The organism is Aquimarina algiphila (assembly GCF_007489275.1).
In the GTDB taxonomy this organism is placed as follows: Bacteria; Bacteroidota; Bacteroidia; order Flavobacteriales; family Flavobacteriaceae; genus Aquimarina; species Aquimarina algiphila.
On record NZ_VLNR01000045.1, the window covers coordinates 1 to 57,328 of the forward strand.

Here is a 57,328-nt window from a genome sequence, read left to right on the forward strand (position 1 = left end):
ATCCTTTTAAAACCTTGAGTATTTTATCGTAATTTGCTTGAAAGTTGTGCATATGAATTATAGTGTCGTAACTACAATTTACTGCCTTTTAGCAGTTTGCGCAACTTTTTCTAAATGCACAACGGGTTTAGGTACATATTTTTTTATTTATGTGTCGAGAATAATAAAGGCAACTTCCTTTTTTTTAGAATATTGATTTAATGGTGATTATGATTTTAATTTTGAGTACAGTTAAACCATATCTAAACAAAGTGCTAACATCAAGTTAAAATTAAGTTAACATAAAATTTTTTTTGAATTTGGTAGTTATATTTTCAAAAGAGAAAAAAATGATGCTCGAAGAAGTAGTAAGCACTAAAAAAATAAAAAATAATCGAAAGCGTGTAGAAAAATGGTTGCTTAATAATCAGAGATATATTAACATTACTGCAATAGAAAAAGAGATTTCTGCACCAAAAGGACTGGTTCAAAAGTTTGTTAAATATGACAAAAAAATAAACGATAAATGGATTGAGCCGCTATATAGTGTAATTAAAAGGTTTACCTCATTTAATTTAAGATAATTTTGGCAGCTAAGTATTAGCTTTTAGAGCTGTTAATTATTTCCGAGAGTAATTTTTTAGCTCTTAATAATTTTACCTTTACATTATTCATTGACTCATTAAGAGTATCTGCAATTTCTTTATAACTTAATTCCTGAAAATAACGCAAATTGATTATTCTTTGATAATTAGGCTTCAGCTGTTTTATATAAAGGAGTAGTTGAGCTAAGTTTTGTTCTGTTATTAATTTATCTTCAGGTGTAGGGTTGTCATCCACTATTTTATATACAGAATCATCTACCTGAGTCGTCGTTTTGGATTGTATAGACGCATTTTTTTTTCGTAATAAATCAATATGGATATTCTTCGAAATTTGAATTAACCATGTTTTGAAATTATATTCTTCTTTAAACGTATTAATCTTATCGAATGCTCTTGAAAAACTCTGAATAGTAATGTCTTCTGCTTCATATTCATCCTGTGTCCTTTTCAGTTGAAAATTATAAACATCATTCCAGAATGTATCAAGAAGATAATTAAAAGATATTTGCTTTCCTTCTTTTGCCTTCTTAATATGATCTTCTAATAAAATAAGATGTTCTTTTTTTTTCAATGACTTTTTTTTGAATAGAATAGATAAAAAAGATAAGGCTATTTAGAATGCCCATCATCATTACAGTTTGAAAACTGATCTGGAGTTTTACCACATAAAGAACATGACTCTCCATCTTTATTAAGAAAAGGGCTTTGACTTGCGCAGGTACCCGCGAATTTACCATCTTTTTTAGCCCATAATTTGATAGCGATTCCTCCAAAGGCCAAAAGTAATAAGCCAATTGTTAGCAATAAAAGTTTCATTCGTTTTTATTTATTGTTTTAAATTTTCAAATGAAATTTGTTATTAAGCATTTAGTAGTAGACCTTCTAAAATATCAATACCTCATTTCATAATCAAATACATCAAAATAGATCACAAAGATACAAAGAATGTATGGCTAAGCAGGTATTTAATAAATATTTAAGTACAGAATTATTGAACTATAATGTTGTAGATCATAGTTTGATAACACGTTTATATGATATTTACTTCTGTTTCCAAGGTAATATCAAATTTTTGTTTGACCTCTTGTTGAATTCTTGTTGCTATATCAAGAATTTCTTTTCCAGAAGCATTACCATGATTTACAAGTACCAATGCTTGCTTTTCATGAACTCCGGCATCACCCCAACGCTTTCCTTTAAACCCTGATTGTTCAATAAGCCAACCTGCCGGGATTTTAATGTTATTTTCGTCTATGATATATGATGGGATATTTGGATGTGCTTTTTGAAGTTTGGTAAAAAGACCTTTAGAAATGACAGGGTTTTTAAAAAAACTTCCGCTATTTCCTATCTCTGATGGGTCAGGAAGTTTGCTTTGACGTATTTGAATTACCGCTTCAGAAATATTCTTAATTGTAGGGGTTTTGATGTGTTGTTCTTTTAATGCACTTTCTATTGCTCCATAATCAGTATTGAGATTATGATCTTTTTTGGTCAGTTTAAAAGTTACTTTTGTGATAATATATTCTCCTTTTACTTCATTTTTAAAAATAGAATTGCGATACTCAAACTTGCAATCTTTTTTTTGAAAAATTTGTTTTTCCTGGGTTATAATGTTAATAGCCTCGCAACTAACCATGGTATCCTTTAGTTCGACACCGTATGCGCCAATGTTTTGAATCGGAGCACTACCTACATAACCCGGAATTAGAGATAAATTTTCTAATCCCCCATAATTATTCTGAATGCAATACTGAACAAAATCGTGCCAATTTTCTCCTGCACAGGCAGAAATTAAAACTGCAGTTTCAGATTCTTCTACTACTTCAATTCCTTTTATCGCTATATGGAGAACTAACGCATCCAGATTTTTTGTTAGCAACATATTGCTCCCTCCACTTAAAATAAAAAGGTTCTTTTTACTATGTTCTGAAAGGATGTACTTAAGTTCGGATTCTGATGTGATTGCAACAAATTCTGATGCAATAGCGTTGATTCCAAATGTATTATATTCTTTTAGAGATTTTTTGTGCTCAATCTTCATCTGTCTTATATTTTTCTAGAGCTAGCCTTAGAATTTCAATTGCTTTTTTAAGATCTCTTCGGTTAAGTACATAAGCAATTCGTACTTGGTTTTTTCCTTTTTCCGGACTTGAATAAAATCCAGAAGCAGGTGCTAACATAACCGTTTGTTTATCCACATCAAATTTGTCTAAAAGCCACTGAGTAAAATGATCAGCATCTTTAATTGGTAATTCTGCGATGCAATAAAAAGCACCTTTTGGTATAGCTACTTTTACGCCTGGGATTTCTCTAAGTCCAGAGACAAGAGTGTCTCGCCTTAATTTATATTTTGCAATCGTTTCTGTGTAATATGAGTCTGGAGCTTCTAACGCAGCCTCACTGGCAATTTGTGCTAAAGTAGGAGGGCTTAACCGAGCTTGAGCAAATTTCATAGCGGTTTGCATTACGCTTTTGTTTTTGCTTACAATACATCCAATACGAGCTCCACACATACTATAACGTTTTGAGACAGAATCTACAATAATTGCATGTTCATTCAATCCTTTTTCCTGAAGAATAGAATAATGTTCTGAATCATCATAAACAAATTCTCGATAGACTTCATCAGAGATTAGAAATAGATCATACTTAATTGCTAGTGCTGATAATTGCTTAATCTCTTCCTTACTATACAGATATCCTGTTGGATTACCAGGGTTACATATTAAGATTGCTTTAGTTTTTTTGGTAATAAGTTTTTCGAATTCTTTGATTGAAGGTAATGCAAACCCAGTCTCGATTTTAGAAATTACAGGAACTACGGTTACTGTTGACTGAGTCGAAAAACTATAATAATTAGCATAAAAAGGTTCGGGAACTATAATTTCATCACCTGGATCGGTAATGCTTCCCATGGTAAAGATTAGTGCTTCACTCCCTCCGGTGGTTACCAAAATATCATCAGATGAAATTGTAATATCATGTTTTGCGTAATATCCTGCTAGTTTTTTTCTAAAACTTTCAAAACCGGCAGAATGACTATATGCCAAAATATCTAAATTATGGTTTCGTATCGCGTCCATGGCTTCAATCGGTGTTTTGATATCTGGTTGACCGATATTAAGATGGTATATGTGCTTGCCTTCTTTTACAGCTTTTTCTGCAAAAGGAGCCAATTTTCTAATTGGCGATTCTGGCATAGCTTTGCCTTTATATGATACTATTGGCATCTGATCTAATTTAATAAAATAAAAATAGCCGTAAATTTCTTAAAATATTTAAGATATAACGGTATAATTGATGTGATTTTTCAACTATTTTTCTATATTTAGTGTAATGAAGATTTTATCATTGAATTTTTGCCATTTTCTCAAAAGTAAGGTTTTAGTAGTATTACTATTATTAAATGTTGTTCTTTTTGCTCAAAAGGATTTCAGACTTCCCGTAGGAAAAAAACATAATAAACTTAGATTTGAATTAGCAAATAACCTTATTATCGTACCAGTTGTTGTAAATGGAGTTGAACTTTCCTTTATTTTGGATACAGGTGTGGGGTCTACAATTATCTTTAGCGTTGACAATAAAAGCTCGCTTGAACTTAAAGATGCTTCAAAAATTTACCTTAGAGGTTTGGGAGATAATGAGCCGGTAGAAGCTATAAAGTCAATTAATAATGAAGTTAAAATAGGTAAAGCAACGAGTAGAAACCATAAAATTTACTTGGTTTTGGATGAAACCATTAATTTTTCCCCTCGTATGGGGTTTCCTATACATGGTATTATAGGTTATGATCTCTTTAAAGATTTTGTAGTGGAGATCAATTACTCTAAAAGAGTTATAAAAATAAATAAGCCTGAAACCTATGCATATAAAAAATGTGAAAAATGTTACAAGACTAAAATCAAATTCCGTAATAATAGAAAAAGACCATTTGTTACAGCTAAATATAAATCTGATAAAGGATTGATTGATGTTAATCTATTATTAGATTCTGGGTCTGGTTCTTCATTATGGTTATTTGAGAATGAAGAAAATGGTATTCATGTTGGGGGTAATTCATTTAGAGATTTTTTAGGAAAAGGATTTAATGGTGATATATATGGACAAAAAACCAAAATTAAGGAGCTTCGTTTGGGAGATTTTATGATGAAAGAGGTTACGGCTTCCTTTCCGGATTCAATTTATATACAGGGGATATCTCAAAATGATAGACAAGGTTCGTTAGGAGGTAATATTCTGCGAAGGTTCAATTTGATTGTGGATTATCCTGGCGAAAAAATATCTTTTAAAAAAAATGGATATTTCGGAAAGCCTTTTAATTATAATATGAGTGGACTTACAATCCAGCATAGTGGTTTTACTGCCATTAAAGGATATAAAGAAAATAACACAGTTCATCTTGGGTTAAATGAAGTAGTCACAAAAAAGACACTTGAGTTATCTAATGATTTTGTGCTTCTTCCTAGATATGAGATTTCTGATGTTAGAATTAATTCACCTGCCAATCTTGCTGGGTTGCAAAAGGGAGATATTATTTTAGAGGTAAATGGGAAAAAAGCATTTAATTATAAACTTTCAGACCTTAACGAATTGTTCTATTTTGAGGAAGGGAGGAAGATAACGATGAAAATAGAACGGTTAGGAGTGGAGATAAAGTATCATTTTTATCTCAAGAAGGTGATTTAAAAAAAGAAAAAGGGATGTTATCTGATAACATCCCTTTTTTATGATATACTAATAATTATTTTAGTTTTTTTCCAGAACGCTTTTGTCAAGTACTGTTCCTTTAATTTTAATTGCTTTTGTAGCTTCTTCAGCATTAGAGTACACAGTAATTGTTTTACGTATTGGTCCAACTCTTTTAGTGTCATATTTTACTTCAATAACACCTGATTCTCCTGGAGCAATCGGTTTTTCTGGCTTTTTCGGAATTGTGCACCCACAACTAGAATATACTCTAGAAATGATTAAAGGTGATTTTCCTGTGTTCGTAAATTCAAATTGACGAACCCCATCACTACCTTTAGCGATTTCTCCATAATCGACGACTTCTGATTTAAATTTTATTTGTGCCTTATCCTGTGCGTTTAGGGTTATACCCAGAAAACAAACACATAAAATCATCATTATTTTTTTCATAATGTAGGTTTTTATTAAGTGTAAAAGTACTTACTTTTTATTCAACTGCAAAATCACAACTCAAAGAGAGAAGGGACAAATTAAACAGAAAAAGTTAGAGTATAAGGTGAATACTAGGTTATATAGCTTATGTTAAAGTATAATATTTAGTGATTTTTGACCTTATGTTTTTTTAAATTTTCATATTTCTAACTTCGTACTTCATACTATAATAATTACTTTTGCACTTCTAAATTCAAAAACCAGACCTAAGTATGGCTTTAGCGGAAAAATATGATGCAAAATCGGTAGAAGAGAAATGGTATTCTTACTGGATGGAAAACAATTATTTCCATTCTGAAGTTGATGAAAGAGAGTCATATACTATTGTTATTCCTCCACCAAATGTCACAGGTGTTCTTCATATGGGGCATATGCTCAATAATACTATCCAGGATGTACTTATTAGAAGGGCTCGTCTTAATGGGTATAATGCTTGTTGGGTGCCAGGTACAGATCATGCATCAATTGCTACTGAGGCTAAGGTTGTTGCTAAGTTAAAAGAAGAAGGAATTAACAAAAACGATCTTACACGGGAAGAATTTTTAGGACATGCATGGGAATGGACTCATAAACATGGAGGTATCATTCTAGAGCAACTTAAAAAGTTAGGTGCTTCTTGTGATTGGGAACGTACTGCGTTTACAATGGATGAAAATCTCTCTGCTTCTGTGATCAAGGTTTTTGTGGATTTATATAATAAAGGCCTTATTTATAGAGGGTATAGAATGGTAAATTGGGATCCTCAGGCCAAGACTACTTTATCTGATGAAGAAGTGATTTATGAAGAAAAACAAGGTGGGTTATATTATTTAAACTATAAAATTGATGGTAGTGAAGATACGCTAACTATTGCTACAACACGTCCCGAAACTATTATGGGAGATACTGCAATTTGTATTAACCCAAATGATGAAAGATTTACACATCTTAAGGGTAAAAAAGCGATTGTGCCTATTGCTAATCGTGTGATTCCAATAATAGAAGATGAGTATGTGGATATGGAATTTGGTACAGGATGCCTGAAAGTGACACCAGCGCATGATCCTAATGATAAGGTTTTAGGAGATAAACATAGTCTTGAAGTTATTGATATTTTTAATGATAATGCGACGTTAAATGCTGCTGGATTACATTATAAAGGAAAAGATCGCTTTGTTGTTCGTAAAGAGATTGTTAAAGAACTCGAGAGTATTGGAGCTTTAGAGAAAACTGAAACTCACCTGAATAAAGTAGGTACTAGTGAGCGAACTAAAGCGGTAATAGAACCAAAATTGAGTGATCAGTGGTTTTTGAAAATGAAAGACCTGGCTCAACCAGCTTTAGATGCTGTGCTGGATAAAGAAGTGAATTTAGTTCCTGAGAAATTTATCAGTACCTATCGTTATTGGATGGAGAATGTTAGAGATTGGAATATCTCACGTCAACTTTGGTGGGGGCATCAAATCCCGGCATATTTTTATGGTCCTGGTAAGGAAGATTTCGTAGTTGCAGAGAGTAGAGAAGAAGCACTTTCTCTTGCACAAGAAAAAACGGGCAATGATTCGTTAAAAGATACAGATCTTACACAAGACCCTGATGCTTTGGATACTTGGTTTTCTTCATGGTTATGGCCAATGAGCGTTTTTAATGGTATTCTAGAGCCTGATAATAAAGAAATTAACTATTATTATCCAACTAACGATTTGGTTACTGCTCCAGAGATTTTATTTTTCTGGGTAGCTCGTATGATCATTGCTGGATATGAATATCGTCAGGAAAAACCATTTACAAATGTATATCTTACTGGGATAGTACGAGATAAGCAAAGACGTAAGATGTCTAAGTCTCTGGGTAACTCGCCAGACCCACTGGATTTAATCGGTCAATATGGTGCAGATGGTATCAGGGTAGGGATGCTATTAAGTTCACCTGCAGGAAATGATTTAATGTTTGATGAGGATTTGTGCAAACAAGGTAGTGCATTTGTAAATAAAATATTTAATGCTTCCAGGCTTGTTTTGGGGTGGAAGGTAGATACGACAATTGAACAACCAGAGGCTTCAGTTGTGGCTATTAATTGGTATCGTTCAAAATTTCAGAAAGCACTTGTAGAATTAGAAAATAACTATAACAAATATAGGATTAGTGATGCATTAATGACTACCTATAAATTGATATGGGATGATTTCTGTGGTTGGTTTTTAGAAATGGTTAAGCCTTCATATGGTAGTCCAATTGATATTAATACATATCAACAGGTAATAGCTATATTAGAAGATAATCTTAAGATTTTACACCCTTTTGTGCCTTTTATTTCTGAAGAGATATGGCAACAGATTTCTGACAGAAGTGCTGAAGAGGCTCTAATTATTGCTAGTTGGCCAGAAGAGACATCTGTTAATGAAGATTTAATCAAAGAATTTGAAGTTGCAGGAGATATAATTTCTGGAATCCGTACCATACGTAAGGAGAAAAATATACCGTTTAAAGATACAATAGAGTTATTTGTTCTTAATAGCGAAAAACTAAAAACAACTTTTGATACTGTAATTAGTAAACTTGGAAATCTATCGGGATTAAATTATGTTGAAGAAAAAGTAGAAGGAGCCCTTTCTTTCAGGGTAAAGTCTAATGAGTATTTTATTCCGATTTCTGGAGCGATTGATGTAGAGGAAGAGATTAAAAAGTTAACAGATGAATTGCTGTATACAGAAGGTTTTTTGAAATCTGTACAGAAAAAGTTGCAAAATGAGCGCTTTGTAAATAATGCTCCTGAGCAAGTTATTGCAACAGAAAGAAAGAAAGAAGCTGATGCTGAAGCTAAAATAGCCACCTTAAAGTCAAGTTTGGAAGGGCTTAGAAGTTAATTTTATCTTTTTTTAAATTTTATATAAAGCCTTGATTTATAAAATAATCAAGGTTTTTTTGTGATTTTTATAGAGGAGGTACTCGCTTTATGATGTTAAAAACCTCATTATTTTGTGAAGATTTGTTAATCTTATAATAAATCAGAAAATAAAGAGTACTCTTTATGGTTTTCATTTTATATCAGGCAAAAGCCAATATATCCAAGTATTTGCTAATATTAAAATGAAAAACAAATGAAAAATTGTGTGCTCTATATGTTTCTTTTTTTAGTTTTTATATCTTCTTGTGATGATAATGATGATGTATCTAATCCTGTAAATATTTCTGTGCCGGGGATATCTAATATAGTTAGTGAAACTGGTTTTGAGGTTACTGAAGCTGATATTATACAAGCTTTAGAAGCAGTAGGACCAATAAATATAGTTGCCCAGGTAGATCATAGAGCAAATGCATTATCAGTGAATAAGGAGTTGGATAGTACAAAAGTCATTATTTTTGGAAATCCTGCCCTTGGAACACCTTTAATGCAGAAAAACCAGTTAGCAGGACTAGATTTGCCTCAAAAACTATTTGTGTTTCGAGATGCGTCAAATAGTGTAAGAGTAGCTTTTAATAATACAGATTATCTCCAAAAGAGATATGATCTACAAGATGTAAAATCATTGAACACCATAGCAGAAGCATTAAAGAATTTTGCAACATTAAATAGCAGTGGAGAATTAGAGATAAACAATGCTGAATCTATAGATAAGGAAGAAGGGATTCTTACAAAGATTAGTAATCAAAATTTTGAAGACACATATAATAGTTTGATAGCAGCAATACAAAACAATAGTAACCTAAGATTAGTTGCCGAGGTTAATCATCAAGCTAATGCAGAATCTGTAAATTTGGAATTAAACCCAACTCGGTTGGTAGTTTTTGGTAACCCTAATTTAGGGACACCATTGATGCAAAATGTACAGACAATAGGGATAGATTTACCTCAGAAAATACTAGTTTGGCAAGATAATGATGGTAAAGTAAACATATCGTATAATACTCCTGTTTTTCTACAAGAACGTCATGGGATAAAAGGTAATGAAGATTTATTAACCACTATTTCTAATGCATTGGATGCATTAACAAATACAGCAGCTGGAGTATAGTTATTCCGAATCTGTAATGTATTTATTAACTAATTCGATATATTTTAATTTAGCTTCGTCTGGTGTAAGGCTTTTTACTTGAAAAAGTGCATTTAGTTTAAAAGCGTTTCTCAATTCGCTATCTCCAGAGGGGTTGTAGAATCCGGAGCCTTCAGCATGTATTGCTTGTTTGTAATAAGCATAAAAATGAAGCATAACATCTGGAGGCAATTGTATTTTGGTGTTGCTGGCGCGCTCAAACGCACGCTTGAAATTAATATTTAATTCCTCTTCGGTCATGACTATACATTAGCAATAATGCTCTCTCCTCCTTTAACTTTTTGATCTAGAGTTACATTTATTTCTGTTCCTATCGGTAAAAAGACATCAACTCTAGATCCAAATTTAATAAATCCACTATCAGATCCCTGAACTACTTTTTCTCCTTCTTTTGCATAGTTTACTATCCTTTTGGCTAGTGCACCTGCAATTTGTCTATATAGTACTTCTATACCACTATTTTTTACTACAACCGTTGTTCTTTCATTTTCTTCAGAGGCTTTAGGGTGCCATGCTACAAGATACTTTCCAGGGTGGTACTTGCTTAAAACAACATCTCCATTAATTGGGTGTCTAGTTACATGCACATTTATAGGAGACATAAAGATTGAAACCTGAAGTCTGTTGTCGTTAAAATGTTCTTTTTCAAATACTTCTTCAATTACAACTACTTTTCCGTCAACGGGAGCAACAACGGTATGGTCATCAACTTTTGTTTTTCTTTTAGGGTTTCTGAAAAATTGTAATATTAAAATCAGAAATATTAAAGTAATCGAAAATATGGCAATTTGCCATTCGTCGTTTTGAATAGCGACGTAAGATGCGACATTAATACCAAGAAAAAGCACTAGTGTAACTGAAATTATTTTATATCCTTCTTTATGAAACATGATGTAAGATTTGTAAAAATGCATATAAAAATGGGCTGGCAAATATAACACTATCTAATCGATCATATATGCCACCATGGCCAGGCATTATTGTACCACTATCTTTAACACCTGCTTGTCGTTTAAACTTAGATTGAATAAGATCACCCAATGTGCCAAAAATACTCATAATAATGCTTATAATCAACCAAATGGTAATAGATAACGAATGTGAGAGCACGGCAATTAAATAACCAGCTAATATTGAGAAGATAAAACCTCCAACAAATCCTTCAATTGTTTTTTTAGGAGATATGCGTTCTAACAATTTATGTTTTCCAAAATTTTTCCCAACTAAATATGCAAAAGAATCATTCGTCCAGGTAATCAAAAAAGCACCGGCAATGATTATAGGTTGATATTGACCAGAGTAACTAGGGATAAGAGTTAGAAATATAATAGCTGTTATAAGATAAAAGATACTAGTTCGATATTTTCGTTTTTCGAACATTGGAATAATACGAATGGTAACTAAATCTTTCACCAAAAATAATTCTGTAATGATAGTTAAAACTAAAAAAGGAATAATAACATAAATCTGATCTTGAAATACCTGTAAGATTCCTAAAAAAGTAATGAATATGATATACAATCTTTTGTTTTTGAGATGAATTAGTTTTTGGAATTCATATATAGAAATGATTCCAAAAACAAAAAATACCCCAATAAAAGTATATCTATTGATGAATATTGATATTAGTAATATCGAGACATATAGTAATCCCGACAAAGACCTAGTGAGCAGTTCCTTCATATTATAAATCTTCCAGCAGGAGCAAATATAAATTTTTTGAACTACTTCCGTAGCTTAAGAAATCCTTTTCTTTTTGAGGTTCAAAATCCTTTATCGTAGTAATGTTGGAAGGGATTGAATTTTTGTTTTTACTCTTTATGCCTTTTAGTCCTTCCCCGATACTTTTAACTAGTTGACTAGTAGCTGCTAAAATCACAAAATGATCTGGCAGTTCGGTAAGCTTTTTCTCTTTTAGTTGGTTTGATGAGATGAGTATGGCTCCACTATCTGCAATCAAATATTCACAAGTGGCAAAAAAGAAAGAAGATGTAGAAGCGTTTTTTACAAAATTAAGATTAAAACCAGAGAATTTATGTTCTAGTCCCATGTCAAATGAACATACATCTTTTTCGTACCAATCATTTTCCAATAAAATCTTATCAAAAGAGTCTAAAACTTCATTGTTATTATCACAATAAATAAACTTACCACCATTTCTTTTAAAATTGATCATGAAACTTTCGTCAATCGGTAAATCAATTTCCGGCATGTATTTACTGCGATCGTCTATGTGACGTTCTTTACTCTTTTGGTCTGATTTAGATTTTGATGAAAAAATTCTTCTAAATAGACTCATTTTTTGAATTAGGATTGGGAAATTACGGTTTTACATTACATTCAAAGATAAAAAAAATCTTAACCTAATATTCCGTTAGGTTAAGATTTTTCAATTTACAAGTAAAAAATATTATATTTAAGAAGGTTCTATGATGATTTCCTCCTCTTTTTTACCAAAAGGTCGTTCTCCAAAGATTTTTTCTAAGTTATCTTTGAAAATAACTTCTTTTTCAAGAAGTACTTCTGCTAGTTCTGTAAGTTTATCTTTATGTTTTTCTAATAAGTCAATTGCTCTTTGATATTGAACTTCGATAATATTCGAGATTTCTTTATCAATTAGTTCACTGGTTTGTTCACTATACGGTTTTGTGAAATTGTATTCACTTTGCCCAGAAGAATCATAATATGTAAGATTTCCTACCTTATCATTTAGTCCGTAAACTGTAACCATAGCTCTTGCTTGCTTAGTGACTTTTTCAAGATCACTTAATGCACCTGTAGAGATTTCATCAAATATTACTTTCTCGGCAGCACGACCACCTAAAGCGGCACACATTTCATCAAGCATTTGATTAGGCCTTACGATTAGACGCTCTTCTGGTAAATACCATGCGGCACCAAGAGATTGACCTCTAGGAACAATAGTCACTTTTACTAATGGAGCAGCATGTTCTAACATCCAGCTTACGGTTGCGTGTCCTGCTTCATGAAAAGCTATAGCTCGTTTTTCCTGAGGAGTAATGATTTTATTCTTTTTTTCTAGTCCGCCTACAATTCTATCAACGGCATCAAGGAAATCTTGTTTTCCAACCGCTTTATTGCCTTTTCTGGCAGCTATTAGAGCAGCTTCATTACATACATTGGCAATATCAGCACCAGAGAAACCAGGAGTTTGCTTCGCCATGAATTCAGTATCTAATTCATTTTCAACTTTTTTCAAAGGTTTTAAATGAACATCAAATATTTCTTTACGCTCACGGATGTCTGGAAGATCGACATATATCTGGCGGTCAAAACGACCAGCACGAAGTAATGCTTTATCTAATACATCAGCTCGGTTAGTTGCAGCAATCACAATTACGTTAGTGTTTGTGCCAAAACCATCCATTTCTGTTAATAATTGGTTTAGTGTGTTTTCTCTTTCATCATTAGATCCGGAGAAATTACTTTTTCCTCTGGCTCTACCTACAGCATCAATCTCATCAATAAAAATTATGGCTGGAGACTTTTCTTTTGCCTGCTTAAATAAATCTCGTACACGAGAAGCTCCGACACCTACAAACATTTCAACAAAATCTGATCCTGATAAAGAAAAGAAAGGTACTTTGGCTTCACCAGCAACGGCCTTAGCTAAAAGCGTTTTACCTGTTCCTGGAGGTCCTACCAATAATGCCCCCTTAGGAATTTTCCCACCTAAAGAAGTGTATTTTTCAGGATTTTTAAGGAAATCAACAATTTCTTGAACTTCTTCTTTTGCTCCTTCTAATCCAGCTACGTTTTCAAAAGAAACCTTAACTTCTGTATTTTGATCAAAAAGCTTTGCTTTGGACTTTCCAATATTAAAAATTTGTCCGCCGGCACCTCCTCCAGAACCACCGCTCATTCTTCTCATGATAAATATCCAAACTCCAATAATTAACGCAAAAGGTAATAAGGTAATGAAGATTTCTCCCCATACATTACTTTCTGTATCATAATTAACTTGTGTAGATAAATTATTTTCCTTCTTTATCGTAGCAATTTTATTTTCAAAATTCTGTAAATCACCAAATTCAAATTGATAATCTGGATCGTTAGGACTAGCAGGTAAAATAGATTTGTTCTGATTTTTTATGTGCTTATCTAATGATTTAGCTTCTCCGGTAAGAAATACCTGAGCTTTACGGCGATTTATAATCACCACTTTTTCTACTTCTCCATTACTCAAAAAATCTTGAAACTCTGATGGGGATGTGCTAGGAGCTGATCCTAATCCACTCCCTCCCATAAAATTCAATACTAAAAATCCAACAATGATTATAGCATAAATCCAATATGCGCTAAATTTTGGTTTTTTATTAAGTTCGGGTTTTTTATTGTCTTTGGCCATTTACGGTTTTCTTTTAATAATTTGTTTGGATAATTGTAGTTTTTGCATCTCCCCAGAGTCCTTCTATATCATAGAATTCTCTTATATGTTTCTGGAAAACATGAACCACTACATTTACATAATCAATTAATACCCATTCTGCATTTTCACTGCCTTCTACATGCCAAGGCTTATCTTTAAGTTCTTTGCTAACTGTTTTTTGGATGGAATTAACAATCGCGTTTACCTGAGTATTGGAGGTTCCATTGCAGATGACAAAGTAATTACAGACTGTATTTTCGATATCTCTAAGATCTAAAATATTAATATCATTACCTTTTACTTCTTCAATACCTTTTAATATTTGAGCAATTAATTGATCGTTACCGATTTCTTTTTTAGTCATGCATTTTTTTAATTTGTGTAAAGTTATTACTTTTTATGATTTTAATGTCTGTATTAGTTAGACATTTGCAAAACTTTTACACCTTATTGTATGCATATAATCAAAGTTGATGCCATTGATTCCACAAATATTTTTCTTAGAGATCTTAATCGTGAAAAACAATTAACCGACTCTGTTTGTGTTATTGCCAGAAAACAACTTACTGGTAAAGGTCAAATGGGTACAACTTGGCAAAGCAACCCGGGAGAAAACCTCACATGTAGTGTGTTTATGCAGGTTAAAGGAATAGAGTTAATGGATCAGTTTCATATTTCTATTGCTGTGTCCTTGGCAGTTTATGATACATTAAAAGAGTTTATGATCCCAAAATTATCTATAAAATGGCCTAACGACATTCTGTCAGATAAACAAAAAATATGTGGTATTTTGATAGAAAATGTAGTCAAGAATGGCAGTCTAACGGGAGTAATTATTGGTGTTGGAATTAATATTAATCAAATTAAATTTGATAATCTACCTCTGGCAACGTCACTAAAAATGAGAATGGGACAAAGTTATGATGTGGAGGAAGTTCTAAATTCATTGTTAACCAAAATAGAACTGAGATTCTCAATGTTATCTGTTTCTAATTTTGGAAAATTAAAAAAGGAGTATGAGGGATTGTTGTTTAGAAAAAATAAACCCTCTACATTTTTGGATGTAAAGGGAGAATCTTTTGTTGGAATCATTCAGAGTATTACCAAAGAGGGTAAACTACAAGTTCTATTAGAAGATGAAGTCATCTCTGATTTTGACCTGAAAGAAATTAAACTATTGTATTAATTATAGTTTTCCTATATTTTCGCTAAGGGTATTGATGAAATTTTGAATAGGGTTTTTGATCATCATCGACATCATTGCATTAAATTGCCCATCAAAAGTTAGCTTGGTTGTACTTTTTCCATCTCCAGAATCAATAATATCTGCTGTTAAGGTGAAAGGAAGTTTATCACTTGCAGCTCCTAAAACAACTTTGCTAGGACTTGTATTTTCTTTTTGATCTAAGACTAACTCGGGCATTCCTTTTAATTGAAAAAGAAATCGAGAATCACTTATTTTTTCAAATTTTTGTTTGCTTTCTGGCATTAACTGTTCAAAATTCTCCACTTTGGTCAAAAATTCGAATACATCTTCTGCAGATTTATTTACAGTTACCGTAGGGCTTTCTAAGTTCATAGCATTAAATTATTATATGTTCCATTCTGAAGGATTAGTTCTCCAGCTTTGTAATGTTTGTTGTTGTTGTTTTGTTATGTAATTGGTGTCCAACGCTTGTTCTAGCAGGTTGTCATAATTGCTTAGTGTGTGTAAGGATAATGCGGCTTCTTTAAAGTTTTCTACGGCAATATCAAAACCGTAATTGAAAATAGCAACCATTCCTTTTACATTAGCATTAACTTCTTTAAGTGCTTTTACTGCATTTAAACTACTTTTTCCTGTACTAATTAAATCTTCAACAACTACAACATTTTTATTGGTAGGGATAATACCTTCGATTTGATTTTTTCTTCCATGCTTTTTTGCTTCCGGGCGTACATAGATAAAAGGAAGATCAAGTTGTTGTGCTACTAACATTCCGATACCAATAGCTCCCGTTGCCACTCCGGCAATTACATCAGGTTTGCCATATTCTTGCTCAATGAATCGAGCGAGGTTTTCTCTTAGGTAATTACGAATTTCAGGATATGAAAGCGTAACTCTATTGTCACAATAGATCGGAGATTTCCATCCAGAAGCCCAGGTAAAAGGGTCTTGCGGATTTAATTTAATTGCATTAATTTGCAGTAGTAATTCAGCAGTTTTTTTTGCTGTATCTTTATCAAAAATCATAGTTGCAAATGTATAAAGTTTTTGTGAATAATACACCTATTATTCTATCTACAAAAAAGTCTATAGAGGATTATAAAATGATCCCAATCAAAGAGGCTGACTTTCCAACAATTATAAGAGATATTTTAAAAAAAGAAACTACAAACGAAGGGGCAAAGTATCACCTGTATCATAAAAGAGAAGATAAACTTATAGAGCATTTATATACCAAATTACCCGTTGTTGTTGCGGGAGGGGGAAAGGTTTATAACACTGATAAGGAAATTTTGTTCATTCGTCGTAATGGAAAATGGGATTTGCCTAAAGGTAAGGCCGAAAAGAATGAAGATATGGAAACTGCTGCAATACGTGAGGTAGAAGAAGAAACAGGAGTGTCTGGATTAGAAATTACTAAATTTTTATATCGAAGCTATCACGTTTTTAAAAGAAGTGGAGAGTTTAGGTTGAAGGTTACGTATTGGTTTGAAATGAAAACAGGATATGATGGGGAACTTATCCCACAAAAAGATGAAGGAATTACTAAAGTGAAATGGAAGGATAGAAAAAAAGCGAGAAAAGCTTTATTGGATTCCTATGCGAACATCAAACAATTATTTTCTCATGATTATTTATCCTGATTAATGAAACTCTATTTTATTTTACTTTTTAAACGGCTTAATCGTCATCTAAAAGATTTTGGAATAGAGCCACTTATAGCATATCTAATCATCCCTGGTTTGTTTTATTGGGGGTCTACAAGTTTTTTTGATAAAGTAATGTATCCAAATTACTTTTATATGTTAATAGGGATAGTGACAGTTTTTATAATACGTTACCCAAAGCATGATGAACTTATCAAGCAACATTTTTTATTGACTGATTTTAAAAGTATTGTGGTAATAAATCATATACTGTTAGCAATACCATTTATTTTGTTTTTGGTATTCCGAATGTACTATGAAGAGGCTTTGATAGTTTTTGGAATGACTATTTTCATTTCCTTTATAAAAAAGCCAGGTAAATTTAATTTAACCCTGCCTACACCGTTTTTTAGATGGCCATTTGAGTTTGTTATTGGATTTCGCAAAACATTCTGGATGTTTTTATTGTCCTATGGCATTGCTATTATTTCTATCAACGTTAATAATTTTAATTTAGGCATCTTTTCGATACTATCTATTTTCTTTATATGCTCTATGTATTATTCAAAACCTGATCCTCAGTTTTATATTTGGATTCATGATATGAACCCACAAGGGTTTTTAAAACATAAAATAAGTATAGCATCTAAGTATAGTATTGTATTGACTTTTCCGATTTTTTTGATTTTATCAATATCTTATATAGATCAAATGCATATCGCCTTAATCTTTTCGTTTTTGGGATTGTTATACATGATTATGTATATAGTAATAAAATATGCTTTTCTTAGAGAAGGTGTTGGAATGTTTCAGGGGATAATAGGAGTATTGTGTATTTTGTTTCCGCCTGCTATGTTGATAGTTATTCCGTATTTCTATTTTAAAGCGCAACGTAATTTAAATTCCCTTTTGAAATGATATCTATTGATTCTTTATATAAAGCGTACAATAATCACCATGTGCTTAATGACATATGTCTATCTTTTAAAAAAGGAGAGATTCACGGTATTGTTGGAGAAAATGGAGCGGGAAAAACAACGTTATTTCGCTGTATTTCGGGAATGGAAAGCTTTAAAGGAAAAATTGAATATGACAAAGGTGAAATAAAAAATTCGATTGGCTTTTTGCCAACTAATCCTTATTTTTTTTCTAAGATCACCGGGAAAGAATATTTACAGCTGTTGTGTAATGCCAGGAAAATCAAGATAGGAGATTTTAAAGAAAAAAACATTTTTGATTTACCACTTGATAAATATGCAGAGACTTACTCAACAGGAATGAAAAAGAAACTGGCTCTTACAGCAATTCTACTTCAGAATAATGATGTTTTTATTCTCGATGAGCCATTTAATGGAGTTGATATTCATAGTAATATTATAATCAATCAAGTATTGTCTAAGTTAAAAGAACTAGATAAAATTATTATACTTTCTTCTCACATTTTTTCGACATTACACCAAACCTGTGATTATTTACATTACCTAAAAAAAGGAAGTATAGAGAGAAGCGTTGATAAAACTAACTTTGATAGCATAGAAAAAGAAATGCAAACTTCTGGTATTGAAGCTAGAATTGATAGATTAAATTTAGGGTAGGATTTATTTTAAAATCCTGTAAATAGGATACCGTAAGTGTGCCTTTTCATAATGATTAGAATGTTTGTGTATCCAGTCCAGTTGTGCATACCAATTATTAGCAAAAGCAGTATCTTTTTTCTTTTCTTCAAATGCTATTTTTAAATTTTCGTCTTTTTCTAATATTTCAAAAGCTTTGTCTTCCCAAACATAAGGTGAGAATCCTTCTTTTTGTTGCAGAATGGTATCGAAGAAATTCCAATTAAAGAATGAGTCAGGAGCTTCAGGTTCTAGAGTTTCTATAATATACCTAAATCCTTTTTGGTTTGTTGGGATTATAATATCTCCTTTAGCAAAGGTTATGGATTCTAATTTTTTATTTACTGAAGTTTGATAATGAAGATAATGCCCTTCATAAGGAGCTTTTCGAGTTTTATAATCCTTAATAAAATAGGTTTCTACTGCAATGATTGAATCTTTTTTCAGCACCTCAAATTCAATTTGATTTAATTTTAATAAATCAACCACTTTCCACCATCCTTTTGGTATTACATAAGCGTTAGGGACTTTGATTGATGTGATGGCTTTAAAATAATTCTGATAGCTAACTTCTCTTTGATATGGTTTATTTTGATCATATTTTAATCGTTTTGCTCCTGTAACTTTACTAGGAACAAATTCGCCTTCATATCCTTTAAAATTAAATTTTGTGATTTGTGTAGTATCTACTTTCCAATTCACAGGGTATTCTTTTTGTTTGGTTTGTTTATTGAAGGTTGTCTCTCGTAAAGAACGAATTTTACTTCCGTCTCTCTCGGTGATTTCAATCATCGATTTCATAAGCTCATATGTTCCTTCAACTCTTTTTTTATAAGATTTTAGCATGTGAGTTTCTACCATCATTCCCAGAGTATTCCAAAGTGTTGTGTATCCAGTAGAATATCTTGGAGAGTCAAGAAATTGAGTCCAGCCTTTGTCAGGTGTAGTTCCCCAAACATTTACATAGGGCGTGATATCCCAGTTTTTCTTTTTTAGTAAAGATTCTAATTGTGGATGCATTTCTTGATGTAAGTAATCGCCTAATTCATTACCCAGCTTATTATGTTGAGTAAAAAGGTGAGTAAGCGTATATTGATAATCAGCCCCATTACTCACATGATTATCTATAAAAACGTCTGGTTGTACTGCATGAAATACTTCTGCAAAAGCACGGGCATTTTTTGTGTCATTCTTTATAAAATCACGATTTAGATCATAATTACGTGCATTTCCTCTAAAACCATAAGCTTCAGGGCCATTTTGATTCGTTCGTGTTCCAGAGTTTCGATTTAAGGCTCCTCCAATATTATATACTGGAATTGTTACTAATACGGTATTTGCCGGAGGTTTGATTTTACCTTCAGCAATATCTCTATACAATAACATAGTAGCATCTATACCATCACTTTCACCAGGATGAATTCCGTTATTAATAAGTATAATTCGTTTGGCTTTTCGAATCTCGTTAAAATCGAAAGTAGTATCAGGATTTAGTGTAATTATATGCAAAGGATTTCCGCTGTCGGTCATTCCGATTTCCTCGATATTAACAGAAGAATATGTGTCTGCTAAATGCTGATAGTATGTTATAACCTCCGGATATGTGGCAGTTTTGTTCCCGTTACTTTTCTCAAAAGTAGTTGTGAAATTGAAATCTTTGGTATCAGATTTCTCTTTATGGGTACATGAAATGATAGCTAAGAAACCTAGAATAAAAGTAATTTTTTGCATATATGATGTGTGTAAAGATCAAATATACTAAGATTTCGAATTTTATAATCTTCTATAACGTTTTAGTTAGATTTAGTGATTGTAATAGAATTCTATTTTACTTGTGAAGCCACAAAATAACTGTATTTTTGCAGCCTGAAATACCATAACTATGACTGAGTTTGTTAGAAAAAGAGTGGCTAATGCCAAAAATGATATTTTATCGGGATTAACAGTTGCTTTAGCTTTAGTTCCGGAAGCGGTTGCTTTTGCCTTTGTAGCTGGTGTTGATCCATTAGTAGGGTTATATGCTGCATTTATGATTGGATTTATAACATCTATTTTTGGAGGACGTCCAGGGATGATTTCTGGAGCTACTGGAGCATTAGCAGTAGTAATGGTAAGCTTGGTAGCAGAAGGAAACGCTATGGGTGATCCAGGAGAAGAACTAGGGTTATATTATTTATTTGCAACTGTAATTCTTATGGGAGTAATACAAATGCTAGCCGGTGTTTTTAAGCTAGGTAAGTTTGTACGTTTGATTCCGCATCCCGTAATGATGGGATTTGTAAATGGTCTGGCAATCGTGATTTTCCTTTCTCAATTAGGGATGTTTAAAGAAGGTGAGAAAGACGTTTTTGGGAATGATAAATATAAAACCGAATCGGTAGAGAAAAAATTTGAAATTAGAGACGATAACAAGGTCTATGATGTGACTACAGATAGAGCAGTATTCAATTTTGATAGTAATCGATTAGAAGAAATCAATTCTAATGAAGGAAAATACATGGTGTATGAAGGGCAGGTTTTTGATTTAATTACAAAAGAAGTTACTTTTAATTTTGAAGACAATGCTATATATAGCATTAATAAAAAGGGTAAGGTAAAGTCTTGGATACCAACAAATGAATTGTTATTAATGTTAGGTTTGGTGTTGCTCACCATGTTAATCATGTGGGGATTGCCAAAATTAACGAATAAACTTCCAGAAGCCCTGCTTGCTATTGTAGTGGTATCTGCAATTGTAATTCTGGGAAAACTTGATGTCGCTACCGTAGGTAGTTTTATTAGAGATGGTGGAGGAGAAGGTTTAAAAGGAGGATTACCAAAGTTCCAGTTCGATATTTTTAGTAAAATACCTATGAACTGGGAGACTTTTAAATTTATTGGTCCTTATGCTTTGATTCTTGCGGCCATTGGATTAATAGAATCTTTAATGACATTAAATCTTATCGATGAATTGACCGAGACTCGTGGTAATTCTAATAGAGAGTGTTTAGCTCAAGGAGGTGCGAATATCATAACTGGACTTTTTGGTGGAATGGGTGGTTGTGCAATGATTGGTCAATCCATTATTAATATTAAAGGTGGTGGTCGAACAAGGCTTTCTGGAATTGTTGCAGCTGTGACATTGTTATTATTTATATTATTTGCTTCAGGACTTATAGAACAAGTTCCTATTGCTGCTTTAGTTGGTGTAATGTTTATGGTAGTAATAGGTACATTTGCTTGGTCTAGTTTTAGAATTCTAAATAAGATTCCTTTGGCAGATGCCATTGTGTTAATAGCAGTTTCTTCACTAACGGTTTTCTTTGACCTGGCAGTTGCTGTAATTGCTGGAGTAATTATGTCTGCCTTAGTATTTGCCTGGGAAAACGCAAGGCGAATTAGAGCTAGAAAACATGTTCGAGAAGATGGAACCAAAATCTATGAAATATGGGGCCCTCTTTTCTTTGGTAGTATACAAGCATTTAATAATAAGTTTGATGTAGCTAATGATCCTGAGTATATAGAAATTGATTTTATAGAATCACGAGTTAGCGATCACTCAGCATTAGAAGCTATTTTTAATCTTGTAGGAAAATATGAAGAAGCTGGTAAGAGGGTTAAAATTAAGCACCTTAGCGAAGAGTGCCAAGCGCTTATGATTAAAGCTTCTCCCAGATTGGCTAGTGTTATAGAGCATGATATTGACGATCCAAGATATCATGTTATGGCAAAAGCTATGAAATAAAACAAAAAGTGATTTAATAAAAAACCGGGATAAGATTTTAAATCTTATCCCGGTTTTTTTATTGTAAGTTCCTTATAATTAGGAAAACTTATTACACTGATTAATTACTACTAGTAATTTGAGCCTTACTATCTAAATAAATGTTAGCTCCTGTAAGCTTATCTATTTCAAAACTATAAGAAGTTGTAGGAGTGTCAAATTGCTGAGAATAGTTATTAGGAGTATTAAATCTAGAAATACCATAACTAAAACTTAACTCACACATTTCATACCCAGTACTTAGTTGATACTCTATTTTTAACTTAGTTTCACTGATAGAAGAAATATTGATATGTCCAACTTCTTCACTATTGGTAATATCACATCCCTCAGGACTTGTGATTAATTCTACATCAACACCAGCTTCACCTCTACGATCAAGGAAAGAATATGCAAAGAATGTATTAAGATTACCATTTTCACAGATTCCGCAATCTTCATGATATCCATAAACTTCTGTACAATCAGCTTTACATGTTTGCTTGCAATACTCAAATGATCTTATCCAATCACCATAGTAAACACAACCATAGTAATGATTATAATAAGTATATTCTTGATCTAAAGTTTGGTCATAAGCAAACGAAGTATAGAAACAATTACTTTTCTTACTGTATATTTTAGAATAGGCTACTATCTCGAAGCAATCTAATTCTATTGAAGATAATGGAATAACATAAGTAGCTTCTTTCATCCCCCCAAAATAGTATGGAAAAGCTTTGTAGTTAAATTTACGTAGGTTAGGAAAACCATTAGAATAAAAAGGAATATTTTGTTTTGCCCCAATATATAGATATACTTTTTTCATAAGGTAATTGCTATTAGCCTTAAAGGTTAAGTATAAATTTTCCTCATCATTAGATACGTTAACGTTACCAACTTCTATTTTTCTAGACCCTACCAATAATGGCATAGTTGTCGTTTGACCACATGCTTCTAAATCTGCAGGAGTTACATCTGACGGAGTAAGTAATTTATATCTACGGTGACCGTAAGTTTTTGAGTTATTTTCTGTTAAAGAAGGTGCTTCCTCTTCTTCTAATTGTACTTCATCTTCTATTCCTTCTGATCCATCATTTTCAATAAAATCAGGCTCTAATGTAACTTTTTCAGATTCCACAATTCCATTTTCAACGATTTCATTTTCATCTTTGCTACAAGAAGCAAAAATTAAAAATAAAGCAATAAAAGAATACCCCAATAAGTACTTTTGTTTCATAATAAGTGATTTTGATTAATTTATATTTTACTAATTTACTTTTGGGCAAAGTTAACAAGAATTTATTATTGAAGTCACCAAAAAGTTTAATAAAAATCAACGTATAAGCTTGGTTTTCAGTGTATAATGTTATTCTTACAGACAATGATCAGTTTTATGCTTAAAGGCAAATAAAGCTGTTAGGAGATCGGAAAACATTGCACAGGTATGGGGAAATTTCCCACATAAAAACATACTCGATTTTCAATTCTCAATGAAACACAAAAAAATAATTCGAAATAAGAATATTTTGGAAAAAATAATGATACAATTTTGTTTTAGAAATGAAAAAAACATCAACATCTAACTTTTACGTAAAATATACATATTCTCATTAAGAATATCAGTTTTACTCTTAATGATGTTATCAGGAGCATAAATTTTAGCTAGTTCGAATTCGTCTATATGCTCTTCCAAAAGGTAACCTTCTATATTTTTGTAAAATGAGTTTGTTATCGTCTGATGATTAAATGAATCATTGGTGTTGTTATTACTGTCAAAATAATGAAGTAAACGATTATATACCGAAGTTTCTTTAACTTCAGGAAGGTAACTTACACTACCTACTAAACCTCCTTGATTTTGTAGTCTATTGAAAACTCTAAAAAGTTTATCAGTGGTTTTTGAAGTTAAAAAAAATAAAACTCCTTCGACTAGAATAAAAACGGGCCTTTTTTTGATTAAAGGCTGAAGTGTATCAATAATTTCTTCTTCAGTACTTTGATTGAAGTCTATTGCGGTATAACGAATTTCTCTTCGAGGAAGTTTACCTTGATTAATCCAATCATCAATTCTTTCTTTTTTATATTCGATGATATCTTTTTGGTCTATTTCTATAGTGCTTACATTATCATTTATCAAAAATTGATACATACTGAATCCAGATCCAAAATTGATAAGAGTACCCCCATTATTTTCAGTAAAGAAAGATATCATTCGTTCATAGAAAAAACGATTTCTAAGACTATGTAAAATTGCTTCATCTTTAGAAATACTTTCCAAAATATTGGGTATCAAAGCATCAGTTGCTTCATTATTCCATAATTTGGCATAAATATCTTTGCTGATTTCTTCAAAATAAGATCGATAGGTGGATACTACAAAAGCGGTTTCATGGATTTGCATAGTGATATTCTGGCTTTTGCTGATTTAGGTTAAAAACCCGTATTTATTTAGTTAAAATTTATACATAATGTTAATATATTCATTATTTTTAAATGTAAAATTGAAATTTAAAAAGAGAAGCGCTGTTTCAAATCTTTTAAGCAGTTTATTTTTTTCTTCTTTTTAATTTGGGGAATTATGTTTCCTAAACTGCATGTTGATGTTTTTTTGATAGTCTCTTTAAAAAAAACGTGTCATAGTTACTTTGTGATAATGCTAAATTATAATATCTAATTGAAAATAAGGCATTTTGTCTAGTTTGAAACTTGTAACAGGTTTCTTCATTTCTAGATAAAACTATTCATATCATAATATTTATTAACCAGTAACAAAATTAAAACACAAAAACATGAAAACTCTAAACATTACCCTGTGGGTAATGGCAATCTTGTCATTACAGCACGTCGTTGCACAGACGAAAGTAGATGTTGATATATCTACAGAACGATATTTAGGAGAAATATCAGAACTTGATAGAACCAAATATTTCACCATTCATAGTAATTCAAATGATACTGATCACAAAAAACTTTATACAGATTTTAATGTAACACCCGGCAGAGGATTTTGGGGAGCATTCTCATATGCAAAAAGTAAAACCGGAGTTGTAGGGGAGTATCCTTCTTATAACAATTCTGATGATACTACAACACGTAATGTTACTCGTTTTATAGCTACCGAACACCCTAGAAATGTGGTGCGGTATAATTTAAGTAAGGAGGTTGGAGCAGCTTGGGCTGCAGAATATTATAAAAATCATGTAAATGATACCGGCCGACCAGAGTTTTTTGAACCTATGAACGAGCCTTTTGTGCATTCTGGAGATGCTGTATTTGCAGAACAACAACCAGATGGTCAAAAAATGAGAGTTCGAATGGCAGAATGGTTTGGTGCTATTGGTAAGAAGTTTGATGAAACACCAGAGCTGGCAAAAATGAAGGTAATTGGTTACTCTAGTGCCTGGCCATCAATGGAGCTTTGGGATTTTGGTCATTGGGATACACGTATGAAAATGTTTATGGATGTTGCAGGAGAACATATGGACGCCTTTGCTACTCATCTTTATGATGGGATTAATGTTACAGGACAAGATAATAAACGATCTGGAAGTAATTCAGAAGCGATTTTAGATCTTATTGAGACCTATAGTTATACCAAATGGGGTGTAGTAAAACCTCATGCCATTACTGAGTATGGTGGGATAGAAAGAGGATATCCTGCGGGATATAGCGATATTAAAAGTGCACTGACACTAAAATCGATTAACTCAATTTTGTTTAACCTATTAGATAGAGAAGATAGAATGGCAATTTCAATCCCTTTTATTACAGGTAAAGCGACGTGGTACATAAATGCTTCAAACAATTATCAAACTTACGTTCCGGCGCTATGGAGACCATTGACTATAATACCTACAGATAACCCTAATAGACCAATCTTAGCAGATTGGAGTTATACATCCAAAATAGATTTTTATAAATTATGGTCTGATGTAGAAGGAAAAAGAATCCACGTAAATAGTAGTAATCCCGATGTTCAAATTCATGGTTTTACTAAAAATAATAAGGTTTATGTAGCATTAAATAACCTGGATGATACGGCACAAAGCATTACATTAAATATGATTTCTGATTTACAAGGTGTAGAAAAGGTAAGAGTTAAAAGTTTAAAGATTTACGACAATGCCAATCCAGTATATACAGATATTGAAATTGAAAAAATACCTAATACTATAGTGTTAATTCCTAATGAAACCGTTGTTTTAGAATATACATTTGGTACTACATTAGTATTTTCAAATGCAATTAGAAGTACAAACTACTACTCAGACAAACACCTACAGAAAATTGAAGCAAATACAGAAATTTCTTTTGCTTACAATGGCGTGAATATTGGGAGCGGCTATGCTACGTTAAAAATGGCAATCGGAAGAAAACATAATAAGTCTAAATCTCCAATAGTAAAAATAAATGGTATAGAAGTACATGTGCCTTCGAATTGGAAGGGGTATGACCAAAAAAACAGAGATGATTTTTTTGGGACAATAGATGTCCCTTTTCCAATGGGATTATTAAAAGTTGATAATACAATTACAGTAAACTTTCCTGATAGTGGGGGAAGAGTAAGTTCTATGATTTTAGAAGTCGAAAAGTACGATAAAGATGTAGTGGGGGGTGAGGATTCTATTATTTTCCCTGAAATTATTAAAACACTTCCAATAGCCGATAGATACAGTATAAATGTTAAGTATGAAGCAACAGTAGATAGAGAGATTGTAGCAGAATTTTGGTCTCCAAAAGGTCAATTGGCGAGCAGTAAACGGTTAATTGTTCCCGCTGGTTTTGGATCAAAATCCATTATGTTAAGATTAAAATCTCCTACTGTCCCAGGGGATCAATATTCTTTAAAAGCATATATACGACCGATTGGGTCAAATGGGGAAAAAGTTTTAGATACGGCTCAAATAGATAACATAATAATTTCGGAGGTAATAGAGTATGATGACCTTGTATCGTTTAAGGATGCACCAACCGCAATTCCATCAACTACTTCTTATACTTTTAATTTGGATTATGAGGCATCAACAGATCGAGAAATAGTAGTAGAATTTTGGTCGTCTACTAATTGGATGGGACAGCAAAAAGGGATAGTTCCTATGGGAAGAGGGGTAAAATCAATCACAGTTAATTTAGCTTCACCACCAGTACCAGGATCTGGGTATATATTTAAAACGCATATACGACCTTTAGGTACAAATTGGCAAGAAGCGATAGATGCAGACCAGATTAATAATGTAACGGTAACAGAAAATAAAAAAGTAAACCGGTCCTTACATTTTAATAAACAAAATCTATTAATAGCGCCTAATCCAGTTGCTGATAAATTTACAATTTATAACTTAAGCGAGGATGCTCATGTGCGTATTTTAAACCTCAGTGGAAAAGAAATAATATCAAAAAAGATAAATTCGAATGCTATTGATAATATAATAGATGTCACAGGTTTAAGCAGAGGTATGTATTTTATTTCTGTAGATAATGCACCAATGATTAAGTTGATTAAAAAATAAGTAATTATCAGCCAATCAATAAGGCTACCTGTTAACTCAAGGTAGCTTTTTTGATGATAATATATAAACTGAGATATTAACCCCAGATAGTGCCTCTGAAACAAACCTATAAATTGGAAAATAAATTTAAGGGGGGAAGAAAAGGTAGCCAGAAGCACTTAATTTTTGGGGCGAAGATGTTTAATTCTAAAATTCCTAAATCGAGAATTCATCTTCTTGGGTAAAATTAAACTTAATGTCAATGTGAGAATGACTAAATTCTGCTAAAAATAGACACTCTAAGAACTAAAAATAGTTTCATGTTTTAACGAATTAAACATAAAAAAAAGCCTTACTTCTCTAGTAAGGCTTCACATTTTGACAATTTAATCTGTTCTATTTAATTGATAATGTAATCTTTTTTATTAATTCTAAATGGTGCCCCTGGATCCTGAACATAAGTAGGGATGCTGCTGATACAGAATGCCAAGAGGCACAGGTTTTAAGACAAAAAAAGATTTTTAGTGTTCTAAATACCTCAATTTTAGAGGTGATTTTTCGCCGTAAAAATAACTTTATCTTAGTTGTAAAAATGACTACATTCTGCTAAAAATTGACACTCTAACAAATAAAAGTAGATAATAACTATTATTGTTTTACTACTTTTCTTACGGTTTTATTTCTGTTTTGATCCTCAATGATAACAAAATAGTATCCAGATACAACATCATTAATATTTAGTTGCGCATCATTTGATATCTTTATTATTTCACCATTAGTATTAGTCAACGTCATTTTTTTGATAACAGAAGAACCATGGTTTAAAACATTTACAATATCTGTTGCAGGAATAGGGTATAAGCTCATTGTATTACCAGCAGGGCATTCTGGAAGTGTAGCTTCAATACTACCTAAAGCATTACTATTAGCATCTGGTAAAGCCTGTATTTTTGCAAGATAAGTTCTTCCATCCTGAATTGTAATGGACTCGTATGTACCAGAAAAATCAAAGCTTGTTGAACCAGCAGGAATATTCGCTACAAATATATCTTGGCTGCTAACACCGGGCTCGGTAATAAAAACATTAAATCCTTCGGTAGCGTTAGCATCTGCATCCCAATTAATGGTAAAACTTGTCGCTGTAATAGTAGAAACTTGTAATCCTGTTGGTGTTTCTGGGTCTGAAATATCACGAGCAGTAATTTCTATGTCGGCAAATGCACTGCTATTCGTGTCTGGCAAGGCTTGAATTTTAGCAAGGTAAGTTACTCCATTCTGAATGGTTATAGATCCATAAGTACCAGTATAATCAAAAGTGTTAATTCCGGCTGCTACAGTTGTGATAAATACATCTCCACTACCAGCTACTGGATCTGCAATAAAAATATTCGTACCATTTGTGGCTAAAGGGTCTGTATCCCAGGTAAGTGTAAAACCAGAAGAAGTGATATTAGAAATGGATAAACCTGTTGGTTTTCCTGGTTCAATAACAGGTGGTGGTGGAGTACTTGCAGTTACAGAAATATCTGCATAAGCATTAAAATCGGCATCTGGTAATGCTTGTATTTTGGCAAGATATGTCATTCCATCTTGTATTGTGACTGAGCCATAAGTACCAGAATAATCAAAAGTGTTAACTCCAGCTGCTACGGTTGTAATATAAATATCCCCACTACTAGCTGCTGGGTCTACAATAAATATATTAGTTCCATTGATGGCTAAAGGGTCTGCATCCCAGGTAAGTGTGAAACCAGTAGCTGTCACATTAGAAATGGTTAATCCAGTGGGAGTTCCTGGATCAACAGGAGGAGGAGTTCCGCCAGTAGTTACAGATACATCTGCATAAGCATTAAAATCAGCATCGGGTAATGCTTGTATTTTTGCAATATAAGTCACCCCATCCTGAATGTTAACAGAGCCATAAGTACCTGAATAATCAAAAGTATTAACTCCAGCTGCTACTGTGGTGACATAAACATCTCCACTACTAGCTGCAGGGTCAACAATAAAAATATTAGTTCCTCCAGTTGCATTAGGATCTGCATCCCAGGTAAGTGTGAAACCAGTAGAAGTGATATTGGAAGTTGCCAATCCCGTTGGAGCTCCCGGGTCTGCTGTAGGAGCAGCAGTAGTTACACTAGTATCAGCATAATTATTAAAATCAGGATCTAATAAAGGTTGAATTTTAGCAAGGTAAGTTACACCATCCTGAATGGTTATAGAACCATAAGTGCCTGAATAATCAAAAGTATTGACTCCAGCAGCTACTGTTGTAATATATACATCCCCACTACTGGCAGCAGGATCTACAATGAAAATATTAGTTCCTGTGGCCGTAGGTTGCGCATCCCAAGTAAGAGTAAACCCTGTAGAGGTTACATTAGAAATAGATAATCCAGTAGGTGCTCCCGGATCTTGAGCCTGAATAATAAAACTTGTAAAGGACAAAAAAAAGAGTATTAGCATCCTTAAATGGATGCTTTTCAAAGTAAAAAATAGATTTTTAGTAATGTTATAATTCATAATTTAGGGTTTAAATTCTTTGTATAAAACTAATTGTTATTTATAGGTAAAAGTGATTGTATTATGCTTATAGGTAGTACTATCATGAATTTTTTATTAAAATGATAGCATTTTTACTGATACATAAACAATACTGTAAAACAGAAGACGATTAAAACTATTGACCAAAATCTAAAATTTTTATAAAAAGGTGTTCCTTTTAATTCTTCAGTCTCTTCCTGATATATTTTTCGTGTCCAGATAAAATCTTTAATCTTTTCTGAATCATCAGGCGTACTCAATAAACTCACTATAATAATAATCAAGCTGCTACCTATAAAATAAAAAGGAACTTTTAAAAGAAAATGAAAATCTCCAAGTAGTTCATAATTAAAAACTATTTTAAGAAATACAGTTGTTATAGCCATTAATGCTCCTCCCATAAGTCCCCAAAAGGCTCCATGTCTATTTATTCTTTTCCAAAAGATTCCCAAAAAGAATACAGCTACCACTGGCGGTGCTATATACGTAAGCATCTCTTGATAGTATTTCAATAGAGAATCAAATTTTGCAAGAAAAGGTATCCATACCAAAGCTAGAATTAGGACTATTATGGAAACAATTTTACCTACAATGACTTGCTCTTTTTGAGAAGTCTTCTTTTTTGCTTTAACATAAAAATCCATTGTAAATAAAGTAGCTACAGAATTCAATAATGCGCTTAACGAAGAGGTAAGTGCAGCGACCATAGCTGCCAACATAAGCCCTAAGATTCCAACGGGCATTATTTCTATCACTAATTTTGGATATATCATATCATTCTTCTCTAAGCCAGGAAATAAATGTTTACCAATGACAGCAGGAAAAATGATGACGAATAAGATTAGAACTGTTAAAAAACCTACCATAAGAATACCTTTTCGACCATGATCTACTGATTTTGCTGTAAGTACTCTTTGTACTAATACTTGATTGTTTCCCCAGAAATAAAATCCTAGAATAGGAATTCCTACTATCATTCCTAACCATGGTACAGAACTATCGTTCATTGGTCTAATGAGTTTCATCATTAAGTCTTCTTTCAATAAAAGTTCTTTTAGATAATCAATACCTCCATTTTGCATCACTAAAAATGTCAAAATAAATGTACCCACTAGTAATATAATACCTTGTATTAAGTCGACTCTTATTGCTGCAGATAATCCTCCAGGAATAGTATATGCAGCTACAATAATGGCAAATATTACAGATAACTCTATAATACTTAGAGCAGGAAAAACCAATTTCATTAACAATGCGGCAGCATACAAAGCTCCAGCAGCATCAAGGAAAGTAGACCCAAGTAGCGTTATAAAAGAAAAATAATACCGAGACCGAACATCAAAACGTTTTTCTAAAAATTCTGGAATAGTAAAGATTCCTGATTTGATATAAAATGGTAAAAAGAACATGGCAAAAAAGACCATTACCAAAACAGAAATTAAATCATAATTAAAAACAGCAATTCCTGTTGAATAGGCATCTCCACTTTTACCAATTAATGTGGTACTGGAAATACTAGCAGCAAATAAAGAGAAACCAATAATGGGCCATGTCATATTTCGTCCAGCAAGAAAATAATTATCTGTAGAAGAGCTACCTTTTTTAGAATACCTTAAACCAAACCACACTACAAAAATGAAGTATATGACTAAAACTAAAATATCTATTAATTCTAAATTGTATCCCATAATTTACTTTAATATTGTAATTGAATTCTTAGAAGATTTTAAATTGGGTATAATATTCACTACTTTACAACTATAGTGCTTACAAATACGACACTATTAGGCTTTACTTCAATATAAACACCTTGGTCATCTATTTTATCTGTTAGTACCTTTGTCATAGTGGGAAATCCTGAAGCATTTACAGGCCTGTTATTTTCTGAATATTCATATAGAAATACTGTTTTTTCAGCAATAGAAATATCGGTTTTTAGATAATATTTTTTTTCTTCTTTGGATTGATTTACAACAATTGCTGTAAAATTATCCTCATGTTTTGCTGCGACACATCTTATTTTGTCATCTTCTGGTAAATCAGCGCCTTCTATAATACTTGATCCAGGAGGTAATAAATTACAAAGTAATGTCCAGGTATAGGACCAAGGCCTGGGAGTTAACTCTTTGATATCACCCGTTAGCTCTTTTCCTAAAATATTCCACATTCCCCATTTTTTTAATTGAGTTTTATCTCCTAAATCTCCAACGGTATGCATGGCATCATCGAGATCCCATGCAATTGCACTACCAAAACCGGCTAACATACTTTGTACAGTTGCATCAGCCATATCTACTCCATAAAAATAATCATAGACAAACATGCTAGAGTCATCTGCACCGGCGTATGGATCGGCTTGCCCTCTTTTTGTATTTTCTTCTTTTAGTTCACCTGTATACTTCATTCCTAATTCTCCAAGAATAAAAGGTTTCTTTTGATCTTGAGCTGCTTTTGCCATTGGGAGTAAAAATCGTTCTAAATTTCCTGTTCTTACCAGATGTTGATCAGCATAAATATGAATATCATAAGAAGCAGTTACGCTATCGAGTTCGCTAACAGTAGAATATACCCAATCTATAGCTTTTTTAGGATGAGTAGGATGATTCCATTGTACTACTGCATCCGGACCTGCAAGTTGTACGTATTTATCTAAGCCTGTTTCTTTAAATTTTGCCGCTAATTTGAGATATCCATTTTTCCATTGATCCCAGTCACCATCTGTGGAAGCCCAATAACCATTTGGCTCATTTACCAAATTATAGTAGGTAATACAAGTATATTTCTTATCTATAATTAAATGTTGTAAAAAACCTGATATCATCGAAATCCATCGATCATCATTTGCTAATTGAATATAAGGGATGTTTTTATCCTCTCTTCCAAAATCAGGAGCTCCCCATTCGCCAAATAATACAGTGATATTATTTTTCTGGCAATAATCCAATAGCTTATATAGTGTTGCTACTTCTTGTGAATTGTAGTCTATAATTGGATTTCCTTTTTTATCTAGACCTTTATAATAGCGCCAACCAGCAGAATCGATCACTCTAATAATATGTGGATTTACATAGTCTAGTCTTCGATATAACTCTTCCCATTTTTCATCAGTCATTAAAAACCCCCATTCTGCGTCCTCGGAGTCGGCATGTGGATACGCAGACCATTGTACACCATGTCCAATAAATGGAAAATCTATAGTGTTTTGTTCTAAAAATGAAATGGTGGCATCCACTGGTTTTGGTTCTTTTATTTCATTTTTACAGGAAAAATTCCCGAAAAAGAGACAAAATAGAATGATTTTGATTGCTGCTTTTTTCATTGAAAATTATTTTTTTAGTTGTTTTAGCAGTTCATTTACACTACAGGTTGCTAAACCAATGTATTTATCGGCTCCTCCATAATAGACATATAATGTATCATCAATAATGACATTCCCAGTAGGAAATACACAACCTTTATAATATCCTTCTAATTCATAATCATGCTCAGGTTCCATAATCCAATCTGATAACCTTCCTATTACTTTGGTTGGGTCATAAAGATCTAATAAAGCTGCTCCTGCTCTGTAATATCCCTGACCTCCATTTTCTACTCCGTGATATATGATTAACCAACCATCTTTGGTTTTAAGTGGGGGAGTGCTTCCTCCAATTTTTTCTTCCCAAGTCCCTGTTCTTCCTCCAAAAAGTAGAGTGCTTTCTTCCTCCCACACCATTAGATCGTCAGAGAATCGAATCCAGATGGCAGGTTGATCTACACCATATTTTTCACCAATCCATTCTTTCGGTCTATGTAACATTGCAAATCTACCGTTTATCTTTTCAGGAAAAAGAATCACATCACGATCGTCTAGATGAGAAGATGTAATTCTTCCCAAGCGTTTAAATTTTTTTAAATTTTTAGAAATAGCCAGACCAGAGTTTGCTATGTTTTTTTTGTATACCAAAGGAGTATCTTCTCCAGATTCTGGAAGAAGAATGACATCATGTTCAAATTTCCAATATTGTCCTGGAGGAAATGGTCTATAAGCATATGTAATATAGAAATCATCTCCAAATTTAGCAATACGAGGATCTTCTACTCCTCCCATATCAGGGCCATCAACGCTTGGTGAAAATACAGGTTGATCAGATACTCTTGTAAAATTAATTCCGTCGGTACTCTCTGCCAAGCCAAATCTTATATAGTGTTCTTCGTCATCTCCAGCAGCTCTATATAACATGGAGAATTTCCCGTTTTCGTACCATACTCCAGGATTGCAAACTACAAGGCTTTCCCAGTCATTTGTATAGTTTGGTTTTAAAATAGGATTGTTTATATATTTTTCTAAGCGAAATGTATCTATCTGTCGCTGGATAGTATTGTCATGAGACATTTTTTGATCTTTTTTTAGTGTAAATAACCATAGACAAGTTTAATATGTTTAAGAATATTGTTTATGATTAAAAGAATATGGGTTATTATTTTTTATCGTTTAATAGTCAAAGTTAGTAATGACTGTTAGTGTTTGTGCAGGAATAATAATATCTTCTCCAGCACCAAAATCTAGAGTTAATCCTTCTTCAGTAGGAACCGGAAAACCATTATCATCAACTTTTCTGTCATTTTCTCTGTATATAAATTTCTTGGCTTCAAAAAGCTGTAATTTGTTATCAAATTTTATGTTTAGAGAATGTTCTTCAGTATATATATTATTAATTGCAATCATATATTTCCCATCTTTTTCTACTGCGATTGCATCCAAGCCAATTCTGTTAGGAATGTCAACGGTAAAGACTTTGGATCCTGTTTGCATGTATCTAGCAAGTAAAGAATATGAGTAGAAATGAGGTCTTAATTCCTCTTTTTCGGGTTTACCCAAAAGCTCTTGCCCCAAAATATTCCAGAATCCCCAAATTTTTAGATCCTGCCCAGATGTTGAGCCACTATGCATTGCATCATCCAGATTCCATGTGGCAGCTCCAGAGTATCCTGCATTCACAATTTTCATAGTTGCCGCAGCAATATCAACTCCATGAAAAAACTCATCTATCAATGTATTAGAATCACGTGCAACATTTGGGTCTGAGTTAATTGCACTAAGGTTTTGCCTAAATAACTCTGTATCCATTGTAGAAGTACTTGTTTCATACTTAAACCCAAATTCTCCTATAACGATTTGGGAACCTGCAGGGGTAGCATCTTTGTAAATTTTTAAGAACTCGTCATAATCACCATTGAACATCCACTCTCTTGGAGGATATGTATGTATATCATATAGCGATATTTTATCCCCAAAATCATTTGTTGTATCGGTTATCCATGAGGTTATATCTCTAGTAAAAGGAGCAATGTCTGGACCAGCTATTCCTACTTTACCTGTAACTCCAAGGGCTTCTAATTCCTGATAAAAATATTGAGTAGCGTTTTTCCATAGTTCATAATTTCCATCAGTTGCAGAACCTCCAAGATTAGGTTCATTAATCGTACTATAATGTTTAATACATGTAAACCCTTTTTCTCTAACTAAAAAATCTATGTATCGTGCAGCATTCTTTAGCCTGTTTTCAAAAATCATTTCACTATTGATATCCACCTGGTTGTATCCCCAATCTCCTAACATTACAGTGATGTTATTATCCTGACAATATTGTAATATTTTATTTAGACCTTCAAACAGATCTTCAGGGTTGTATTCATCTGCACCAGCTAATGCATATTTGTCATAAGAACCTATTACGACACGCATAAAACTAGGTTTCATGTAATCTAATCTTGTATATAGTTTATTCCAATCAGCATCACTAATCGGTGTTCCCCAGTATCTATATGCTTGTGGATATGGATCCCATTGTGCTCCATTCCCGATATAAGACTCATTAATTACTTGAGAGGTTTTAACCACTAGATCACCTGATTCTATTGGATCAATCGTTGGTTCCCAATCATCATTACAACTCGTAAAACTTATTAATAGGACTAGACTAAAAAAATTAATCATTTTCCTTATAGTTATTTCTTTTTTCATTTCTTGTATTTTGCGTTTTTAAAGATCTTTCGAGTATTAAAATTGTCATGTAAGTACAAGACAAAAACTGAAAGATATGTAGGTTGCTATTATTTGATAAAATGATAATATAAAGTAATAGCAGTTTGGATATGAGCTTCGCCGTCATTTGGATCATCTGGGAAATCATCTTCCCAAGTATTATATGCGATTCTTATATTACCCAAATCATCTGTAGAGACTATACCTTCTGTTTTAGCTCCAGCTTTACTTCCTTTCCAAAGAGTTAAGGTTTTGGTTCCTTCATTAAATTCCCATACTCCATCTCCTTGGTGTATTTTTCTAAACCGAGCAGAATAATCTCTGGCAACACCAGTACGATCTGGATCAAGAATGAAGGATGAAAATTCATTATCTGCACCTGCTCCAAAAGAGAAAGTTCCTTCTGGGTTTCCATTTTCGTTAATTTGATTAGTTATAAATTCTATAGTATTATCTTCTTCAAAAGCTACATTAGGAAAGTCCTTAGAAAATACCTCTGGAACATATGCTTCAGGGTCATATCCCGTAATTTCGTCATATGTTCCAAATACACCATACCCCCATGTTTGATTAATGCCAACCTGCCAGTCATATAGTATTTTATCTACGTTCCATTTTCCTTCTATAGCAGATTCATAAGGTGTGATTTTAACAACCCAATTTCGAACTTTTCCAGATGCCGAAATCACTTGATATGTTATAGAAAGATCATCATTATTAAAATTTACGATATCTCCGTTACCTGGACTTACTTGTGCATATTCAGATATAGAAAGTACAGGGATAATATTTGATAAATCTACGTTAGATAATACAGCGAATATTTCGACAATACCTTCATTATCTCCTGTAGGTCTAATAACAGCAGGGCCAACTTGACCCGGTATAGTAAAACTCAAAAATTGTCTGTCGTTACTAACAGTATCTTCAAATGGATCTTCTTGACAAGAAATAGTGATTGTAATCACTATTATAGTTAGGAATATTTTTTTTAAAATGTTTGTTTCCATAATTCCTTCTCTTTAGTTTGTTGGGTTTAATTGTCTTTCTATTGCTGGTATTGGATAGAAGTAAGGGTTATTAACAATAACTTTTCCATAAATATCCTGTAAGACGCTCTCTACGGTATTGGTTCTGCGTAAATCATATAGTCTATTTGCTTCAAAAGCAAGTTCAAAAGAACGTTCCTCAATAATCTTATCTCTAAAATCAGTGATAGATAAGCCAGGAGTTAGGTCAGGAAGACCAGCTCTTTGTCTTACTCGATTTACAGCGGTATAGCCTTCTGCTGATGGTCCTTCTGCTTCTGCATATATCAATAATATATCAGTAAACCTTAATAAGTAAGGATGCGTACTTGTGTTATCTCCAATAAACTTAGGGTCTATATATTTTCTTGAAAAAGGAGCCGATTCCCCTCCTGAAGGAGTCCATGAGGAAACTCCGTTTTCATCAAATAATTCATTTACTATAAGCTCTGTTTTACGGCGATCGGTATTATCAAATGAGGCTAGAAAAGGAAGCTCTGATACATAGACTCCAAAACCACCATGAGTAGCTGTGCCGTCTGCGAGAAATGATGTTGTTGGAGTATCTGCGGGAATAAAGAACTTAGACAATTTAGAGAATTCTCCTTCTACTAATCCATTTCTATCCTGAGGAATAAAAAATATATGTTCTGGTCCATTAAAACTTTGAGGTTCTGCAACATTATAAATGTTTAATAGATCAGGATCAAAAGTGTATTCTGATTGCCCGTTAATGACAGCAGAAGCCATCTCAGAGGCTAAGCCATAAAATGTATCTGCATCTGATACCCATTCGTAACCAGGACTGCCTGATTGACGCGCAGAAGCCATGGTTATATATACTTTGGATAATAATGCCTGTGCAGCGACTCTATCAGCTCTTCCTCCTTCTCTTTGTATTGGTAATAGGTTTATTGCTTCTTTTAAATCTGATTGTATTAATGTATATACTTCTTCTATAGAAGCGTCAGGAATACCGCGAACTTCATCTAATTGGTCCACAGCCGATACTCTAAGAGGTGTAGATCCAAATAATCTTACTAGCATAAAATGGTGCCAAGCTCTTAAAAATAAACCTTCTCCATGATATTTTGCTCTCAAAGATTCATCATAACTGGCTTCTTTGGTTTTTTCAATTACCGTATTGGCTCTATTGAGTCCGACATAAGAAAGTCTAAAAAACTGTTCTAAATTTTGATTTCTGTCATCAACATTCCATTCTTCAAATTGGTTAATATTCAACCCTTCCCCTTCTTTAGGAAAAGCTTCCTCAGAAGCAGTAGTAGGGATATTCATATATGGTCTTAAATAGTCCAAAAAAGTCATTGCCTGATAAGAATGCAATACAGCCGAATTGGTTTCTTCTGCAGTACTGAAAAAATTAGAATCAGATAGAAATGTAGTGGGGTCTGGATCAAGGGAACAAGACCCTATACCTAAAACCGTAATTGCTAGAAATATGTTATATATTTTTTTCATGATATTCATTTTTTAAACTAAAAATTGACTTCGACACCTAATGTAAACCTTCGTAATCTTGGAATACTATTTTCATCTACTCCTTGTGGATTAACTTCTGGGTCTAGACCATCATAGTTGGTGAAATTGTATACGTTGTCTGCATTGATGTAAACTTTTGCTCCGTCAAGAGAGTTTATATTAGAAGCATCAATATTATATCCTAACCTAAGATTTTGAATTCTTACAAAAGAACCATCTTGTATCCACCAATCAGAGAATGCTACATTTCTGGTTTCTCTTAAAGAAGGGTATTCATTTGTGCGATTATCAGGAGTCCAGCGTTCAAATAAATTACTTGCTTTACCTCCACCAGCTTGCGTGCTGAATTTATTAATATCAACTACATCTCCACCAAAAGAACCATTAAATAATGCGGTCAATTCCCAGTTTTTGTATGAGAAATCTAATGTTAAACTTCCAGTAAAATCTGGGTTTGGATCTCCGATTACGGTTCTGTCGGCTCCAAAAGGATCAATAACGCCATCTTTGTTAAGGTCTTCATACAAATATTCTCCTGCTTGAGCATTAGCTCCAGAAAAACCAGATGCTAATCCTTCTTCTTCACTTTGAATAATACGTCTAACTCTAGCTCCATAAAATACATTTATAGGTTGGTCAAGTGTTAGTGTATTTATTGGTGAGCGAAATTGATTTCTGAAGTTAACTCCGGTAAATCTAAACTGATTACCAAAATCATCATTTAAAACTGAAGTAAATTCAGAAGGCCCCAAACTGGTAACCTTATTTATATTCTTGTTAAAAATTATACCTGCAGAGAAATTAAAATCTTCTTTTCTAATAATATCTAGATTAAGACTAACTTCAACTCCTTTGTTTTCTATTTCACCAGCATTGATTCTTAAAAAATCAAACCCAGAAGTGGGAGGTAGGTTACTATCTACCAATAAATCATTGGTGATTTTGTTATAAAAGTCTAAGGTAAAACTTACAGTTCTGTTAAACGCAGCAAAATCTAACCCTATGTTAAATATTTCTGTCGTTTCCCATTTTAGATCCGGGTTACCTAACCCACGAGATTCTGCAAATATTCCATTGTTACTAATGATACCAGGACCAATTGTTGTAACAAAACCGCCATTAGTAAAAAAACGACCTTCTCCCAGTCTATTTAAAGTTTCGAATGCTCCGATAGCTTGATTTCCAACAATCCCCCAACTCACTCGAGGTTTAAGTTCATTAATAAATGGAAGGTTGTTACTAATGAAAGGCTCATTTTGCATTTTCCAACTTATAGCACCAGATGGAAAAAAAGCATATTTATTATTTTCTCCAAAATTTGAAGAGCCATCTAGTCTTCCTGTGTATGTAAATAAAATTTTGTTTTTATAGGAGTAATTAACACGTGATATTAAAGATGATAATGTTGAGGTTTCAAAGTTGTTGGATACTCTTTGTTCATTACCTAATCCCAAATTCCCTGCTCCTAAGGATTGATTTGCAAAATCCTGCGCTCTTAATTGAGAGGTACGAACTTCAAAATATTCACTAGAATACCCTCCTAACAATGTAAAATCATGATCTTGACCTACTGTTTTATTATAGGTGAAATATGCATCAACAACTACACGTTGATTTTGAAAGTTGTCATGAAATCCTACGCCATTACCCTCTGTACCTAATTGAGTAAATATTGAAGGGAAAAATCGCTCTTGAAAAGAAGAACCTAAACTATAGTTAAATTGAGACTTAAATTGTAAAGCATCATTAATATCCCAAAGAAGTATAGAAGAAGATGTTAAATCCAAAGTGGTAGATTCGTTTACTCTTAAAGAAGTAAGCGCTGCTGGATTGCCAAAATCATTATCATTTGCTCTAAAAAAACTACCATCTTCATTAAATAAAGGAAAAATAGGATTTCTATTAAAAGATAAGCCGCTATTATCATTTCTTCTTCCTCGAGAAAAATTAATGTTTGTAGCTAGACTAAGTTTTTCTGTTAGTTTTTGATCAATTCCAAAACTTACTGTGAATTTTGATAAATCATCATCGCGTACTACTCCGTTTTGTGTATTTAGGTTAAGTCCAAAATTGTATTTAGTACTTTCATTACCTCCCCAAATACTTAGATTGTAATTATAATTTAAGGGCTCTCTAAAAGAATATTCAATATAATCTGTAATAGGGTAACCAGCTCTTAGTTGATCTATTGAAGGAAAAAATGTACCATTAATATCAGGCGCTCCAATATAGAGTGGTGTAAGTCCTGAGTTTATTCGGCTTTCATCGGTTAATACAGCTAAGTCCACAGGGTTTTCAAATGAATCAAATTTTGATGAAAACCTACTAATTGTAGTTAGTGCAGAAAAATTAACTTGCATCTTCCCTTCTTTGCCTCTTCGAGTGGTCACTAGTATGACCCCATTAGCTCCTCTAGAACCATAAATAGAAGCTGCAGATGCATCTTTTAGTACTTCTACAGAAACTATATCTGCAGGATTAATTTGCTTTAAATTTCCGGCATCTCCTAGTGGAAAACCATCAACAACAATTAGAGGAGTTGTTGCGGTAAATGAACTTGCTCCTCGTATTCTTACATTTAATCCGGCCCCGGGAGCATCAGACGGATTCCCAATAACTAAACCAGGAATTCTACCAACTAATAATTCTTCTACAGAGTTTGCAGGAATCTCAGACAGGCTCTCAGCTTCTAAGTTTATTGTTGCCACAGCTCCTGTTAAATCACTTTTACGTACTGATTGATAACCAATAACAACAACTTGTTCAAGTTGAGAAGTTTCTTCTTGCAAAACTATATTGATTACAGACTTTCCGTCTATAGGTATACTTTGGGATGTAAACCCTATATATGTATACTCTAGAATGGCATTTTTGTCAGCAACTTCAATAGTGTATTCACCATCAAAATTGGTAACGATTCCGTTCGTGGTACCCATTTCTACTACTGCAGCTGCCGGAATCGGCATTCCGGAACTGTCTGTAACTTGCCCCGTTATGACAATTTGTGCAGACATACTAGCAAAGCAAAGCATAGCAATTGTAGTTAAAAATAAATACTTTGGTAAAGTTTTTCTCATAGATATAAGGACTTAAATGTTAATTTTTTGTAAAAGTAATAGAGTTGATAACGTGCTAATGATACTTTAATGTTTATTTATGTGCATTTTATGAATTTAGTAAAGAAGTTTGTTTCAGTTTTTATTCAAAATATTGATAATCATATAGTTATGAGGTTTTGGGTCTAAAGATTTCTATTTTTTAATTTCTTGATTAATGAAAAATGGTATTTTTAGATAATTTCTAAATATCAAACATTAAACCCCAAATGAAAATAATTAGAGAAGTAACACCGGTAAAATCAGAGGATCCTTTTATAATTTTGAAACATGAAAATGCTCGTTTTGATTATCCTCTTCATTTTCATCCAGAGTATGAGATTAACTTTATTTTAAATTTTAGTGGTAAGAGAATTGTGGGAGATTCTATTGAGGATTGTGAGAATACAGATCTAGTATTAATAGGTCCTTATCTACAACATATATGGAAAACTGAAGAATGCATAAGTAATGCAACAGTGATTACAATTCAGTTTCAAGAAAATTTTTTAGGGTCTAAATTACTTAATTATGATCTATTTAAAGAAATAAAGGAACTATTAGAATTTTCGAGAAAAGGAATTACTTTTTCTAATCCAACCAAGGATAGGATTGGTAAAAAAATAATTCAGTTATGTGAAAAAGATGATTTTGATACATTTCTATTATTTCTAGAAATTTTAAAAGATTTGGCTATATCTTCAGATAAAAAGATTTTAGCAAGTTCTCCCATTGCTAATCATATTTCTCAAGGAAAAAGTCGTAGAATCAATGCTGTACTTCATTATATAGAGAACAATTATGCTAATGATATTACTCTAAGTACCATTGCAAAAATAGCTAATATGTCTGAGTCAGCTTTTAGCCATTTTTTCAAAAAAAGGACGAATATGAATTTTACACAATATATTCTTGATTTTAGAATACGAGTGGCTACCAAATTATTGCTGGAAACAGAAATGGCTATTAATGAAATTTCATATAAATCAGGATTTAAGACGCTGTCAAATTTTAATAGAACTTTTAAGAGAAAACAAGGGAGTTCTCCAAGAGAATATAGAAAAAATTATATTAAAGAAGTTATTAATGAAAGTATTCATGAATGATTTAGTCTTTTATAAAAATAACTAATACGTTTAAAGAAATACCTCATAAAAAAATAATATTAATTTTTAATTTTTCTTATAAGGTATTTCTTTAGGTTATGATCTTATTTTATTGCTACAAAAATATCCACTTCTGCATCTCTAGGGTTCTGAGCTTCCTCTCCATAAACTTCAAAATCGGTACTATAAGTTCGATCTAAATCTGTTTCCCATATGTTTATCCATTTATCATAAATTACACCTTGAGTGATATCTCCTTTTGCAGTAAATCGAGAATACATACTTTTTTGTACTTGTACACCTGTCATACCTTCGGGAATCGAATCCAGATTTTCTACTTTACAGCCCAACACCATAGTATAGCTTTCGGTATGATCACTTTCATAATCTGTGTATATTGCATAAATAGAATCTTCAATTCTATTAGGTATTTTATGCATTGTTCCATCAGCCATAAATGTATCCCATAAAGCAGGAATGTCTTTTGCAAACTTTTCGTTTTTTTTAGTAGTACGCACCGAAACCCCAATAACCCAAAAAGGGTCAAGTTTTGTTTTTATCATGATTTTTGATTGTTAAAAATTAATACCAGGATAAAATTATATAGGTATTATGACAAGGGTGTGTCAGTAGTATTAATAACTTTAAAAAAAATCATATTGTTTGTTTAAATGTTTAAGAATTATTATGTGAAACCAAATTGTAGAGAGATAATATTTTCACTATAAACAGGGGAGAGTAGTTTGGATTTTACTGTTATTTTAGCGACATAAATTTAGAGGAAGTATTAAACCTAAAACCAATGATCAATAAATACGGTTTACTTTTCGTTTTGATGTACGCCTTATCAATTAATGGACAAGAATATAAAAAGGTATACAAAGAAGACTGTACTTTGAGAAAAGCTTTAGAAACTCCTAAAAAGGTAAAGTTATTAAGGATTCATTGTCTGGAAAAAAATGAACTATCAGAAGCTGTTGGCAATTTTACTAATTTAATAGCGATAAAGATACAGGCCAGAAATTTAGTTAGATTACCTGATATTTTGGAGAATTAGCTAACCTTATTAATATAGATATAGGTGCTTCTCAAATTGTTGAGTTACCCGAGTCCATTGGAAAATTAAAAAAGGTCAATGAATTGGAAATAAATAAGGGTAAATTAAAATCATTACCTGAATCTATTGGAAATATGAAAAGTTTGAGAGAAGTAGATTTTATGGATAATGAAATTGAATACCTCCCCAATACTATCGGAAAATTAAAAAACATAGAAAGACTACGAATTTCTTCTAATAACATTAAAAAACTACCTAAATCTTTTGGAGGTCTGCGCTGCCTCGAATGGCTGGAAGTAGAATATAATGAACTTGGTACATTTCCTAAGTCGATAGGAAGCTTAACACATTTACAGAAATTAGATGCTCAAAATAATGAGCTTGTCGAATTACCAAAAAGTATAGGAAAGTTAATTCATTTAGAGCGACTTGATTTGTCAGATAATAGGCTCACAGAACTTCCCGAATCTATTGGTAAATTGTCTAATTTAGAAATTTTGGACCTTGCAGAGAACGAAATTCTGGAACTTCCTGATGCTATAGGAGAACTATCTGAGCTAATACATCTGGACTTAAGAGGTAATAAATTAACCTATTTACCAGAGAGTATTAAAAATCTAAAAAAACTAGAATATCTCGATATTCCTAAAAATCTTTTTTCCAATAAAGAGAAAGAACGTATTAAAGAGCTCATTCCCTGGTGCAATATCACATTTTAGAACTACTGGATTTTAAATGATTAATGTTTGATATTAGATGAATTCTAAATTCTTAAAATCTGAATTTAGAACATCGTGGCTGTCTACTTCTAGCCAATTATTTAAAATTGTAGCATATATACTTCTAAAATCGACTGTATATTTTATATCTCCATTATCGTCAAGATTAGAGAGGTCGGGTAATTCGTTATAAATCCCTGCTTTTTTTAGAGAACCGCTAATGGCTGTCACATTATTGGCCGCTCCATGATCAGTTCCTCGACTTCCATTTTGTTTTACTCTTCTTCCAAATTCTGAAAAAGTTAGGATTAATGTATCATTAAAACGATTATTCTTCTTTAGATCACTCACCAAAGCACCTATAGCTTCTGAGTATACTTTGAGTAATCTATCCTGACTATTCAATTGGTTTACATGGCTGTCGAACCCTCCTAATGAGCTATAATATACCCTTGTTTTTAAACCTGAGATTATAAAATCAGCTATAGTTTTTAGGTTTTTAGCAAAATGATGTTGAGGGTATTCGGTTGTAGTTGTATAAATTTTGGAAGTTTCATGAATATAAGAAGCAGAAGAATAGGTCTCTAACATCGTTTTGTATAGATATCCTTGATTGTCCTCGTCTAACATTTCTTTTGTAGTATTGGCAACGATATTTTTAAAAAATGGCTCTCGAGTAGTTTTATACAGTTGATTAGGATCAGAAACTGCTATACCATTCATTTGATTACCTTTCATGGCAAGAGAAAGAGAATTATCTACTTCTACTGCTTGATATGGGTTTTGACAGTTTGAATCTAAGTATCTTCCTATCCATCCTGTATGTAAATATTGATTTGTATCACTCGCAGTTTGCCATATATCAGTACTTCTAAAATGTGATCGATTTGGGTTTGGATACCCTACATTATTAATTATTGAAACCTGCCCCTGATCATATAGTTCTTTAATTACTTTAAGATTGTCATTAAAAGCCAGATCATTTGTTATTTTTAAAGTTTGTGTTTGTTTTTTTGCAATAGAGGGTCTTAAGTTGTGATAGATATCATTGCTAATGGGGATAATGCTGTTTAAACCATCGTTTCCACCAGAAAGTTGAATAATGATTACATTTTTATATCCAGATAATTGTTGTGGGGATAAGAACTCCATACCCTTTAAAAAAGAAGGAATCAATGTCATCCCTGATGCAAAAACTGATTGTTTTAAAAAATCTCTTCGTTTCATATTTTTTGACTTAGCAAAGTTGATATTCAGGTAGACTTAATAATTCGACAATAAAATTTTTAGTGTCTGATGAATCCAAATCCTTCAACACTTTTTTTGCAATTTTAGACGGTTCTGGTTGAAGTATGTAGTGTGATAATGTTATTTTATCTTTTTGATCTAAACCTGACATAAAGTTATCCCAATCGGGGGTGGCTTTTACTTTTTTCTCGATTTGAGTTTTCATTTTTTGATAATACTTCTGTTTCATCATTACGTTCTCAGGCATATCACCTTTATCATTCCACTCTATAATACCGCTATTAAGTATTACTGATGCTAATTTAAGACGTAGCATTAGGGTAGAATTATCTATCCAGGTTTTTCCACCAGGCCATCCTGCAACATTAGGTGGAAAAAATAGCATCTGATTTAGTTTGCGTTGTAGATATAGTATTACTTTAGGGTCATCATACTTTACTTTGAAAGGCCTGTTAAGACCTACCATGAGTTCTATCGGAGATTTAATCTTCACTCCAATATTTTTTGTGTTGTAAAACCAATTACTTTCAATTGTAGATTGTATTAATACCCTTAGGTCATAATCAGAGTTATATAAAATATCAGACAATTGTTTTATGCGATCTTGATCTGGTATCGGATTTACAAAATACTGATAGAATTTTTTGGTAATATATTGAGCTGTTTGTTTTTCTTTTAAGAGTATCTTGATAACATCTTCACCTGTAAAGTCACCTGTTTTTCCTAAAACTGTCTTTGTTCCATAATCATGATGATTACTTCTAAAAATAAAAGCTCCGTCTTTCTTAAAATTCCATCCTGTAAAGGCTCTAGCAGCTTCTTTAATATCTTTTTCAGTATAGCCATTATCTCTACCTAGTGTAAAAAGTTCCATAACTTCCCGAGCAAAATTTTCATTAGGGTGATTTTTTCGATTTTGACGATTATTTAGAAAAATTAGCATGGCTGGAGATTTAGAAACTTCCATTAACATGTCTCCAAAATTTCCTAATGCATGTTTACGGATGATGTTATTGAGATGTATACAAACTCTTGGCATTTTAAGTCTAACCGCAAAATGATTATGAAAAAATAATGTCATTTTCTCACGTAAAATTTCTTCTGTTGTCGTTAATTGAGTGAACCAAATAATATTAAGTTCATTCATTTTTTTTCTTTGGAGCTTCCGTAGCTTTTTTCTTTCTTCTTTGGATAATTCTGAAGGATTTTTCTCTAATGCTCCGAGATCCATTGTTAATGCAGTACTCTGCCTACTTTCTGAAAATAGTTGATCTATAATTTGTCTTTTGGATAATATTCTTGCTGTCTTTAATTGTGATGGTGAAATTCCAAAACCAAATCGCCAGTATAGATGTTGAATTTCTTTGTCACTTAATGTATTCATAATAGCAGGTTTATATCTAGGACTTATAATATTGTAAATGGTTTAATGATACTTCTGTTTATTTTTTAAAAAGAAGAATATTTGTTAAGATGTTGTAATAAAAAAGCTCTTCATTTTTTGAAGAGCTTTTTTATATTGTTTTTTATGATCGTATTACTCACATTTTATTTCGCTTTTAACAGCGTTGTCTTTTATAGCCGTTTCTTGTGTTACGCCTTCTGTAAATAATACAAACTTGTCGACCCCATGTCCTTTTGATCTTCCTGAGATTTCAATTGTATAATCCCCAGCACTATCAAAGACCACAAAAATATTGTGCCCATCATTATCACTTGTAGAAGATTGCCAATGCCATTTACTAGCTTTATTCATATAAATTTTAAACCACCCATCTTTACCTGATCCATTGGGTGTAGTTGATGTTTGTCCATTACTCTCAGGAATAGGGTCTAGTGTGGTGCCTTTTGGATATACGATATGTCCATCACCTTTTTGTCCGTAAAAATGTTTTGCATCAGGGATTCTCAACCAGGAATCATTATGTTCAGAACCATTTGTCCCAATTGTAATATAAGAACGCCATATGAATCGATATGTTCCTGGTTTTGTAATTCTAATTTTGTACGATAACAGTCCTTCTCCTGGTTTACCAAGGAAATCCGTACCATTCCATACCAAATAACCATCTCCAGAAAATTCAGAAAGGCTTTTTGTTAATTCCCAAGGAGTACCAGAAAAATTTCCATTTTCTGATTCTACAATAAGTAAACCGTCTTTTTCTGTAAATATTGCAGTTTTTCCACTCTCACATTCTCCATTATTAGGATTGACGTCGGGAGTAGTGGGTGTTGGAGTAGGTGTTACTTCTTCTCCTGTTTCTTCAGGTTCTTCACTGTCGTCACTACTGCATGATATTAGCACTGTGAAAAGAAAAAAGTATAGGATGTACTTTAGATTTTTGGCGATCATAATTTAGGGTTTTAGTTAAGGTTAAGAACTCAATTTAGGGCGTTTTAGTATTTTTTTATTAATGGTGTTTTGTTTTTTTATAGAATTAGCCAAAAGTTGTTCATATAAATTCATTTGTTATAGTGACAGGTTTAATTAGAGGATTTTTTTTCAATCAAATCCCATGTGTTGCCATACAAATCTTCAAAAACGACTACCGTTCCATAGATTTCTTCTCTAGGTTCTTCTCGAAATAAAACACCTTTAGATTTCATGTTATTATAATCTCTCCAGAAATCATCTGTATGTAGAAATAAGAAAACTCGCCCTCCAGTTTGAAAACCAACAGCCTTTTCCTGTGAAGATGATGCAGCTTGAGCTAATAGGATATGAGTTTCAGCTTGTTTATTAGGAGCAATGAGTACCCAGCGTTTTTCGTCATTTAGAATACTATCTTCTATTAAAACAAAATTAAGTTTTTCGGTATAAAATTGAATAGCCTCATCATAATCTTTGACTACTAGTGAGAGAGCTCCTATTGTACGTTTCATCAGTTCGTGTTTATGATTTATCAAGAGTAAAATGAACTCTGAATTGATTATTAGAGAGTGTTAAATTAGTGGGATCTATTTTAAGAGACTATTTTACACGTACCGTATCTGGGACTAATCCAGTATAATCCCCGCCATGTCGAATCACATCACGAACTATAGATGAAGAGATATAACTTTTACCAGAAGACGTTAATAGAAATACAGTTTCTATCTCAGACATTTTTCTATTCGTATGGGCAATTGCCTTTTCAAACTCAAAATCTCCGGGGTTTCGGAGTCCTCTAAGGATAAAATTGGCATTTTGTTGTTTGCAAAAGTCTACAGTTAATCCTTCATAGGTCATCACTTTAATCTTAGATTCGTTTTTAAACGCTTCTTCCATAAAGTACTTTCGTTCTTCTAGAGAGAACATATATTTTTTTTCGGCATTTATACCTATAGCAAGAATAATTTCATCAAAAAGTGTAAGGCCTCTTTCTATAATATCATAGTGCCCCAGAGTTATTGGATCAAAGGATCCCGGAAAAACAGCTCTTCTCATGAGTGAGTATTGATTGTTGTATTCACAAAGATAAATGAATTTATCATTTAAGAAATTAGAAAATATAAATCACTAGTTAATACTTCTATTTTTTGCTGTTAAGCAAGATTCTATAGCATTAGAAAATAATTCTTGCAAATTAATTCCTGCTTTATGAGCTTGCTGAGGAAGAATGCTGGCCTCACTTAATCCAGGATTTGTATTCATTTCTACAAAATAAGGTTCGCCGTGATGAAAAATATATTCACTTCTAGAAAATCCTTTCATTTTTAGAATTTGATACACTTTTAGTGCCAGGTCCTTAACTTTTTTGGTATCTTCTTCAGACAAACGTGCTGGAGTAATTTCTTCAGATTTTCCTAAATATTTTGCTTCATAATCAAAGAATTCATTTTCTGTTACAATTTCTGTGATTGGCAGTACAACATCTTTTCCGTTATGTTGAATGACCCCAACAGAAACCTCAGTTCCACTTAAAAAAGATTCGATGATAATTTCATCATCTTCTTTATAAGCGATTTCTATTGCAGGAAGTAATTCTGCTTCAGTTTTCACTTTGGATACGCCATAACTGCTACCAGCTTTATTAGCTTTTACAAAACAAGGTAATCCAACAGTGTCCAAAATAGTTTTGCTATCAATATGATCTCCTTGGTTTAAAAAATAATTAGTTGCAGTAGGTATTCCGTAAGGTTTTAAGGTACTGATACAATCACGTTTATTGAATGTAAGTGCAGCCTGATAAAAATCACAAGCAGTTTGCGGAATTCCTATTAAATCAAAATAAGCTTGAAGCAAACCATCTTCACCAGGTGTACCGTGAACTGTATTAAAAGCAGCATCAAAAATAATTTTTGTCCCATCTAAAGTTAATGAGAAATCATTTTTGTCTATGGGATGTTTTTGGTCATTATCATCTACATAGTACCAATTGTCCTTAGTAATGTGAATGCGATAAGGGATATATTGGTCTCTATCAAGTTTATTATAGACTACATTTCCGCTTTGGATAGAGATTTCAAATTCGCTTGAATATCCTCCCATCAAAATGGCGATGTTTTTCTTCATTGATTGGCTTTTGAAAACAAAAATATCATTTCTCTAATAAGAAAAGCGTAAAACTTTCCGTTTTTATATATTTGTCCAAATTATATAATGTATTTATGAGCGTATTTATCAATTTTCTCAAGGACCTTTTTAAGTTTGTTTATAGTAAAATATTCTTGATTCAACTGGTGATAGCAGTTGCGATGATTGCTATTCTCTCATATGTAGCACTACAGTGGTTAGAAGGTACTACAAATCATGATCAACGTATTGTAGTACCAAGTTTAAGTAAAAAGACTTTGGATGAAGTAGGAAAAGTACTTGAAGAAAAAGATTTGAGATACGAAGTTCAGGATTCTGCGAGTTTTAACCCGGACTTTCCTAGATATTCTGTTATTGAACAAAATCCAGTTGCAGGTAGTGAAGTAAAAGAAAACCGTAAGATATATGTGACTTTAAACCCATCAGGTTATCGTAAGATAGAAGTGCCAGAAGTAATACAAAGAACAAGAAGGCAGGCAGAACCAAAATTAATTGCTCTTGGTTTTAAAATAGGCACTGTTACATATCAGCCAAATATCGCAAGAGATATGGTTTTAGAACTAAGGCATAAAGGAAAAAGACTAAAGCCAGGAACTAAACTAATGAAAACTTCTACCATAGATTTGGTACTAGGGGATGGAAAAAGAGGGACAATAAACCTTTCCAATTAATATAAAATATTTTGGAGGAAAACTTGAACATAGAAGATTTTGATACTACCGATGATGATTTATATGAGCATTACCGTTTTGTTGCAGGTGCGGGACAGGTTCCTTTGCGGGTAGATAAATTTTTAATGAATTTTGTTGAAAACGCAACTAGAAATAAGATTCAACAAGCGGCTAAAGATGGTAGCGTATTTGTGAATGATATAGCCGTTAAATCAAATCATAAAGTAAAACCTAACGATGTAGTTCGGGTATTATTTTCACATCCTCCTTACGAAAATCTATTAACTCCAGAAGATATACCACTGGATATTGTGTATGAAGATGATGCCTTGCTTGTGGTTAATAAACCAGCAGGGATGGTTGTACATCCTGGTCATGGAAATTATTCAGGAACTTTAATTAATGCTTTAATTTATCATTTTGATAATCTACCTAATAATAGTAGTAATCGTCCTGGATTAGTACATCGTATTGACAAGGATACCAGTGGATTACTCGTAGTTGCTAAAACAGAGGAGGCAATGACTCATTTGTCAAAGCAATTCTTTAATAAAACCAGTGAAAGAGAATATGTGGCTATTGTATGGGGAAATATTAGCGAAGAGGAGGGGACTATAGAAGGTAATATAGGTCGTCACCCTAAGAATAGATTACAGAATACTGTTTTTGAAGGAGAAGAGGAAGAAAAAGGGAAACCTGCAATTACTCATTATAAAGTTATTGAACGATTAGGGTATGCTACCCTAGTTTCGTGTACACTTGAAACAGGAAGAACTCATCAAATAAGAGTGCATATGAAACATATTGGTCATACGCTTTTTAATGATGAACGCTATGGAGGAGATAAAATATTAAAAGGTACTACATTTACTAAATACAGACAGTTTGTCGAAAATTGCTTTAAAATTTTACCTCGACAAGCTTTACATGCCAGAACTCTTGGTTTTGAACACCCGATAACCGGAAAAAAAATGCATTTCGAAACTCCTATTCCTGATGACATCCAACACTGTGTAGAGCGATGGAGGAATTATGCCAAAAATCAATTAGCTGGTGATTAAGATAAACCTTTAATACCTACATCATGGAAATTTCTTTCTTAGAAATATTTGTTCTGATTGGGGTTATTCATGGATTTATTTTAGGTATTGTCATCCTGTTTTCGAGATTTTTTAAAAATAAAGACAATACATATTTGGGGTATACTCTTATTATTTTATCAATAATTGGAGTAAATAACTGGTTTTGGGATCTAGAAAAAAACCCTTTTGTGATTTCAATTCTAGATGTGTTTTTATGGCAATTCCTTTACCCGGTTACATTATTTATTTTTTTTATAAAAAAAATAAGACACCCTTTGGGAGAAAGCCGTAAGCTTTATTTATTGTATGTTCCTTTCCTTTTCTTAAGCAGTATTAATGCCATTATATCTTTAGATACAATTTTTGAGGTTTATAAAATTGCATTGACAAATAAAAAGGAAGTTGTTTTTTTATTTTACAAAATAATAAGCATACTCTCGGTTGTTTATCCGGTAGCTTTTATGGTGACTTCGTTTTGGTTCTTATTTTGTTTAAAAACACAGTTTGACATTAAATGGATTAAACGGATATGGATTTTTATTTCTCTTTTAGAAATTTATGGAATTGTTTTGGAAGGAATGAGATTTATGTATGGTTATAAAATGCCTTTGACTTATTTATGGGTTGGAGTCTCTGTATTTATGTATTGGTTGATTTATAAAGGATTATATCAGTTTAAATTATCAAATGATCAATATGAAATTAGTCATCGTTTTAAAAGAGCGAAGCACGATCAAAAAAAAACTGTAAAAAAGGATGTAAACCCCTATATAGAGCAATTATTAATGCTTATAGAGTCTGAAAACATTCATCATAATCCTGATATTAGTCGTGATATAGTTGCCAAAAAACTAGGGATTAGTAGCGGATACCTTTCAGAACAAATTAATAAGGAAAGTGGTAAGAATTTTTCAGAATTCATAAATAGTTATCGGCTAAAAGATGTTCAGCAAATGATTTTAGATTCAGAATTTGACAAATACAGTATTCTTGCTATTGGTCTAGAAGCTGGTTTTAATTCGAAAACTACTTTTTATACTGCTTTTAAAAAAGAATTAGGAATGTCTCCCAATCAGTTCAAGAAACAAAATAAATAAGTTCGGATTTCTCAGGTTCTGACAATCCAGAACATTCAAAACTTCTATCGTTATTAGCTTTGACATCAATAATCCTTAAAACAATATGATGTCTAGATTTAGTAAAGCTTTAATAATAGGTAGTATGTTATGGGCAGGCAATTTTGCTATGTTATATTCCCAGAATACAAATGGAAAAACTACTTCTTTTGAAAATGTAAATGTGATTCCGATGAATAAAGAAATCATTCTGTATAATCAAAGAGTGATCACTGTAAATGGAAAAATATCAATAATAGAACCTGCTTCAAAAAAAATATCACAAAAGATAGATGTCATTATTCAGGCAAAAGATAAATATTTGATTCCAGGTTTAGCAGAAATGCATTATCATCTTGAAAATGATGTGAAAGATGAATTTAAACTTTTGATCGCTAATGGAGTCACAACTGCAAGAAATATGGCAGAGTATGAAGGTCAAGATCATATAGCTATTAGAGAAAAAGTTAAAAACAATGAATTATTTGGGCCTTATTATGTTACTACAGGACCTTATCTGAAGGCAAATGATCTAAAAACAGTCACAGATGTAATTGATGTTGTAAAAACACATCATCAAAGAGGGTATGACTTTTTAAAAATAGCCGACAACCTTCCTAAAGAAATATATACAAAATTGTTGGAAGAGACCGGTAAGTATAATATTCCTGTTGTAGGTCACGGACAACGTAAACTTCCTTTAGAATATTCATTAAGGATGAAATCTATAGCACATGTAGAAGAGTTTATGAATATATTCAATACTCAACAAAAGGCAGATACTTCGTATTTAAAACAAGCTGCTATGATAATTAAACAGAGCGGTTTATACGTATCCCCAACTTTAGGGGTTTATGAGATGATTAGTAGATATGCAGACGATAAAAAATTTGCTGTTTTAAAGAAAAGTGATGTTATAAAATATCGACCTAAAGCTTATGTTGCATATTGTTTATCAGATTCAACTCATTACCGTTCTAATACTTGGTTTACCGCACCAGCATCTCTGATTAGACTTAGTAAAGAATTGCAATGGCAGAAGGACTTTACGAAAATATTAAATGATGCAGAAGTACCGTTATTTGCAGGAAGTGATACATATGGCCTTTTTTTACCTGGTTTTTCATTACATCGGGAGTTAGAGCTGATATGCAATGCAGGGTTATCTCCTTATGAGACCCTAAAAACAGCTACAGTGAACCCTGCAAAATACCTAAACAGAACTTCAGTAAGTGGTACAATTACGGAAGGAAAGTTGGCTGATTTGGTGTTACTAAATAAAAACCCTCTAATAGATATTCGTAATACAAAAACTATTGAAGGTGTTATGATTAAAGGAAAATGGTTAGGGAAAAACGAATTGAGCGCAATGTTGAAAGAGGTAGAAAATAACTGTAAAAAGGAGGGGAAATGAAAAAAATAAATGCCACAATTTAAATTTGAAAAAGAACGCGTGATACAGCTATTTTGTTTATTATCAAAGTATTTATAAAAGATTAAATATAGGTTATCAAAAACTTTATTTGTAAATAAATAAGGATTAATGGTGAAATAATAGTAACTTCGCGTTTTAATATTTTATAATGAACAAAGGAACAGTAAAATTTTTTAATGACTCCAAAGGATTTGGATTCATCACAGAAGAAGGATCAAACAAAGATCATTTTGTACACATTTCAGGCTTAATTGACGAAGTACGTGAAGGTGACGAAGTAGAGTTTGACCTTAAAGAAGGTAAAAAAGGAATGAACGCGGTAAACGTGAAAGTATTATAATATACATTTGACTTTTTTAAAACACAAGCCTGTCTATATAGACAGGCTTTTTTTGTTTATAGAAAGAAGGTTTTAATAAAATCTTCTTATCGCTTTAAGAATTTTATCGGCTCGTTTTAGTTTAAGTTTTTTGATATATTTATATGATCGATTTAGAATTTTTTGAACTCGAGAGTTGTTTTTATAATCTTTTCGTGTATTGTATAAATCTAAGGCGATTTGCAGATCATCAGGAGTAAAAGAAACACCAGTATATTGCTGAAGGATTTGTAAATAAGTGAACCCAAATTCTGCTGTAGGTTCTATCATAGTCCCTTCTCCAAAGTCGTTCCATGTAATAATCTGAATAAAATCTGAGAGTTCATGATGAGTATAGTTAAGAGTTTCTACAAAAGTATGTCCTTGATCAGTATCAATCGTCCAGTCATTTATTCCATCAGACCATCCACCTTCTGCATAGAAACTTTTAAATCCTGGATAAGAGGATCCAACAGTAATATTGTTTTGCATTTGATATGTATCATAATAGTAGTCATGAGCAAGAAGGTGATCTTTATCCACCCATAAAAATTCGCCTGTTGCATTTACCCCAACCCGATTCTTAGCAGCCCATAAGGTCAAGAAATCAGGACGATTATCTGCGGGTAAAATATCAAATACTTGATTCCATTCATTTTCTGTAGTCAAGTAATCAGGACCAAATATAAATAGTACGTTTTTATCATTGTATTTGATATATTCTGGACTCGAAAAATACTGTTCATTAATGTATGTAAGATCTTCTTGAGCAGCTTCTATGATGTTTGAAGATAATGACTGAGCTGCAGCTTGTGCTGCCACTCGATCTTCATACATGATGGCAAATTGCATTCCCAAATCTTCTAGAGTACCAATAAAAGTTTCTGTAGATTGTTTAATTAATCCATAGTCATGTAAGTCTCTACTGCCATACCAGTCAAAGATTACACCATCGACTCCAGAAAGTTTCATCATTAGAAAATGATATTCTTGTAAGTCTGGATCACTAGATGAGTAAGGACCAATAAGAGGATAATAATAAGAAGCAATTTGTAACGTATTATTTTCATTTTTGATTTCGGGATTCTGATTGCTCATAGTCCAATGTTGGCCCCAATACCCATCAAAATCTTTATTCTGAAACCATGGGAGATAATGTACATAGACTTTTTTAGGATTTTCTTTGACGATATCCATATGAGAAATATCTACAATATTTCCTTTTTCTTCAAGTTCTATAAATTCCAATTCTTCTTCTAATACCTTTAATAATTCTGCATCGGTATAGGTAGAATCCTGAACAGTTTCTGAAATAGATAACTCTTCTACTTGTTGTTCTTCAATAGAAATGATTTCTTCTTTTTCACAAGAATATAAGAAAATGATTATAAAAAAAATGGAAATAGTAGGTTTACACCAAGATCTTAACATAGTACACATAATTAAAATAGTTACACCAAAAAATTGTCTAAAAGAGTTTAGTTTTATTGTACTAAGGAGATTTGTGAATAATTAGACTACGAATCCTTTTCTTATCTAAGTTTTGGATTCATACAATTTTTGACGAAATGAGGGTTTTACCTCTATGTGTTACGTTATTTGTGTTAAAAGTAATTAAATTAATTTGCTTTGGAAAAATATTTTTGGTTTTTTTTAACATTTTTCAAATTGAATATTGCTCTTAAAACCAGTGTTTTATGGTGAATGGCCTATGTTTTGGTAGTGTTGATAAATTTTTTTTATGAATGAATAATTAAGAAATAGTATGAATGATTTATATGTACAACATACAATTGTATTTTAACTACCCGTTGTGCATTTAGTTAATATTAATTTTTAGGTTGTTTATATTTCTGTTGAATTCAAACCTATTGATATATTGAATAATGGTCATTGCTGTGATCTTTGATAAGATTCTATTTTTAAATCCCTCA

Annotated in this window: 50 protein-coding genes and 1 pseudogene; 18 read left to right on the forward strand and 33 right to left on the reverse strand. The window is 32.4% G+C overall.

Features of this window, described 5'->3' with window-relative positions; genetic code table 11:
• The first annotated feature begins 329 nt into the window (after positions 1 to 329).
• A complete protein-coding gene (locus FOF46_RS19155) occupies positions 330 to 563 on the forward strand; it encodes a hypothetical protein (protein ID WP_109438986.1) in 234 nt (77 codons plus the stop codon).
• A 16-nt stretch (positions 564 to 579) separates the two neighbouring features.
• Here the strand turns inward: FOF46_RS19155 and FOF46_RS19160 are convergent, their stop codons facing one another.
• The 4 genes from FOF46_RS19160 to FOF46_RS19175 form a co-directional block, all read right to left on the reverse strand.
• Positions 580 to 1,155, reverse strand: coding sequence for an RNA polymerase sigma factor (locus FOF46_RS19160; RefSeq protein ID WP_235011038.1), 576 nt, complete (start codon positions 1,153 to 1,155; stop codon positions 580 to 582).
• 38 nt (positions 1,156 to 1,193) lie between these two features.
• Entirely contained in the window at positions 1,194 to 1,400 is a 207-nt protein-coding gene (locus FOF46_RS19165; protein WP_109438985.1) for a membrane or secreted protein, read from the reverse strand.
• 214 nt (positions 1,401 to 1,614) lie between these two features.
• Positions 1,615 to 2,628: a UDP-N-acetylmuramate dehydrogenase gene (gene murB / locus FOF46_RS19170; protein WP_143917564.1), complete on the reverse strand. Its 1,014-nt coding sequence runs from the start codon at positions 2,626 to 2,628 to the stop codon at positions 1,615 to 1,617.
• The gene (locus tag FOF46_RS19175; RefSeq protein ID WP_143917565.1) at positions 2,618 to 3,817 is read right to left on the reverse strand and encodes a pyridoxal phosphate-dependent aminotransferase; all 1,200 of its coding nucleotides are present in this window, start codon (positions 3,815 to 3,817) and stop codon (positions 2,618 to 2,620) included. Before FOF46_RS19175 ends, murB begins: the two co-directional genes overlap by 11 nt.
• 106 nt (positions 3,818 to 3,923) lie before the next feature.
• On the opposite strand from FOF46_RS19175, the gene FOF46_RS19180 reads away from it, so the two are divergent.
• Complete coding sequence (locus tag FOF46_RS19180; RefSeq protein WP_109438982.1) at positions 3,924 to 5,273, forward strand: aspartyl protease family protein; 1,350 nt, start codon at positions 3,924 to 3,926, stop codon at positions 5,271 to 5,273.
• Positions 5,274 to 5,333: 60 nt separating this feature from the next.
• Here the strand turns inward: FOF46_RS19180 and FOF46_RS19185 are convergent, their stop codons facing one another.
• Positions 5,334 to 5,726 carry a DUF1573 domain-containing protein gene (locus FOF46_RS19185; RefSeq protein WP_109438981.1) on the reverse strand — a complete coding sequence of 131 codons (393 nt, stop codon included), beginning with the start codon at positions 5,724 to 5,726 and terminating at the stop codon, positions 5,334 to 5,336.
• 254 nt (positions 5,727 to 5,980) lie between these two features.
• On the opposite strand from FOF46_RS19185, the gene FOF46_RS19190 reads away from it, so the two are divergent.
• Complete coding sequence (locus tag FOF46_RS19190; RefSeq protein WP_143917566.1) at positions 5,981 to 8,614, forward strand: valine--tRNA ligase; 2,634 nt, start codon at positions 5,981 to 5,983, stop codon at positions 8,612 to 8,614.
• Between the two features lie 234 nt (positions 8,615 to 8,848).
• Positions 8,849 to 9,763: a DUF302 domain-containing protein gene (locus FOF46_RS19195; protein WP_235011037.1), complete on the forward strand. Its 915-nt coding sequence runs from the start codon at positions 8,849 to 8,851 to the stop codon at positions 9,761 to 9,763.
• Here FOF46_RS19195 and FOF46_RS19200 read toward each other — a convergent pair whose 3' ends face one another.
• The 6 genes from FOF46_RS19200 to rsfS all read right to left on the reverse strand — a co-directional run bounded on the left by FOF46_RS19200 (position 9,764) and on the right by rsfS (position 14,556).
• On the reverse strand, positions 9,764 to 10,042 hold the full coding sequence (locus FOF46_RS19200; RefSeq protein ID WP_109438979.1) for an acyl-CoA-binding protein: 279 nt from the start codon (positions 10,040 to 10,042) through the stop codon (positions 9,764 to 9,766). It abuts the gene before it with no gap.
• Between the two features lie 2 nt (positions 10,043 to 10,044).
• Complete coding sequence (locus tag FOF46_RS19205) at positions 10,045 to 10,692, reverse strand: phosphatidylserine decarboxylase family protein (RefSeq protein WP_109438978.1); 648 nt, start codon at positions 10,690 to 10,692, stop codon at positions 10,045 to 10,047.
• The gene (locus tag FOF46_RS19210; protein WP_109438977.1) at positions 10,682 to 11,485 is read right to left on the reverse strand and encodes a phosphatidate cytidylyltransferase; all 804 of its coding nucleotides are present in this window, start codon (positions 11,483 to 11,485) and stop codon (positions 10,682 to 10,684) included. The genes FOF46_RS19205 and FOF46_RS19210 overlap by 11 nt, the downstream gene beginning before the upstream one ends.
• A 1-nt stretch (position 11,486) precedes the next feature.
• Positions 11,487 to 12,101 carry an LUD domain-containing protein gene (locus FOF46_RS19215; RefSeq protein WP_109438976.1) on the reverse strand — a complete coding sequence of 205 codons (615 nt, stop codon included), beginning with the start codon at positions 12,099 to 12,101 and terminating at the stop codon, positions 11,487 to 11,489.
• 117 nt (positions 12,102 to 12,218) lie between these two features.
• Positions 12,219 to 14,171, reverse strand: coding sequence for an ATP-dependent zinc metalloprotease FtsH (gene ftsH, locus FOF46_RS19220; RefSeq protein WP_109438975.1), 1,953 nt, complete (start codon positions 14,169 to 14,171; stop codon positions 12,219 to 12,221).
• Between the two features lie 13 nt (positions 14,172 to 14,184).
• Positions 14,185 to 14,556: a ribosome silencing factor gene (gene rsfS, locus FOF46_RS19225; protein ID WP_109438974.1), complete on the reverse strand. Its 372-nt coding sequence runs from the start codon at positions 14,554 to 14,556 to the stop codon at positions 14,185 to 14,187.
• Positions 14,557 to 14,646: 90 nt separating this feature from the next.
• On the opposite strand from rsfS, the gene FOF46_RS19230 reads away from it, so the two are divergent.
• A complete protein-coding gene (locus tag FOF46_RS19230) occupies positions 14,647 to 15,378 on the forward strand; it encodes a biotin--[acetyl-CoA-carboxylase] ligase (RefSeq protein ID WP_109438973.1) in 732 nt (243 codons plus the stop codon).
• Here the strand turns inward: FOF46_RS19230 and FOF46_RS19235 are convergent, their stop codons facing one another.
• Positions 15,379 to 15,771: an SRPBCC family protein gene (locus FOF46_RS19235; RefSeq protein ID WP_109438972.1), complete on the reverse strand. Its 393-nt coding sequence runs from the start codon at positions 15,769 to 15,771 to the stop codon at positions 15,379 to 15,381.
• 12 nt (positions 15,772 to 15,783) lie between these two features.
• Entirely contained in the window at positions 15,784 to 16,425 is a 642-nt protein-coding gene (gene pyrE, locus FOF46_RS19240; protein WP_109439048.1) for an orotate phosphoribosyltransferase, read from the reverse strand.
• An 8-nt stretch (positions 16,426 to 16,433) separates the two neighbouring features.
• Between pyrE and FOF46_RS19245 the strand changes: the two genes are divergently transcribed.
• The 3 genes from FOF46_RS19245 to FOF46_RS19255 are packed head-to-tail and all read left to right on the forward strand — an operon-like array spanning position 16,434 to position 18,640.
• The gene (locus tag FOF46_RS19245; protein WP_109438971.1) at positions 16,434 to 17,042 is read left to right on the forward strand and encodes an NUDIX hydrolase; all 609 of its coding nucleotides are present in this window, start codon (positions 16,434 to 16,436) and stop codon (positions 17,040 to 17,042) included.
• A gap of 3 nt (positions 17,043 to 17,045) precedes the next feature.
• Positions 17,046 to 17,963 (forward strand): hypothetical protein, encoded by a 918-nt coding sequence (locus FOF46_RS19250; RefSeq protein WP_143917567.1) that lies wholly within the window; start codon positions 17,046 to 17,048, stop codon positions 17,961 to 17,963.
• On the forward strand, positions 17,960 to 18,640 hold the full coding sequence (locus FOF46_RS19255) for an ABC transporter ATP-binding protein (protein WP_143917568.1): 681 nt from the start codon (positions 17,960 to 17,962) through the stop codon (positions 18,638 to 18,640). The genes FOF46_RS19250 and FOF46_RS19255 overlap by 4 nt, the downstream gene beginning before the upstream one ends.
• A gap of 3 nt (positions 18,641 to 18,643) precedes the next feature.
• On the opposite strand, the gene FOF46_RS19260 is transcribed toward FOF46_RS19255, so the two are convergent.
• Positions 18,644 to 20,389 carry a M14 family metallopeptidase gene (locus FOF46_RS19260; RefSeq protein ID WP_109438968.1) on the reverse strand — a complete coding sequence of 582 codons (1,746 nt, stop codon included), beginning with the start codon at positions 20,387 to 20,389 and terminating at the stop codon, positions 18,644 to 18,646.
• A 151-nt stretch (positions 20,390 to 20,540) separates the two neighbouring features.
• On the opposite strand from FOF46_RS19260, the gene FOF46_RS19265 reads away from it, so the two are divergent.
• Positions 20,541 to 22,382: a SulP family inorganic anion transporter gene (locus tag FOF46_RS19265; protein WP_143917569.1), complete on the forward strand. Its 1,842-nt coding sequence runs from the start codon at positions 20,541 to 20,543 to the stop codon at positions 22,380 to 22,382.
• 100 nt (positions 22,383 to 22,482) lie between these two features.
• Here FOF46_RS19265 and FOF46_RS19270 read toward each other — a convergent pair whose 3' ends face one another.
• Positions 22,483 to 23,640 carry a hypothetical protein gene (locus FOF46_RS19270; protein ID WP_143917570.1) on the reverse strand — a complete coding sequence of 386 codons (1,158 nt, stop codon included), beginning with the start codon at positions 23,638 to 23,640 and terminating at the stop codon, positions 22,483 to 22,485.
• Between the two features lie 342 nt (positions 23,641 to 23,982).
• Complete coding sequence (locus tag FOF46_RS19275; RefSeq protein WP_143917571.1) at positions 23,983 to 24,804, reverse strand: class I SAM-dependent methyltransferase; 822 nt, start codon at positions 24,802 to 24,804, stop codon at positions 23,983 to 23,985.
• Positions 24,805 to 25,192: 388 nt separating this feature from the next.
• Here FOF46_RS19275 and FOF46_RS19280 point away from each other — a divergent pair, with 388 nt between their 5' ends.
• Positions 25,193 to 27,913 (forward strand): T9SS type A sorting domain-containing protein, encoded by a 2,721-nt coding sequence (locus tag FOF46_RS19280; protein ID WP_109438964.1) that lies wholly within the window; start codon positions 25,193 to 25,195, stop codon positions 27,911 to 27,913.
• Between the two features lie 627 nt (positions 27,914 to 28,540).
• On the opposite strand, the gene FOF46_RS19285 is transcribed toward FOF46_RS19280, so the two are convergent.
• The 8 genes from FOF46_RS19285 to FOF46_RS19320 form a co-directional block, all read right to left on the reverse strand.
• Entirely contained in the window at positions 28,541 to 30,340 is a 1,800-nt protein-coding gene (locus FOF46_RS19285; RefSeq protein WP_208746798.1) for a T9SS type A sorting domain-containing protein, read from the reverse strand.
• 188 nt (positions 30,341 to 30,528) lie between these two features.
• Positions 30,529 to 32,124: a sodium:solute symporter gene (locus FOF46_RS19290; protein WP_143917573.1), complete on the reverse strand. Its 1,596-nt coding sequence runs from the start codon at positions 32,122 to 32,124 to the stop codon at positions 30,529 to 30,531.
• 59 nt (positions 32,125 to 32,183) lie between these two features.
• On the reverse strand, positions 32,184 to 33,755 hold the full coding sequence (locus FOF46_RS19295; protein ID WP_143917574.1) for a hypothetical protein: 1,572 nt from the start codon (positions 33,753 to 33,755) through the stop codon (positions 32,184 to 32,186).
• 6 nt (positions 33,756 to 33,761) lie between these two features.
• Positions 33,762 to 34,811 carry a glycoside hydrolase family 130 protein gene (locus FOF46_RS19300; protein ID WP_109438960.1) on the reverse strand — a complete coding sequence of 350 codons (1,050 nt, stop codon included), beginning with the start codon at positions 34,809 to 34,811 and terminating at the stop codon, positions 33,762 to 33,764.
• 99 nt (positions 34,812 to 34,910) lie between these two features.
• On the reverse strand, positions 34,911 to 36,443 hold the full coding sequence (locus tag FOF46_RS19305; protein WP_143917575.1) for a cellulase family glycosylhydrolase: 1,533 nt from the start codon (positions 36,441 to 36,443) through the stop codon (positions 34,911 to 34,913).
• Between the two features lie 89 nt (positions 36,444 to 36,532).
• Positions 36,533 to 37,474, reverse strand: a complete 942-nt coding sequence (locus FOF46_RS19310; protein ID WP_143917576.1) for a hypothetical protein — start codon at positions 37,472 to 37,474, stop codon at positions 36,533 to 36,535.
• Between the two features lie 12 nt (positions 37,475 to 37,486).
• Entirely contained in the window at positions 37,487 to 38,971 is a 1,485-nt protein-coding gene (locus FOF46_RS19315) for a RagB/SusD family nutrient uptake outer membrane protein (protein ID WP_167571890.1), read from the reverse strand.
• A gap of 17 nt (positions 38,972 to 38,988) precedes the next feature.
• Complete coding sequence (locus tag FOF46_RS19320; RefSeq protein WP_143917578.1) at positions 38,989 to 42,069, reverse strand: SusC/RagA family TonB-linked outer membrane protein; 3,081 nt, start codon at positions 42,067 to 42,069, stop codon at positions 38,989 to 38,991.
• 248 nt (positions 42,070 to 42,317) lie between these two features.
• Between FOF46_RS19320 and FOF46_RS19325 the strand changes: the two genes are divergently transcribed.
• Positions 42,318 to 43,193 (forward strand): AraC family transcriptional regulator, encoded by an 876-nt coding sequence (locus tag FOF46_RS19325; protein WP_143917579.1) that lies wholly within the window; start codon positions 42,318 to 42,320, stop codon positions 43,191 to 43,193.
• 104 nt (positions 43,194 to 43,297) lie between these two features.
• Here FOF46_RS19325 and FOF46_RS19330 read toward each other — a convergent pair whose 3' ends face one another.
• A complete protein-coding gene (locus FOF46_RS19330) occupies positions 43,298 to 43,756 on the reverse strand; it encodes a GyrI-like domain-containing protein (RefSeq protein WP_167571891.1) in 459 nt (152 codons plus the stop codon).
• Positions 43,757 to 43,995: 239 nt separating this feature from the next.
• Here FOF46_RS19330 and FOF46_RS19335 point away from each other — a divergent pair, with 239 nt between their 5' ends.
• Together FOF46_RS19335 and FOF46_RS19340 are read left to right on the forward strand one after the other, a co-directional pair.
• The gene (locus FOF46_RS19335) at positions 43,996 to 44,250 is read left to right on the forward strand and encodes a hypothetical protein (protein WP_143917580.1); all 255 of its coding nucleotides are present in this window, start codon (positions 43,996 to 43,998) and stop codon (positions 44,248 to 44,250) included.
• 83 nt (positions 44,251 to 44,333) lie between these two features.
• Positions 44,334 to 44,969, forward strand: coding sequence for a leucine-rich repeat domain-containing protein (locus FOF46_RS19340; protein ID WP_143917581.1), 636 nt, complete (start codon positions 44,334 to 44,336; stop codon positions 44,967 to 44,969).
• Positions 44,970 to 45,002: 33 nt separating this feature from the next.
• On the opposite strand, the gene FOF46_RS19345 is transcribed toward FOF46_RS19340, so the two are convergent.
• The 6 genes from FOF46_RS19345 to FOF46_RS19370 form a co-directional block, all read right to left on the reverse strand.
• A complete protein-coding gene (locus tag FOF46_RS19345) occupies positions 45,003 to 46,196 on the reverse strand; it encodes a DUF1501 domain-containing protein (protein WP_143917582.1) in 1,194 nt (397 codons plus the stop codon).
• A 10-nt stretch (positions 46,197 to 46,206) separates the two neighbouring features.
• Complete coding sequence (locus tag FOF46_RS19350; protein ID WP_143917583.1) at positions 46,207 to 47,601, reverse strand: DUF1800 domain-containing protein; 1,395 nt, start codon at positions 47,599 to 47,601, stop codon at positions 46,207 to 46,209.
• 153 nt (positions 47,602 to 47,754) lie between these two features.
• Positions 47,755 to 48,570, reverse strand: coding sequence for a hypothetical protein (locus FOF46_RS19355; RefSeq protein WP_143917584.1), 816 nt, complete (start codon positions 48,568 to 48,570; stop codon positions 47,755 to 47,757).
• A 131-nt stretch (positions 48,571 to 48,701) separates the two neighbouring features.
• Complete coding sequence (locus tag FOF46_RS19360) at positions 48,702 to 49,100, reverse strand: VOC family protein (RefSeq protein WP_143917585.1); 399 nt, start codon at positions 49,098 to 49,100, stop codon at positions 48,702 to 48,704.
• Positions 49,101 to 49,188: 88 nt separating this feature from the next.
• Positions 49,189 to 49,644, reverse strand: coding sequence for a pantetheine-phosphate adenylyltransferase (coaD, locus tag FOF46_RS19365; RefSeq protein ID WP_143917586.1), 456 nt, complete (start codon positions 49,642 to 49,644; stop codon positions 49,189 to 49,191).
• A gap of 72 nt (positions 49,645 to 49,716) precedes the next feature.
• Complete coding sequence (locus FOF46_RS19370; RefSeq protein ID WP_143917587.1) at positions 49,717 to 50,712, reverse strand: D-alanine--D-alanine ligase; 996 nt, start codon at positions 50,710 to 50,712, stop codon at positions 49,717 to 49,719.
• Between the two features lie 95 nt (positions 50,713 to 50,807).
• On the opposite strand from FOF46_RS19370, the gene FOF46_RS19375 reads away from it, so the two are divergent.
• The 5 genes from FOF46_RS19375 (at position 50,808) to FOF46_RS19395 (ending at position 55,376) form a co-directional block, all read left to right on the forward strand.
• Positions 50,808 to 51,404: a PASTA domain-containing protein gene (locus FOF46_RS19375; protein WP_109438947.1), complete on the forward strand. Its 597-nt coding sequence runs from the start codon at positions 50,808 to 50,810 to the stop codon at positions 51,402 to 51,404.
• An 11-nt stretch (positions 51,405 to 51,415) separates the two neighbouring features.
• Positions 51,416 to 52,465: an RluA family pseudouridine synthase gene (locus tag FOF46_RS19380; RefSeq protein ID WP_407933702.1), complete on the forward strand. Its 1,050-nt coding sequence runs from the start codon at positions 51,416 to 51,418 to the stop codon at positions 52,463 to 52,465.
• 23 nt (positions 52,466 to 52,488) lie between these two features.
• Complete coding sequence (locus FOF46_RS19385; protein WP_143917589.1) at positions 52,489 to 53,583, forward strand: helix-turn-helix domain-containing protein; 1,095 nt, start codon at positions 52,489 to 52,491, stop codon at positions 53,581 to 53,583.
• 85 nt (positions 53,584 to 53,668) lie between these two features.
• The gene (locus FOF46_RS19390; protein WP_143917590.1) at positions 53,669 to 55,015 is read left to right on the forward strand and encodes an amidohydrolase family protein; all 1,347 of its coding nucleotides are present in this window, start codon (positions 53,669 to 53,671) and stop codon (positions 55,013 to 55,015) included.
• 169 nt (positions 55,016 to 55,184) lie between these two features.
• Positions 55,185 to 55,376, forward strand: a complete 192-nt coding sequence (locus FOF46_RS19395; RefSeq protein ID WP_034244160.1) for a cold-shock protein — start codon at positions 55,185 to 55,187, stop codon at positions 55,374 to 55,376.
• 72 nt (positions 55,377 to 55,448) lie between these two features.
• Here FOF46_RS19395 and FOF46_RS19400 read toward each other — a convergent pair whose 3' ends face one another.
• On the reverse strand, positions 55,449 to 56,825 hold the full coding sequence (locus tag FOF46_RS19400) for a glycoside hydrolase family 99 protein (RefSeq protein ID WP_167571892.1): 1,377 nt from the start codon (positions 56,823 to 56,825) through the stop codon (positions 55,449 to 55,451).
• Between the two features lie 388 nt (positions 56,826 to 57,213).
• A pseudogene (locus tag FOF46_RS32605) lies at positions 57,214 to 57,328 on the reverse strand (IS982 family transposase); the annotation flags it as partial.

What these genes read in the sequence shown, in the direction of transcription:
- FOF46_RS19245 (WP_109438971.1), top strand. Translation starts at nt 16,434, where the DNA reads ATGTATAAAGTTTTTGTGAATAATACACCTATTATTCTATCTACAAAA.
- ftsH (WP_109438975.1), bottom strand. Translation starts at nt 14,171, where the DNA reads ATGGCCAAAGACAATAAAAAACCCGAACTTAATAAAAAACCAAAATTT.
- FOF46_RS19155 (WP_109438986.1), top strand. Translation starts at nt 330, where the DNA reads ATGATGCTCGAAGAAGTAGTAAGCACTAAAAAAATAAAAAATAATCGA.
- FOF46_RS19255 (WP_143917568.1), top strand. Translation starts at nt 17,960, where the DNA reads ATGATATCTATTGATTCTTTATATAAAGCGTACAATAATCACCATGTG.
- FOF46_RS19265 (WP_143917569.1), top strand. Translation starts at nt 20,541, where the DNA reads ATGACTGAGTTTGTTAGAAAAAGAGTGGCTAATGCCAAAAATGATATT.
- FOF46_RS19315 (WP_167571890.1), bottom strand. Translation starts at nt 38,971, where the DNA reads ATGAAAAAAATATATAACATATTTCTAGCAATTACGGTTTTAGGTATA.
- FOF46_RS19375 (WP_109438947.1), top strand. Translation starts at nt 50,808, where the DNA reads ATGAGCGTATTTATCAATTTTCTCAAGGACCTTTTTAAGTTTGTTTAT.
- FOF46_RS19185 (WP_109438981.1), bottom strand. Translation starts at nt 5,726, where the DNA reads ATGAAAAAAATAATGATGATTTTATGTGTTTGTTTTCTGGGTATAACC.
- FOF46_RS19260 (WP_109438968.1), bottom strand. Translation starts at nt 20,389, where the DNA reads ATGCAAAAAATTACTTTTATTCTAGGTTTCTTAGCTATCATTTCATGT.
- FOF46_RS19200 (WP_109438979.1), bottom strand. Translation starts at nt 10,042, where the DNA reads ATGACCGAAGAGGAATTAAATATTAATTTCAAGCGTGCGTTTGAGCGC.
- FOF46_RS19335 (WP_143917580.1), top strand. Translation starts at nt 43,996, where the DNA reads ATGATCAATAAATACGGTTTACTTTTCGTTTTGATGTACGCCTTATCA.
- FOF46_RS19235 (WP_109438972.1), bottom strand. Translation starts at nt 15,771, where the DNA reads ATGAACTTAGAAAGCCCTACGGTAACTGTAAATAAATCTGCAGAAGAT.
- FOF46_RS19310 (WP_143917576.1), bottom strand. Translation starts at nt 37,474, where the DNA reads ATGGAAACAAACATTTTAAAAAAAATATTCCTAACTATAATAGTGATT.
- FOF46_RS19190 (WP_143917566.1), top strand. Translation starts at nt 5,981, where the DNA reads ATGGCTTTAGCGGAAAAATATGATGCAAAATCGGTAGAAGAGAAATGG.
- FOF46_RS19360 (WP_143917585.1), bottom strand. Translation starts at nt 49,100, where the DNA reads ATGAAACGTACAATAGGAGCTCTCTCACTAGTAGTCAAAGATTATGAT.
- FOF46_RS19330 (WP_167571891.1), bottom strand. Translation starts at nt 43,756, where the DNA reads ATGATAAAAACAAAACTTGACCCTTTTTGGGTTATTGGGGTTTCGGTG.
- FOF46_RS19385 (WP_143917589.1), top strand. Translation starts at nt 52,489, where the DNA reads ATGGAAATTTCTTTCTTAGAAATATTTGTTCTGATTGGGGTTATTCAT.
- FOF46_RS19300 (WP_109438960.1), bottom strand. Translation starts at nt 34,811, where the DNA reads ATGTCTCATGACAATACTATCCAGCGACAGATAGATACATTTCGCTTA.
- FOF46_RS19295 (WP_143917574.1), bottom strand. Translation starts at nt 33,755, where the DNA reads ATGAAAAAAGCAGCAATCAAAATCATTCTATTTTGTCTCTTTTTCGGG.
- murB (WP_143917564.1), bottom strand. Translation starts at nt 2,628, where the DNA reads ATGAAGATTGAGCACAAAAAATCTCTAAAAGAATATAATACATTTGGA.
- FOF46_RS19175 (WP_143917565.1), bottom strand. Translation starts at nt 3,817, where the DNA reads ATGCCAATAGTATCATATAAAGGCAAAGCTATGCCAGAATCGCCAATT.
- FOF46_RS19350 (WP_143917583.1), bottom strand. Translation starts at nt 47,601, where the DNA reads ATGAATACATTAAGTGACAAAGAAATTCAACATCTATACTGGCGATTT.
- FOF46_RS19215 (WP_109438976.1), bottom strand. Translation starts at nt 12,101, where the DNA reads ATGAGTCTATTTAGAAGAATTTTTTCATCAAAATCTAAATCAGACCAA.
- FOF46_RS19305 (WP_143917575.1), bottom strand. Translation starts at nt 36,443, where the DNA reads ATGAAAAAAGAAATAACTATAAGGAAAATGATTAATTTTTTTAGTCTA.
- FOF46_RS19230 (WP_109438973.1), top strand. Translation starts at nt 14,647, where the DNA reads ATGCATATAATCAAAGTTGATGCCATTGATTCCACAAATATTTTTCTT.
- FOF46_RS19210 (WP_109438977.1), bottom strand. Translation starts at nt 11,485, where the DNA reads ATGAAGGAACTGCTCACTAGGTCTTTGTCGGGATTACTATATGTCTCG.
- FOF46_RS19370 (WP_143917587.1), bottom strand. Translation starts at nt 50,712, where the DNA reads ATGAAGAAAAACATCGCCATTTTGATGGGAGGATATTCAAGCGAATTT.
- FOF46_RS19195 (WP_235011037.1), top strand. Translation starts at nt 8,849, where the DNA reads ATGAAAAATTGTGTGCTCTATATGTTTCTTTTTTTAGTTTTTATATCT.
- FOF46_RS19270 (WP_143917570.1), bottom strand. Translation starts at nt 23,640, where the DNA reads ATGAAACAAAAGTACTTATTGGGGTATTCTTTTATTGCTTTATTTTTA.
- FOF46_RS19395 (WP_034244160.1), top strand. Translation starts at nt 55,185, where the DNA reads ATGAACAAAGGAACAGTAAAATTTTTTAATGACTCCAAAGGATTTGGA.
- FOF46_RS19320 (WP_143917578.1), bottom strand. Translation starts at nt 42,069, where the DNA reads ATGAGAAAAACTTTACCAAAGTATTTATTTTTAACTACAATTGCTATG.
- FOF46_RS19290 (WP_143917573.1), bottom strand. Translation starts at nt 32,124, where the DNA reads ATGGGATACAATTTAGAATTAATAGATATTTTAGTTTTAGTCATATAC.
- FOF46_RS19205 (WP_109438978.1), bottom strand. Translation starts at nt 10,692, where the DNA reads ATGTTTCATAAAGAAGGATATAAAATAATTTCAGTTACACTAGTGCTT.
- coaD (WP_143917586.1), bottom strand. Translation starts at nt 49,644, where the DNA reads ATGAGAAGAGCTGTTTTTCCGGGATCCTTTGATCCAATAACTCTGGGG.
- FOF46_RS19180 (WP_109438982.1), top strand. Translation starts at nt 3,924, where the DNA reads ATGAAGATTTTATCATTGAATTTTTGCCATTTTCTCAAAAGTAAGGTT.
- FOF46_RS19165 (WP_109438985.1), bottom strand. Translation starts at nt 1,400, where the DNA reads ATGAAACTTTTATTGCTAACAATTGGCTTATTACTTTTGGCCTTTGGA.
- FOF46_RS19250 (WP_143917567.1), top strand. Translation starts at nt 17,046, where the DNA reads ATGAAACTCTATTTTATTTTACTTTTTAAACGGCTTAATCGTCATCTA.
- FOF46_RS19275 (WP_143917571.1), bottom strand. Translation starts at nt 24,804, where the DNA reads ATGCAAATCCATGAAACCGCTTTTGTAGTATCCACCTATCGATCTTAT.
- FOF46_RS19355 (WP_143917584.1), bottom strand. Translation starts at nt 48,570, where the DNA reads ATGATCGCCAAAAATCTAAAGTACATCCTATACTTTTTTCTTTTCACA.
- pyrE (WP_109439048.1), bottom strand. Translation starts at nt 16,425, where the DNA reads ATGATTTTTGATAAAGATACAGCAAAAAAAACTGCTGAATTACTACTG.
- FOF46_RS19280 (WP_109438964.1), top strand. Translation starts at nt 25,193, where the DNA reads ATGAAAACTCTAAACATTACCCTGTGGGTAATGGCAATCTTGTCATTA.
- FOF46_RS19345 (WP_143917582.1), bottom strand. Translation starts at nt 46,196, where the DNA reads ATGAAACGAAGAGATTTTTTAAAACAATCAGTTTTTGCATCAGGGATG.
- FOF46_RS19400 (WP_167571892.1), bottom strand. Translation starts at nt 56,825, where the DNA reads ATGTTAAGATCTTGGTGTAAACCTACTATTTCCATTTTTTTTATAATC.
- FOF46_RS19390 (WP_143917590.1), top strand. Translation starts at nt 53,669, where the DNA reads ATGATGTCTAGATTTAGTAAAGCTTTAATAATAGGTAGTATGTTATGG.
- FOF46_RS19325 (WP_143917579.1), top strand. Translation starts at nt 42,318, where the DNA reads ATGAAAATAATTAGAGAAGTAACACCGGTAAAATCAGAGGATCCTTTT.
- rsfS (WP_109438974.1), bottom strand. Translation starts at nt 14,556, where the DNA reads ATGACTAAAAAAGAAATCGGTAACGATCAATTAATTGCTCAAATATTA.